The following is a 57,671-nucleotide window of genomic DNA, read 5'->3' as shown; positions in this document are numbered from 1 at the left end:
TGGACGACAGGGAAAGAAAACCTGATAACAGGAATAACAAAAAACGAAATTATCAGTTGTATGTAATCTTGGCGATTGTAGCAGCAGTTACTGTTGCACTGATAACGGGACTGGATTCTCTAGTCAAGAAAAGTACGACAAAAAAGGTAACGTATGATGAATTTGTGGAAGCAGTAGAGGAAGGAAAGGTAGATTCAGTAAAGATTTCCAGCGCAAGAGTAACATTTACGCTGACAGATGATCTTCGTATGACCTACTATACGCCATATCTTCCAGATTCAAATTTACTTCCTATGCTGAATGAGGCAGGTGTAGAATATACGGGTACAGAGGATAGCTCAGGCTCAGCTATACTTGAATTTATTTTAATGTACATTTTGCCGTTTGCATTGATCTGGATTCTGATGGGATTTTTTATGCGCCGTATCGGAGGCGGTTCAGGCGGCATGATGGGTATTGGAAAGGCGAACACAGCAACTAATATGAGCCGTGCAACTGGTGTAACATTTGCTGATGTGGCTGGTGAGGATGAAGCAAAGGAGTCATTGACAGAGATTGTTGATTTCTTACACAATCCACAGAAATATGTGCAGATCGGTGCCAAGCTGCCGAAGGGCGCACTTCTTGTAGGTCCTCCAGGAACAGGAAAGACGTTACTTGCAAGAGCCGTTGCAGGCGAGGCGAAGGTTCCGTTCTTCTCATTGTCAGGTTCTGATTTTGTAGAGATGTTTGTCGGTGTTGGTGCATCAAGAGTGCGTGATTTATTTAAGACTGCACAGCAGAATGCACCGTGTATCATTTTTATTGATGAGATCGATGCTATCGGTAAGACAAGAGATACACGCTACGGTGGAAATGATGAGCGTGAGCAGACATTAAATCAGCTGCTCTCTGAGATGGATGGATTTGATGCTTCTAAGGGTGTACTTGTCATGGCAGCGACTAATCGTCCTGAAATTCTTGATAAGGCACTTCTTCGTCCGGGTCGTTTTGACCGACGTGTCATCGTAGATAAGCCTGATCTTAAAGGTCGTATTGCAATCTTAAAGGTTCATGCAAAGGATGTGCGAATGGATGATTCTGTTGATTTAGAGGCAATTGCGCTTGCAACAAGTGGTGCTGTAGGTTCAGATCTTGCTAATATGATCAACGAGGCAGCGATCACTGCAGTAAAAAGAGGAAGTCAGGTGGTATCTCAGAAGGATCTTCTTGAGGCTGTCGAGGTTGTTCTTGTCGGTAAGGAAAAGAAGGACCGCGTCATGAATCAGAAAGAAAGACGTATCGTTTCCTATCATGAGGTTGGCCATGCACTTATCAGTGCACTTCAAAAGGATTCAGAACCTGTACAGAAAATCACAATTGTACCAAGAACAATGGGTGCGCTCGGCTATGTAATGCAGACACCGGCAGAGGAAAAATTCCTAAACTCCAAGGAAGAAATCTTAAACATGGTTGTTATGGCGCTTGGAGGACGTGCCGCAGAGGAACTTGTCTTTAACAGCGTGACAACTGGTGCATCAAATGATATTGAGCAGGCAACTGCCTATGTAAGAAACATGATCACAATGTATGGCATGTCAGAAGAGTTTGGTCTGATGGCACTCGAGACAGTAGAAAACCAGTACTTGGATGGACGCAGAGTGTTAAATTGTGCTGATGCAACGGCCGCTCAAATTGATCAGGTAGTAAAGGAAACGCTTAAGAAATGCTATGAGCAGGCAAAGCAGCTGCTTTCTGAGAATAGAGAGGTCATGGATCATCTGGCAGAGTTCTTAATTAAAGAAGAGACAATTACCGGAAAAGAGTTCATGGAAATCTTCCATAAATATCGTCTGGAGCAGATGGAGCGCCAGGTTGGTATGGATGTATCAGATAACACAAACGAATAAAGAACAAAACATATTGATTTAATCTATTATGGACGCTCATTTATAAAAGAAGCACAATTTTTTTAAAAGTTGAATTTGCTTTGCTTATGAATGGGCGTTTTTTTAAGGAGTACGTATGGATCAAGATGATTTTTTAGCACGAAAAGAGCAGATATTAAATCGCAATTCTGCGAAGAATTTCAGGGAATTTAATATTGAAAATGAATTAAAAAAGTTGCCTGCAAAGCCAGGAGTCTATCTTATGCATGATGCCTCGGACGAGATTATTTATGTCGGAAAGGCGATTAAGCTTTGTAATCGTGTACGCCAGTATTTTCAGCGCAGTAAAAAGCCGTCTTCCAAAATCGAGCAGATGGTTTCTCATGTTTCATATTTCGAATATATTGTAACAGATTCTGAAATGGAGGCATTAATTTTAGAGTGCAATCTGATAAAGAAACATCGTCCGCGCTATAATACGATGCTTATGGATGACAAGGCATACCCGTATATTAGAATTACAGTCGATGAGGATTTTCCAAGAGTCATGCTTGCGCATAAGCAGGTGCGCGATAAGAGTCGTTATTTTGGACCATATCCGAGCGGGCTGGCTGTTAAGGACACACTAGAACTAGTGCATAAGCTCTTTGGCATTCGCACCTGTAATCGTGTGCTGCCGCGCGATCAGGGAAAGGAACGTCCTTGCTTGAATTATCATATCGGTCAGTGTATGGGACCATGCCAGGGGTATGTCACAAAAGAGGAATATGGAAAACAGATTGACCGCGTGATTTCGCTGCTTAATGGAAATTATGTGCAGCTGAGAAAAGAACTCGAGGAAAAAATGAAAGCTGCAGCGGCAGAACTTGAGTTTGAAACGGCTGCAAAATACAGAGATCTTGCAGAAAGCATTACAAAAATTGCCCAGCAGCAAAAGATTACAGACAGCAGCTCATTAAATGATCGTGATGTGATTGCTAGCGCAATAGAAGGCGCTGATGCAGTTGTCCAGGTCTTTTTTGTCCGTGAAGGCAAGCTGATTGGCCGTGATCACTATCATGTCAGCGTAGCCGGTGGCGATACTGAGGCAGATGTTTTAAGCAGCTTTGTAAAACAATATTATGCAGGAACACCATTTCTTCCTGGTGAAATTTATATTCCATGCGAGTTAGAGGATATGGAAGTGATTGGCAGCTGGCTAACGAAAAAGCGTGGCAAAAAGGTTGAAATTCTAGTGCCAAAGCGAGGTCGCAAGGAAAAAATGCTTGAACTTGCTGCGCAGAATGCAAAAATTGTTCTGCGCCAGGATAAGGATCGCATAAAGCGCGAAGAGGAACGTACAACAGGTGCGCTAAAGGAAATCGAAGGCTGGCTAAACTTGACGCATATTGACCGCATAGAAGCATATGATATTTCTAATACAAGCGGTATGGAATCAGTTGGATCTATGGTTGTTTTTGAAGGTGGAAAGCCAAAAAGAAACGATTACAGAAAGTTCAGGATAAAAAGCGTGCAGGGGCCAAATGATTATGCCTCAATGTACGAGGTGCTGACAAGGCGTTTCGAGCGTGCAAAAACAGGCAGTGAAAGCACATCCGACAGTTTCTTGCGTCTGCCAGACGTCATCATGATGGACGGTGGACGAGGTCAGGTCAATATGGCGCTTGAAGTCTTGGAAAAATTGGAAATGTCCATTCCAGTATGCGGCATGGTAAAGGATGATCATCATCATACAAGAGGCTTGTATTATAATAACGTAGAGCTTCCAATCGACACACATTCAGAAGGATTTCATTTAATTACACGCGTGCAGGACGAGGCACATCGCTTCGCCATTGAATACCATAAAAGTCTGCGCGGCAAAAAAGAAATTCATTCTATTTTAGACGATATTCCAGGCATAGGACCAAAGCGCAGACTGGCATTAATGCGTCAGTTTGGAGATATTAATGAAATCCGCGAGGCCACAGTCGCACAATTAGCAGATGTCGAAGGGATGAACGAGCGCGCCGCCGAGTCGGTCTATGAGTTTTTCCATTCAGTGGTTTACAAAACGGACACAAATTGATACAATGAAGAAAAAAAGGAGATAAATTTATGAGCGGAGTTACGATTTCAGCATTAATTAAAAAAATGAATTTGGAACTTTTGACAAAAGAGATTAATACAGATAAGATCAAACTGTATCATCCGGATGTTAATCGTCCGGCATTGCAGCTAGCGGGCTATTACGAGCATTTTGATCGTGAGCGCGTTCAGCTGATTGGTGTTGTTGAGTATACCTATATGCAGCGCATGACAGAAGAGCAGCGTATGGAAAATTATGAAAAGCTGCTTTCAAGCGAGATTCCATGCATCATCTTTTCCACAAATAATAAGCCAGGTGAGACATTCTTAAAGATTGCAAGCAAATACAAGGTTCCTGTTATGCTTTCTGAGAAAAAGACTTCCCCTTTGATGGCAGAGATAATTCGTTGGTTAAATGTTGAGCTGGCACCGACAATATCAATTCATGGTGTGTTAGTCGATGTTTATGGTGAAGGTGTGCTTATTACTGGAGAGAGCGGCATTGGAAAGAGCGAGGCAGCGCTGGAGCTTATAAAGCGAGGCCATCGTCTTGTATCTGATGATGTTGTAGAGATACGTAAGGTAAGTGATGAGACATTAGTTGGAAGTGCACCAGATATCACAAGACATTTTATCGAGCTTCGAGGCATAGGAATTATCGATGTTAAGACATTGTTTGGTGTCGAGGCAGTTAAAAACACGCAGGCAATCGATATGGTTATTAACTTGGAGGATTGGGATAAGGATAAGGAATATGATCGTCTTGGTCTGGAGGATCATTATACAGAGTTTCTTGGAAACAAGATCGTCTGCCACAACATTCCGATTCGTCCGGGCAGAAACCTTGCGATTATTGTAGAGTCAGCGGCTGTCAACTACCGTCAGAAGAAGATGGGCTATAATGCAGCTAGAGAGCTGTATAATCGTGTACAGCAAAATCTTGCCAGGAGAGATGACGATTGATGGAATTTATGGAAATGGAAAGACAATTACAGGATAATGTTACAAAGAGGCTTCAGGCTATTTTAGAACCAGAGGATCTTCTTTTTGATGAGCCGATGAAGGACTACACGACTTTTCGAGTTGGAGGACCGGCAAAATGGATGGCAGCTCCGCAGGATGAGCAGCAGCTTCGCGTAATTTTAAAAATTTGCAGTGAATTGCAGGTTCCATGCTTTATTCTTGGACGCGGCAGCAATCTGCTTGTAAGCGATAATGGTTTTGAAGGCGTGATCGTGAACTTACGAAAACATTTCAATAAAATTGAAGTAGATCGCGAAAATAAAACAATCACAGCAGAGGCAGGCGCATCACTTCCGGCTGTGTCACAGGCGGCACTATCTGCAGGACTTACAGGTCTTGAATTTGCTGCTGGCATTCCGGGAACAATGGGTGGCGGTCTGTTTATGAATGCAGGCGCGTATGGCGGCGAGCTAAAACAGGTCGTAACAGAAGCAGCTGTAATGACAAATGACGGCATGATTTTACATGTGCCGGTAGAGCAGATGGCACTTGGTCATCGTCTTAGCAGCTTTATGCAGACTGGTGAGATTATTCTTTCTGTTAAGATGCAGTTAACACAGGGAAATCCAGTTGTAATTAAAGAAACTATGGATGATTTTAACAGTAGGCGAAGAGAGAAGCAGCCGCTTGAATACCCAAGTGCAGGAAGCACCTTTAAGCGTCCAGCAGGTTATTTTGCCGGAAAGCTGATCGAGGATGCAGGACTTAAGGGATTTTCAGTCGGTGGAGCACAGGTTTCAAAAAAGCATGCTGGCTTCGTAATCAATACTGGTTCTGCAACAGCAGCTGATATTTGGAATCTTTGCAATGAGATACAAAACAGAATTCAAAATGAGTTTGGTGTAACATTGGAAATGGAAATTCAAAAGCTAGGTTCATTTGACCAGCAAAAAACAAAGGGTTAAAAAATGAGAATTGTAATTGTAACAGGAATGAGCGGTGCAGGAAAAACAACTGCGCTTAAGATGCTTGAGGATATGGGCTTTTACTGCGTTGACAATTTGCCAATTCGTCTGATTGAAAAGTTTGTTGAGCTGATTCAGGCTGGCGGCACTGAGGCAAAGGATGTTGCGCTGGGTATTGATATTCGTAATCCTGAATTTATTGGACTTATGAGCGAGGTCATTACACAGCTAAAGCAGGAAGAAATTGACTGCAAGGTTTTGTTTCTTGAGGCATCAGATGAATGTCTGATTAAGCGCTATAAGGAAACACGCCGCAGTCACCCACTGTCACAGGGACAGCGAGTAGAAGTTGGAATTGCAAAAGAGCGAAAGTTAATGGCAGAATTGCTTTCTAAGTCTGATTATGTCATAAACACTTCACAGCTTTTGACAAGAGAACTTAAGGCACAGCTAGAAGATATACTTTTAAAAGGCTTTGATTATAAAAACCTTTTTGTGACAGTACTTTCATTCGGCTTTAAGTATGGAATACCTACAGATGCTGATCTTGTCTTTGATGTGAGATTTTTGCCAAATCCGTACTATTTTGAAAACATGAGACCGCTGACAGGAAATGATGCACCTGTTCGCGACTATGTTATGAGTTCAGACACGGCAAAAGTATTTTTAGAAAAGCTCACCGATATGGTGACATTTCTGATTCCCCATTATATTGATGAGGGAAAATCCCAGCTAGTTATAGCAATCGGCTGTACAGGCGGCAAGCACCGCTCTGTGACGATTGCCAATGCACTTTATGAAAAATTAAAGGGCAAAGAGGGCTATGGGCTGAGACTTGACCACAAGGATATTGAGAAAGATGGAAGAAGAAAATAAGAAAGAAAAAGAAGGAGCCTCCTTTTCCATGCAGGTAAAGGAGGAGCTTTCTAATGTAGAGGGAGCATCACGCCATTGTCAGTTAGCGGAGTTAGCAGCGCTAGTTCTTTGTTGTGGACGACTGGTTAATAAGAAAATGGATGATGATGACGAAAATAGTTGCATTAATAAAACGTTACTTTTTGAGTCAGAAAATGAAACAGTTTTAAGAAAGTACTTTACTTTTGTACAAAAAACATTTAATATAGAGTTAATGCGTGTACACAAGGGAAACGGATATGCTTTAGAGCTGAATGAACAAGACACTAAAACAGTTTTGCATGCGATAGAGCTTTCTGAAGAGGAACCCCTGGAGAATTGCGTTGCAGACAGCAGACTTTTGCTTCGAAATTGCTGCCGCAGAGCCTTTGTCCGGGGTTGTTTTCTGGCATCCGGCTCGATCAGTGCGCCGCAGAAAGGGTATCATTTTGAAATCGTTACCGTTTCAGAAAAGCGAGCGCAACAACTGCAACAGATCATACGCAATTGTGGGATTGAGGCAAAGACAGTGGTACGAAAGAAGTATCATGTAGTTTATGCAAAAGAAGGAGAGCAAATCGGAGATCTGTTAAGTTTGATGGAAGCACCAAAAGCCAGAATGAATTTTGAAAACATTCGCATTCTAAAGGATGTCCGCAACAGTGTGAACCGCAAAGTAAATTGTGAGGCTGCCAATCTGAATAAAACGGCAAATGCCTCATTGGAACAAGTTAGAGATATTGAATATATCAGTGAATATTACGGCCTGGAAAGTTTACCTGAAAATTTAAGACAGGCCGCACGTCTGCGTCTTGAAAAACCAGACGCCTCTCTGACAGAACTGGGAAAAATGATGGATCCGCCAGTAAGTAAATCTGGTGTTAACCATCGTTTTAAGAAACTTAAGGCATTAGCGGATCAGATGAGAGAAAAAGGAGGAAGATTATGATAACAAAGACAATTACAGTGGAGATTCCAGCAGGACTAGAGGTACGCCCGGTGGCAGTGCTCGTTCAGGTAGCAAACCAGTATAGCAGCAGCATTTACGTAGAGAGCGGAAACAAGAAGGTAAATGCAAAGAGTATCATGGGACTGATGACATTAGGACTTCGTGCAGGTGAGTCTGTTACTGTACATGCAGATGGTTCTGATGAGGAAGACGCTGTAGATAAGATCGAGGCATATCTGACAGGAAGATCAGTTATTAATGCAAGAGCGTAAATAAAGGATGATTCTTATAAAATAAAAAGAAAACCGTGTGAGCATCGCTGCCCACACGGTTTTCTTATTCATAATCAGCAGTATTTGTCAGGAGTTTAAAGCCGCCCCAATAGCGAAAGATTGCTTTTGCCAGAATTTTGTCACGTGCAACATAAGTATTATTCCAGTATCGCGAGTCTTTTGAGTTATTTCTGTTATCACCCATCATAAAATAGCAGCCCTCAGGAACCTGAAACTGCATTCCATCGTTTGCGATAACCCATTCCTCCTTCAAATAATCTTCTTTTAATGGAGTAGCGGAGTTATTTATATATACCTTGCTGTCTTTTATTGTGACTGTCTCACCTGGAAGTCCAATAATTCGCTTGATGTAGTTTATAGATTCGTTGTCAGGATACTTAAAGATTACTATATCACCACGCTTTGGATCCTCCATAAGATAAGAAAGACGAAAACCGAACAATCGATCACCAGTCATGATTGTGTTTTCCATTGAGCCAGATGGTACCTTTGCATTTAACAGAATAAAATTGTTAATCAAAAGTGCGGCAACAATGGCAATGCCTATGCTGATCACATATTCAAGAATAGTTTTGGCTGTTGATTCTTTTTCATCCGTTTTCTTACTGCCTTTTTTTTCATTCATTTGCAGGTCATTTTCCTGCTCAGAAATATTGTTTTGCTCCATCTGAGTACCTGTACCTTTCTATTTGCTGTAACACTGCTGCAGCTGAAAATTTGCGTAAACGCTTTTGTACGAGTATAGCATAAACGAAAGGAAAAGTCTATTGTCAATTAGCGCTTTGCAACTAATGTTTGCTTTTCGCACGGAAAAATGATAAAATGTATTATAGTTCGTGCGATATTTAAAAGGAGAATCTCGCGAGCAGGAATTGTGATGAGAATTGACCACAAAAGAAGGAGGCTTCTATGGCATTTACACATCTTCATGTGCATACAGAGTATAGTCTGCTCGACGGTTCATGTAAGATAAAGGAATTAATTGACAGAGCAAAAGAGCTGGGGATGCAGTCCCTGGCGATTACAGATCACGGCGTCATGTACGGCGTGATTGATTTTTATAAAGCAGCAGTTAATGCAGGTATAAAGCCCATTATAGGCTGTGAGGTTTATGTGGCACCGGAATCAAGATTTGACAGAGAAGCAGGCGGACAGGGAGATGATCGTTATTATCATCTGGTGCTGTTAGCAGAAAATGATACAGGCTATCATAACCTGATGAAGATTGTTTCAAGAGGTTTTACGGAAGGCTATTATTATAAGCCGCGTGTAGATAAAGAACTTCTTGAAAAATATCATGAGGGCATAATTGCACTAAGTGCATGTCTGGCAGGTGAGGTGGCAAGAAATGTCACAAGAGGTCTTTATGAGGACGCAAAAAAAGCAGCGCTTTCCTATGAGAAAATTTTTGGAAAGGGAAATTTCTTTTTAGAACTGCAGGATCATGGAATCAGTGCACAGGCAACTGTTAATCAGGCACTTCTTCGTATGAGTGAGGAGACAGGGATTGAGCTTGTAGCAACAAATGATATTCATTATATAAATGCAGAAGACGCAGAGCCTCATGATGTACTTTTATGTATACAGACCGGAAAAAAGGTAAACGATGAGAACCGCATGCGCTACACGGGAGGCCAATATTATTTAAAATCTGAGCAGGAAATGCGTGATCTGTTTCGTTATGCACAGCAGGCGATTGACAATACAGCAAAAATTGCAGACAGATGTAATGTTGAGATTGAGTTTGGAAAGACGAAGCTTCCAAAGTTTTCTGTGCCGGATGGCTACACATCAGAACAGTATCTTGAGAAGCTTTGCCGTGAAGGATTGGTGCGCCGTTATGGTGAGGAGGCATCACAGGTAGAAAAACGTCTTGACTATGAGCTTGGTGTTATAAAAAAGATGGGCTATGTTGACTACTTTTTGATTGTGTGGGATTTTATTCATTTCGCAAAATCAAAAGATATAATGGTTGGTCCGGGACGAGGTTCAGCAGCCGGAAGTGTAGTTGCCTACAGTCTGGAGATAACAGATATTGAGCCGCTTCGCTATCAGCTTCTGTTTGAGCGTTTTTTAAATCCAGAGCGTGTATCTATGCCAGATATTGATGTAGACTTTTGCTTCGAGCGCCGTCAGGAAGTAATTGACTACGTTGTAGAAAAGTATGGCAAAGATCAGGTCGTTCAGATTGTTACATTTGGTACGCTTGCTGCAAAAAACTGTATCCGCGATGTTGGACGTGCACTTGATTTGCCATACTCGCTTTGCGATATGATTGCTAAGCTTATTCCGGCTGAATTAAATATGACAATTGACCGTGCATTAAATGTCAACCCAGAGCTTCGGTCTCATTATGACAGCGATCCGCAGGTTAAAAAACTTATTGATCTCTCAAAGAGGCTTGAAGGTCTTCCGCGTCATACATCAATGCATGCAGCAGGCGTTGTCATAAGCCAGCGTGCCGTAGACGAATATGTGCCGCTCTCAAGAGGAAGCGATGGTGCAGTTGTCACACAGTACACTATGACAGCCTTAGAAGAGCTAGGTCTTTTAAAAATGGATTTTCTGGGACTTAGGACGCTTACAGTTATACAAAATGCAGTAAATAATGTGAAGCGAAGTCAGGGCATTGCATTAGATATCAGTAACATTGATATGAATGATTCACAGGTACTTGCCTCAATTGGAACAGGTCATTGTGAAGGTATTTTCCAGCTTGAGAGTGCAGGAATGAAAAACTTCATGAAGGAGTTAAAGCCAGACAGTCTTGAGGATATTATCGCTGGAATTTCTCTATATCGCCCAGGTCCTATGGATTTTATTCCGAGATATTTAGAGGGAAAAAATAATCCGGAAAAAATCACATACGAATGCCCACAGTTAAAGCCGATTCTTGAACCTACGTATGGATGTATAGTGTATCAGGAGCAGGTTATGCAGATTGTTCGTGATCTTGCAGGCTATACGCTTGGACGAAGCGATCTTGTGCGCCGTGCAATGGCTAAAAAGAAAGCAGCTGTTATGGAGAAAGAGCGTCAGAATTTTGTGTACGGCAATGAAGAAGAAGGTGTTCCGGGATGTATTTCACGCGGAATTGATGAGAAAACGGCAAATCATATATATGATGAGATGATTGATTTTGCAAGATATGCGTTTAATAAGTCACATGCTGCAGCATATGCGGTTGTAGCATATCAGACGGCTTATTTAAAATATTATTATCCTGTTGAATATATGGCTGCACTTATGACGTCTGTAATTGAAAATTCTGGAAAAGTTTCTGATTATATTCAGGTTTGCCGTAAGATGGGAATTTCAATCGTTCCGCCTGATATAAATGCCGGTGAGTGGGATTTTTCTGTGCGCGATGGAAAAATCTGTTATGCATTATCTGCCATAAAAAGCATTGGAAGAAATGTTATTTTAGCGATGGTGCGTGAGAGAAAAGAAAATGGAGCATACACAGATCTTCAGAATTTCTTAGAGCGCATGTATGGCGGTGAGTTAAATAAACGAGCCGTTGAAAATCTGATAAAGTCAGGTGCGATGGACTGTATTGAAGGCAACAGAAGACAAAAAATGGAAGTTTATTCCTCTATTATGGATGAATTAGCCAGAGAACAGAAACACTCTATGACAGGACAATACAGTCTGATGGATTTTTTAGAGGGACCGCAGAAGGATGACTTTAAGATTTCATTCCCCAAGGTGCCAGAATATGAGCCAGGTGCACTTCTCGCAATGGAAAAAGAGGTGCTTGGAATTTATATCAGTGGTCATCCGCTAGAGGCTGACAGAAGTCTCATCGAGAAAAATATCACAGCAGTCAGCAGTGATTTTATTCAGGATGAGGAGACTGGAATGGCAAGGGTGCGAGATCAGGCCATTGTTACGGTGGCAGGAATGATTGCAGCAAAAACAGTTAAGACAACAAAGACAAACCAAATGATGGCATTTCTGACGCTTGAGGATTTACGAGGAACTCTTGAGGTGATTGTTTTTCCAAAAGATTACGAAAAATATCGCGCAATTCTCAGTCCAGATCAGAAAATTTTTGTTAAGGGTCGCGTGTCACTTGGAGATGAGGTGCAGGGAAAACTGATCTGTGAAAAGATAGTGGCATTTTCTGAGATTCCGGGTGAGCTGTGGATTCAGTTTCAAGATCTTGAAAGCTACCAAATGAATGAAAAGAAGCTTCTGTCTATGTTGGCACCGTGGGATGGAAAAGACACAGTAGTGGTTTATCTTTCCAACACAAGACAGTACCAAAAGCTGCCGCCAAGCCGATGTGTCGGCATTTGTCCACAGCTTATTGACCAGCTTGACCAAGTATTTGGAAAAGAAAATATAAAAACATTGAAAAAAATCAAGGAAAAGCTCTAAATTGTATTGAAAAACTTTGCAAAATCAATTAGAATAAGTATTGGTAAATTTTTAACACACTTTACCAGACAGCAAGAAAAACACAAAATGCAAAGCAAAAAGATAAGAAACATGTCAAGACAGCAAGGAGGAAACGTCATGGCAAATAAAGTAAAGACAATTGGTGTATTAACAAGTGGAGGAGATGCTCCAGGCATGAACGCCGCAATCCGCGCCGTTGTTCGTACCGGTATTGCGAAGGGGCTGAACGTAAAGGGTATTATGAGAGGTTACGCCGGACTGCTGAAAGAGGAGATCGTTGATATGGATTCTCGCAGCGTATCTGATATTATCCAGAGAGGTGGTACTATCCTTTACACAGCAAGATGTGCAGAGTTCCGTACAGAGGAGGGTCAGAAGCTTGGTGCAGAGATCTGCAGAAAGCACGGAATTGATGGTATCGTTGTAATTGGCGGTGACGGTTCATTTAATGGAGCATGTAAGCTGGCAAATCTGGGAATCAATACAATTGGTCTGCCGGGAACTATTGATCAGGATATTGCTTGTACAGATTATACCATCGGCTTTGATACTGCAATCAATACCGCAATGGAAGCAATTGATAAGGTAAGAGATACTTCTACATCTCATGAGCGCTGCAGTATCATTGAGGTTATGGGAAGAAGCGCAGGTTACATCGCTTTATGGTGTGGTGTTGCAAATGGTGCAGAGAATATTCTTCTTCCAGAGTATTATGATGGCGATGAGCAGGCACTGATCAATCAGATCATTGAGAATCGTAAGAAGGGTAAGAAGCATCATCTGATTATTAACGCAGAGGGTGTTGGTCATTCCGCAAGCATGGCAAAGAGAATCGAGGCTGCTACAGGCATTGAGACCAGAGCAACCATTCTTGGACATATGCAGCGTGGTGGAAGCCCGACCTGTCTGGATCGTTATTATGCATCTATGATGGGTGCTCGTGCCGTAGATCTTCTGTGCGAGGGTGCAAGTAATCGTGTTGTTGCACTGCGCGATGGTAAGTTTGTTGATTATGATATCAACGAGGCACTTGCAATGAAGAAAACCATCTCTCCATACGAGTACGAAGTAAGCAAGATGCTGTCTAGATAACTGAATGTTTTTAGAATTGCTAAGTTTTCAGTAACGGAGCAATTCGTAAGTATCATAAGTATCAGTATAAAAGAAAAAGAACGAAAGTGGCCCACGGTCTTGACTGTGGGCTATTTTTATAGGAAAATAACTTAAAAAAATAAGAAAAGAGGGCGATTTATGAATCAGCAGCAAAAATATATTTTGAATTTACAGAGAAAATCCAGGGAGAGAAAGCGTGAGCAGGCATTTGTAATCGAGGGAAGAAAGATGTTTGAAGAGGCACCGGCAGATCGTGTAAAAATGATTGTGGCATCAGAGTCTTTTTGCAAGAGTAAGGAAGGTGCTGCGCTTCTAAAGGGAAAAAAATTTGACGTAGTAAGTGATTCGATTTTTGAGACGCTTTCAGATACAAAGACACCGCAGGGTATTCTTGCAGTAGTAAAGCAGCAGCCATATTCATTTGAAGAGCTGTTGGGAAAAGAAAGAGCATCCTTTTTGCTTATCTTAGATCATTTACAGGATCCGGGAAATTTAGGAACAATCATGCGTGCAGCTGAGGCAGCAGGCGTGACTGGTATTTTAATGAGCAGTGACTGTGTTGATATCTACAATCCAAAGACAATACGAAGCACTATGGGTGCTCTTTACCGCGTGCCGTTTGTCGTATCAGAAGATTTTGCAGGCGATATAGAGCGCTTAAAAAAGGCAGGTGTAAGTACATATGCCGCTCACCTAGGCGCAACAATCAGCTACGAAGGAGCAGACTATAAAAAGCCTTGCGCATTTATGATTGGAAACGAGGCGAACGGTCTGTCAGATGAGGTAGCAGCGCTTGCAGACTGTAAGATTCTGATTCCAATGGCAGGACAGGTAGAATCATTAAATGCGGCAATGGCAGCCACTGTTTTGATGTTTGAGGCAGCAAGACAGAGACGAAATTGAGTTTGCCGTTAGAAACAACGCACGGAACGTGCGGTTTTGCGAATTGGTGTCCAGTGAACTGTAATAAAACTAGGCCTCCTGTCGATTTGCGCGACGGCTCTCCCCAGAAAGCAGTTGACAATATTTATTAAAAATGTTACAATGCGTCTGTAACAAAGTTGTAATAAGTTTAATAAAATTGAAACAGTTATTACATAATTATGATATTTTTCATGTCTAGGACGGTAAAAAATACTGTTTGCGAAAAGTAAATGTTTCACAGACATGAAAATAAAAATGGGAGAGGTCAAATATTCAATGAAAGCTAGAGTAAAAATTCTTGTGAATGGAGCGGCAGCAACGCTTTTAACTGGTGCAGTTGCAGCTGGACTTATTATTTCTTCAACAGGTGCACTCCAGACAAAGAATAATGATGTTCTCGCCGCGCGTGAGCTTGATGAGACACAGGAAGAGATGACAAAAGAGCAGGAATCTCAGACAGAGGTTAATGCAGAATTAGTCAGCGCTGAACGTTATCAGCTTGGCATGCTGTGGGAACATGAGCTAACGGCGAAAAAGACAACAGAAAAGTCAACTGAGTCTGACGAAAAGCGTACAGAAAATGAGAAACGTTCATCAAGTGCATCATCTGCAAGCAGTCCGTTGGCAAGTTATTTTTCAAAGCAGGCACTTGTAAATCCAAATACAGTAGGCAATTACTTAAATGTGCGAGTACAGGCAGATGAGAGTGCAGAGGTGGTTAATACCATTAAGGCAGAAGAGCTTGTATCTGTTCTTGGCGAAGACGGTGATTGGACAAAGATTGGAGTAGACGATATGGAGGGCTGGGTAAAAACCGAGTACCTTCTGACAGGAGAAGAAGCTGCAGCGTATATGCAGGAGAACGGAACTCTTTATGCAAGAGTAACTGTTCCGAATATGAACATTCGTCTTCGTCCTACAACATCTGCAGATATTTTGGATGTAGCATATGAATACGATGCTTATGAAGTCAGCTTGCTGGAGTCTGGCTGGGCATACTGTGTATATGACGGACCTATGAAGGGGTACCTTTCAGCAGATTGTCTTGCTGTTTCATACTCACTTGGAGAAACATGGATCAATACTGATATTGCTTTAACAGAGGAGAATGCAAAGCAGCTAGGTGTTGCAGTAAGCGAGAGCAGCGCAGAAAATATCGTACTGGCATCTGCAAATAAAGTTAATGTCAATGCTGATATATCAACTAAGGAGACAGCTGCAGGCAATCAGGAAGTATTAACAGTTCTGTCACCAGATCAGGTAATGGCAATGGCATCTCAGGCAGAAACGGTAAGTTCCCAGCAAGAGGAATCTAAAGTACAGCAGGATACTGTGCCATCATCTAGTGCAGCAACGAACGAAAATGGTACAGCAAACAGTGAGGTAGCAGCACCGTCTGAGCCGGCACAGCAGCCATCATCTGATACTGTACAGCCAACAGTACCAGAAACGCAGCCATCTTCTGAGACTATACAGCCAACAGTACCAGAAACACAGCCATCTACTGAAGCTGTGACAGTAACAGGTATCGAAGCTTTCTATGTCGGCGGTACTAAGAGTGAAGGAGATGTAGTTTGCAGCAATGAGGTATATGTCGTAGCAGCATACAGTGATGGAAATTATGCAACGATCACAGAAGGCTGGTCAAGCAATGATATAGGAATGATGCTTCACGCTGGTGAAAACGTAATTACATTGTCTTATGGCGGCTTTTCATCTAATATCGTTCTTACAGTGGCAGCAGCATCGTCTGCGGCACCGACAACACCAGAGACACAGCCGGTAGCACCAGAGACACAGCCGGCGGCACCAGAGACACAGCCGGCGGCACCGGAGACACAGCCAGCAGCGCCAGAGACACAGCCAGCGGCACCGGAAACGCAGCCAACAGTACCGGAGACACAGCCGTCACAGCCAACTGGAAGCATCCGTGTCACTAATGTTGCACTCAGCAGTGATTTGACACAGTATACATTAAATCTTTGCAGTCAGTATGGTGTGGACAGTTCAGTAATATTCTCTGTTATGTATCATGAGAGCCACTTTAACGCAGGTGCTACAAGCGGAAGCGGTGCACAGGGATTGATGCAGATCATTCCAAGATATAGTGCATCTCGTATGGCGAAGCTTGGTGTTACTAATCTGTATGATCCGGCATCTAACATCTTAGTTGGAATTGATTTGCTAGCAGAGTATTATCATACATATGGCAGTTGGAATCAGGCACTGACAGCATACCGTACAGGAAACGCAGGAAATGATTCTGCTTATGCAGCAACGATCCTTGGAAGTGTAGGAATGTTCCAGACTGTTTACTACGAATAATTATGAATAATAAAAAAGAGGTCATGTCGTTTTGGACATGACCTCTTTGCAGTTTGTGATGATGTAAATCAAATCACTTGGTAATCAATGTACCGGTCTTTCCTGCAAGTGCTTCCTTTACCTTATCGAGGGATGTGATGATTGCCTTGCGGTTTTCACCTGCAGCTACAAAGCTTACAGCTGAAGCAAGCTTAGGCAGCTTTGTTTCCTTTGCCATAGTCTGGCTGTCGATAAGCTCCATTGCCTCTGCAACAGATAAATGATCTGGAGAGAACTCCTGCGGTGTATCTGCATGAATGACAAAACGTTCAGTAGCAGATAAGAATAAAAGAACATCTGCGTTTAATTCGTGTGCCATCTTAGCAGCTGTGGCATCCTTCTCAATAACAGCACTGGCACCCTTTAAAACAGGACCCTGCTCTAATACAGCAATACCGCCGCCGCCGGCTGCGATTACGACCTGTCCGGCATCAGCAAGTGCACGAATAGCATCAATCTCATAGATCTCAATCGGGGCAGGGGATGCAACGATACGGCGGAAGCCGCCTTCCTCTTCACGAACAAAATTACCCTTGTCACGTTCTGCCTGTGCCTGCTCAGCTGTCATGATACGGCCAATAGATTTCAGCGGATGACTAAATGCATGATCAAATGGGTCAACCTTAACCTGTGTAATAATGGTGGATACTGTGTTAAAGATACCTCTGCGAAGCAGCTCAGTACGGATCTCATTCTGAAGGTCGTATCCAATGTAGCCCTGGCTCATAGCACTGCAGACTGCCATAGGTGCAACTGTAAAATCCTGATGTGCATTGCCAAATTCGGTCATAGCCATGTGAATCATACCAACCTGAGGACCATTGCTGTGTGTGATAACAATCTGATATTTTAATTCTGCAAGGTCAGCAATAGCTTTTGCTGCCTCCTTAACAGCAGTCTTTTGCTCTGGAAGCGTCTTTCCAAATGCATTGCGGCCAAGCGCAACGACGATTCTTTTTTTCGGCATAATGAAAACCTCCCTGTTATTTAGCCACGTGAATTGTAACTATTATTTTCCCTATCATCATACCATTGTAGAGAAAACAAATCAACGAAAAATCCAAAATACACGTAAAAAGTTTTTAAGTTGATACAGTTCTTGTATAAGCCAATATTTACAGCAAAGCCCGAAGGTGAATGGATTTCACGAGCCGGACACTTGGAGCAGGTCTTTCAAAGTAACGTATAATAAGAAAGAACTTAACAGGAACCTGCGTAGTTTGGTCCGGCGACGAAACCATTGCACCTAAGGGCTTTTGTAACCTAGAAGAGTAGTAAAGTTTTAGTTCTTGTATTTGCGAAAAAATTATGATATGCTACATGAGTATTAGAGGGCTTTTTTATATTTGGAGGCAATTAATAATGGAAACTATGGAAACAAAAGTAAATACAACAAATGAGACAGAATCTGCAGCACATCAAACAGGTATGATGGATATAAATGATTTTGACTATGATCTGCCAGAGGAGCTGATTGCACAGGATCCAATTGAGGATCGCAGCAGTTCAAGACTGCTTTTACTGGATAAAAAGACAGGCAAGACTCAGGATAAGATTTTCAGAGATATTATCGATGAATTAAATCCAGGTGACTGTCTTGTTATAAATAATACAAAGGTTATTCCAGCGCGTCTGATGGGTGTTAAGGAAGATACTGGTGCTCACATTGAGGTGCTTTTGCTAAAGAGAGAGCAGGATGATGTCTGGGAGGTACTTGTAAAGCCAGGAAAGAAGGCAAAGCCGGGAACAATCATTACATTTGGTGATGGACGTTTAAAGGCAGAGGTGCTTGAAGTTGTAGAGGATGGAAACAGAAAGATTCGTTTTTCTTATCAGGGAATTTTTGAAGAGATTCTTGATGAGCTTGGACAGATGCCGCTGCCGCCTTACATCACACACCAGCTTAAGGATAAGAATCGTTATCAGACTGTTTATGCAAAGTATGAAGGCTCAGCAGCAGCACCGACAGCAGGACTTCATTTCACAAAGGATCTGTTGAAGAAGATTGAGGAAAAGGGTGTTGTTATCGCAAGCGTAACTCTTCATGTTGGTCTTGGCACATTCAGACCTGTAAAGGTTGAAAATGTTCTTGAGCATCATATGCACTCAGAGTTTTATCGTATCGAGCCAGAGGAAGCAGAGAAAATCAATGCAGCAAAGAAGGCTGGAAAACGTGTCATTGCAGTAGGAACGACAAGCTGCCGCACGTTAGAGTCAGCATCTACAGAGGATGGTATTTTGAAGGCGCAGAGTGGATGGACGGATATTTTCATTTATCCGGGTTATCATTTTAAAATGGTAGATGCCTTAATTACAAACTTCCATCTGCCAAAGTCTACGCTCGTAATGCTTGTTTCTGCACTTGCTGGAAGAGAGCATATTTTAGCAGCCTACAAGGGAGCTGTTGAAAAGAAATATCGTTTCTTCTCATTTGGCGATGCGATGTTTATTCACTAAGAAAGGATATTTATATATGGAAGAAACAGTTCGTTTAAACAAATTTTTGAGTGAAAAAGGAATTTGCTCCCGCCGTGAGGCAGACCGTCTTGTTGATGAGGGAAAGGTCATGGTCAATGGCGTGTGTGCTGTTATGGGACAGAAGGTAAGCAGTGCAGATGAGATCGTTGTGGACGGAAAAAAGGTCAGCACAAAGCAGGTTAAGCCAGTATTGATCGCAGTCAATAAGCCGGCAGGAATCGTGTGTACGACAGCTCGTTTTGAGGGTGAGAAAAATATTGTAGATATGGTAAAATATCCTACTAGAATTTATCCGATTGGTCGTCTCGATAAGGAATCTGAGGGTCTGATTTTAATGACTAATCTTGGAGATCTGGCAAATGAAATTTCAAAGGCAAGCAATTCTCATGAAAAGGAATATGTTGTCACAGTTAATAATCAGGTAACAGAGAGCTTCTTAGATAAAATGAGAAGAGGTATGCATCTTGAGGAGCTTAATGCAGATACTATGCCATGCGTCTGCACAAAGACAGGAAACAGAGAATTTCATATTATTTTAAAGCAGGGCTTAAACCGTCAGATTCGTCGTATGTGCGCAGCATGTGGCTATCGTGTAGAGACATTAAAGCGTATTCGTATCATGAACATTCATCTTGGAAATATTCCGCAGGGAAACTTCCGTAATGTGACTGACGCAGAGTTTGATAAATTGATCAAGGATTTGTAAATGCCAGGGTCGAAAAGTTACAAGCTGATCATGCTTGCATGAATAGGCTTGTGACCTTGAGACCCGTTAAAACATGAGGATGCAGCGATTTTCGAAGAAAATCAGCGAATCCGAATGTTTTTAGAATTTCGAGAGTTACGAAGTAACGGAGAAATTCGTAGGCATTTAAATACAATAGTGAAAGGAAAAGGCAGGTTTATTATGTCCGATTTGGAGCGTATGAAGGAGCTGGTAGAGCAGCTTGATGCGGCGGCGAGAGCATATTATCAGGAAAGCAAAGAGCTGATGAGCAATAAGGAATATGATGAGCTTTATGATGAGCTTGCCGCATTTGAAAAAAAGACTGGAACAGTGCTTGCAAAAAGCCCGACTGCACATGCCGGATATGAGGTATTAAGTGCACTTCCAAAAGAAAATCATCCATCACCAATGCTGTCTCTTGATAAGACGAAGGAAGTGTCGCAGCTTCAGGAATTTTTAAAAGATCAGACAGGCATACTTTCCTGGAAGCTTGATGGTCTTACTATTGTATTAACATATGAGAATGGTACATTGACAAAGGCTGTGACACGTGGAAATGGAATCACAGGAGAGGTTGTCACACAAAATGCCAGACAGTTTGAAAATCTTCCAGCTAAGATTCCATTTAAGGGGCGTCTGGTGCTGCGTGGTGAGGCAGTTATTTCCTATAAGGATTTTGAGCGAATCAACGAGGAAAATCCTGATGCGGATGCAAAGTATAAAAATCCGAGAAACTTGTGTGCAGGTTCTGTGCGCCAGTTAAATAGTCAGGTAACAGCAGGCCGTCATGTTCAGTTTATCGCATTTGCGCTCGTCTCGGCAGAGGATATGACCTTTAATAATTCAAGACGCTGCCAGTTTGAATGGCTTGCTGCGCAGGGGTTTGATGTTGTGACATACCGCATGGTAACTTCGACAGATCTTCCTGATTCTGTGAAGTGGTTCGCAAATCATATTGAATCGAATGAACTGCCATCAGATGGACTAGTTCTTTTGATGGATGATATCGCCTATGGTGAAAGTCTTGGAAACACAGCTAAATTTCCACGAAATGCCATGGCATTTAAGTGGAAGGACGAGACGGCAGAGACTACCCTTAGAGAGATTCACTGGAGTCCATCACGCACGGGACTTATAAATCCTGTTGCCGTGTTTGACCCTGTTGAGTTAGAGGGAACAACAATAACGCGTGCGAGCGTCCATAATGTTTCGATTGTGGAAAGCTTAAAACTTGGAATTGGTGATACAATCACTGTTTACAAGGCAAATATGATCATTCCTCAGATTGCAGAGAATCTGACACAAAGCAGTAACTTAACAATTCCGTCTGTCTGTCCAGTCTGCGGCGGACCAACAAAGCTTGTTACTAATGACGAGGTAACATGTCTGTACTGTGAAAATCCTGCATGTACGGCAAAGCAGACAAAAGCCTTTGAACTTTTTGTGAGCAGAAATGCCATGAATATGGAAGGTTTGTCAGAAGCGACCATTGAAAAGTTTATCGACTCTGGCTTTATTCACAGCTTTGCCGATATTTTCCATTTAAAGGAACATGCAGATGAAATTTGCAAGATGGATGGCTTTGGTGAAAAGTCATGTTCCAATTTGATTGCCTCAATTGATAAGGCAAGAAAGGTTAAGCTTCCAGCATTAATCTATGCACTTGGTATTCCAGGGATTGGTGTGGCAAATGCAAAGGTGCTTGCGCGTGCTTTCCACCAAGATCTTGATAAGCTTAGGGCAGCCACAGCAGAAGAACTCACTGCGGTTGATGGTATTGGCGAGGTTATGGCACAGGCTGTCTGCGATTATTTTAACGATTCAGAAAAAATGGGACAGTTAGATTCGCTCCTTAAGGAACTGGAACTTGTTTTGGAAGAAAATAATGAAAAACAGTATCTTGAAAACCTTACATTTGTGATTACCGGATCTGTCCATCATTTTGCAAACAGAAATGAGCTGAAAAACTATATTGAAAAGCATGGCGGCAAGGCAGCAGGGAGTGTATCAGCTAAGACAAGTTATCTTATTAATAACGACAAAGAATCAACTTCTTCCAAAAACAAAAAGGCAAAGGAGCTTGGTGTTTCTATCCTTTCAGAAGAGGATTTTCTTGATCTGTGCAAAAAAATGGAAGCTGGCGAGTAACGTAAAAAATGTATTCAATAAATATGAAAAGAGAATAACTTATGCCAATACGTGTAGATAATGACCTGCCTGCAAGGGAGGTACTCGAGTCTGAAAATATTTTTATGATGGGAGAGGAGCGTGCAGATACGCAGCAGATCCGTCCACTCGAGATAGTAATATTGAATTTGATGCCGCTAAAGCAGGATTATGAGATTCAGCTTCTTCGTGCGCTGTCAAATACGCCGCTGCAGGTCAATGTTACCTGTATGAATGTGAGCAGTCATGTGTCAAAGCACACATCTGCCAGCCATATCAATAAATTTTATACTACCTTTGAAGCCGTACGAAATATGTACTTTGACGGACTGATCATAACTGGTGCCCCAGTCGAGACAATGGAGTTTGAGGAAGTTTCTTACTGGGAGGAGTTAGCGAGCATTATGGAATGGTCAAAGACAAACGTTACGAGCACGTTTCATATTTGCTGGGGAGCACTTGCCGGTCTTTATTATCATTATGGTATTCAAAAGACACCGACAGGAAAGAAGCTTTCAGGTGTGTATAGCCACCGTCTTCTTGACCGCTGTGAGCCTATTGTGCGAAGCTTTGATGATGTGTTTTACGCACCGCATTCGCGTTACTTTGGCGTAAAAAGAGATGATGTGTTAGCAAATGAACATCTTATGCTGCTTGCAGAATCAGATGAGGCAGGCTGCTATCTGATTAAAGACGATCAGGGAAATATTTATCTGCTTGGTCATCCAGAGTATGACCGCATGTCACTCGACGCAGAATATAAGCGTGATCTGGCAAAAGGCATGGATGCAGAGGTTCCGGTTCATTATTATGAGAACGATGATCCATCCACAACTCCGCTTCTTACATGGAGAGGGCATGCTAACACGCTGTATACGAACTGGTTGAATTTTTATGTTTATCAGGCGACGCCATATAAATGGTAATATGTACAAAACACTTGCGTGATTCTGCAAAATGAATTATAATGAATACGATTTTCGCATGTGTATCGGTGTTTTTTACAGAAAAATAAAAAACTATATTCATATACTTGATATTTGACGCAAGATTTGTTATATTTATAACAAGTTCGTTAATGAAATATCAATCTCGCGAAATACGAAAGGAGTTTATAATGGGAAGTAAGATTACTATTATTGGAGCAGGCAGCGTTGGTTCTACAATTGCTCATATTTTATCACTGAAGCCATATGTATCAGAACTCGTCATGATCGATATCCTTAAGGATAAGGCAGACGGTGAGATCATGGATATGGCACAGGGAACTGGTTTTAGAGATCCGATTTCCATGATTGCTGGTGATTACGAGGATGCAGCAGGTTCTGATATTGTGATTGTTACCTCTGGTGTAGCAAGAAAGCCTGGCCAGACCCGTATTGAGTTAGCAAAGACCAATGTTGCAATCATGAAGAACATTGCACCTCAGGTAGCAAAGCATGCACCGAATGCACTGTGCATCATCGTAGCAAATCCGGTAGATGTACTGACTTATGCATTCTTAAAGTATTCAGGAATGAAGGAAAATCAGGTAATTGGTTCTGGTACACTGCTTGATACAGTACGTCTTACCTATAAGCTTTCTCAGGAGCTTGGAATTGCACAAAGAAGCATCAAGGGCTACGTTTTCGGCGAGCACGGAGATACTTCCTTTATTCCATGGAGTATGGTAACGGTTGAAGGCATCAAGCTTGATGAGTACACAAAGGGTGCAAGAAGACTTGGCATTGATGCAAATGATTTTGATCCAGATGAAGTAATCACCTATGTACGCAAGTCCGGCGGAGAAATCATCAAGAGAAAGGGTGCTACCTTCTATGGCGTAGCAAATTCTGTTGTTGATGTCTGTGAGGCATTGATGGGGGCTCAGGATCTTGTAACTGTTGTATCTTCCATGATGCATGGTGAGTATGGCGTAGATGATGTCTGCACAAGCTGCTTAACTGTAATTGGACCAAACGGTGTAAAGGGCAAGATCGAGGCAACGCTGACAGATGAAGAGGTTGCAAAGTTTAAGGCAAGTGCAGAAGCACTTAAGGCTGTTATTAAGGAAATGGATATTGAGTAATTAAAAAGCAGCAGACAACCTTTGGCGGGGCCTTGTGGGGCGTCGCCAAAGAATTATGTCTGTTTATGTTTTTTTTCTACATTTAGCAGAATTTACAAATTTAAGGAGGACTACTTACTATGGAGTATCGTATTGAAAGAGATTCCATGGGCGAGATGCAGGTTCCGGCAGATCGCTACTGGGCTGCTCAGACTCAGAGAAGTTATCAGAATTTCAAGATTGGTATTGAGAAGATGCCAACTGAAATTGTACATGCATTTGGTATCTTAAAGAAGGGTGCTGCAATTGCAAATTTCAATCTTGGTAAACTGGATGAGGAAAGAAAGAACATCATCTGCCAGGCGGCAGACGATGTAATTAGCGGCAAGCTGATGGACCATTTCCCACTTGCTGTATGGCAGACCGGAAGCGGTACACAGTCTAATATGAACAGCAATGAGGTTATCGCAAACCGCGGAAATGAGATCGCAGGAAAGAAGCTTCTTCATCCAAACGATCACATTAATATGTCACAGAGCTCCAATGATACATTCCCGACTGCACTTCATATCGCAGCAGCTATGAGTATCGAGGACAATCTGTTCCCGGCTATGGATAAGCTGACTGAGACCTTAAAGCGTCTTGAGTCTGAGAATGAGGATGTTGTTAAGAGTGGTCGTACTCATCTTCAGGATGCAGTTCCGATTCGTTTCTCTCAGGAGATCAGTGGCTGGAGAAATATGCTTGAGAAGACAAAGAAGATGTTAGAGGCATCTCTTCCAGGCTTAAAGGAGCTGGCACTTGGCGGTACTGCTGTTGGAACAGGACTGAATGCACCAAAGAACTTCGGACCAGAAGTTGCAAAGGTAATCAGCGAGCTGACAGGAAAAGAGTTTGTTACAGCTGAGAACAAGTTCCATGCACTTACAGCAAAGGATGATATTACATTTGCACACGGCGCATTAAAGGCACTTGCTGCTGATCTTATGAAGATTGCAAATGATGTTCGTTGGCTTGCAAGCGGTCCAAGATGTGGTCTTGGCGAAATTTCAATTCCGGAGAATGAGCCGGGAAGCTCTATTATGCCAGGTAAGGTAAATCCGACTCAGTGCGAGGCAATGACTATGGTTGCTGTTCAGGTAATGGGCAACGATGCTGCAATCGGATTCGCTGCAAGCCAGGGTAATTTCGAGCTGAATGTATTCATGCCGGTTATCGCATACAATTTCCTGCAGTCTGTAAGACTTCTGTCTGATGTCATCGTTTCCTTCAATGACAACTGTGCAGTTGGAATCAAGGCAAACAGAGAGAAGATGAAGCACAACCTGCACAACTCCTTAATGCTTGTAACTGCTTTGAACCCATACATCGGATATGACAACGCAGCAAAGACCTCTAAGAAGGCATACAAGGAGAATATTTCCTTAAAGGAAGCCTGTGTACAGTTAGGATTTTTGACAGCAGAGAAGTTTGATGAGGTATTCCATCCGGAAGAGATGGCATAAGCCGCAGGTAACGCCGCAGCTGTTTTGGCTGCGGCACAAAAACATAGCCACTATGTGGCAGAATGGAAGGAACTATGAAGTATAGCTACTACCCAGGGTGTACCCTGAAGACAAAGGCAAAAGAGCTCAATGACTATGCCATTGCTTCTGCAAAGGCACTGGGCATTGAGATGGAGGAGATTGAGGATTGGCAGTGCTGCGGCGGTGTGTATTCTACCGCTACAGATGAGATTGCCAATAAGCTTTCTTCCGTCAGAGCTCTGGCTCAGGCAAGAGATAAGGGACAGGATCTTCTGACTCTGTGCTCCGCTTGTCATAATGTAATTAAGCGTGTCAATAATGACATGAGAAACAACGAGGATTTCCGTACAAGAGCTAACAATTACATGGCACCTGATATGGAATACAATGGTGAGGCCAATGTAATTCATTACCTCGAGATGCTGCGTGATGTAGTAGGCTTTGATAACTTAAAGAAGGCAGTTGTAAATCCATTAAAGGGAAAGAAAATTGCTGCTTATTATGGCTGTCTGTTACTTCGTCCGGGCAAAGTAATGGAGTTTGATGATCCAGAGAATCCACAGATCATGGAGGATTTCATTAAGGCTATCGGTGCAACTCCAGTTATCTTCTCACAGCGCAATGAGTGCTGCGGCGGATACATGACCTTAAACGATAAGGAACTGGCACAAAAGAGAAGCAATGCGGTTGTAGCATCTGCTTTAGAGCAGCAGGCAGACTGCATGATCACAGCCTGTCCTCTTTGCCGTTACAACCTCGTAGCCAATGCAACTGAAAACCAGATTCCAGTTTACTATTTCACTGAGCTGTTAGCAGAGGCGCTTGGCGTAAAAGAGGAGGTGCAGGCATGAATATCAATAAAGAAATGATTACTGATATCAGTGGTGTGAACCCGCGCAAGTGTATGAAGTGCGGAAAATGTTCTGCAACCTGTCCGGCATTTGATGCAATGGATTATCATCCACATCAGTTTGTTGATATGGTAGAAAACGGAAGAATCGAGGCACTGATGCAGTCTAAGTCCATTTGGAACTGCTTAAGCTGCATGGCATGTGTACAGAGATGTCCAAGAAGCGTTGAACCTGGAAAATTAGTAGAAGCAATTCGTCTGGCTGTCATTCGTCAGCAGGGCATGAATCATTTAAGCGAGGAAGCAATTCCAGAGCTGCTTGATCCAGAGCTTCCGCAGCAGGCAATTGTCAGCGCATTCCGCAAGTATAAGAGATAAAGAAAGGCTGGTTTACATATGCAGAAAATAGGAGTATTTGTATGTTGGTGCGGAAGCAATATCGCAGCAACTGTCGATGTTGCGGCTGTGGTTGAAGCCTTAAAGGTTCAGCCGGGCGTAGTATACGCAACCGACTATCAGTATATGTGTTCTGCCAGCGGACAGAACATCATTAAGGATGCCATCAAGGAATACGGACTGACCGGCGTAGTAATCTGTTCCTGTTCTCCTCGTATGCATGAGGCAACCTTCCGCAAGACCGTACAGGCAGCGGGATTAAATCCATACATGCTTGAGATTGCAAACATTCGTGAGCAATGTTCATGGATTCATAAGGATATCAAGGAAGCAACTGAGAAGGCAATCATTTTAGGCCGTTCCGCAATCGCAAAAGTTCAGTTAAATGCACCTCTTACCTCTCAGACAAGCCCAGTTGTAAAGCGTGCGCTTGTAATCGGAGGCGGTATCGCTGGTATCCAGACTGCACTGGATATTGCAGATGCTGGTTTTGAGGTTGATATCGTAGAGAAGAAGCCAACAATCGGTGGTAAGATGTCTCAGCTTGATAAGACATTCCCAACACTTGACTGTGCGGCATGTATTTTGACACCAAAGATGGTAGATGCAGGTGCAAACGATAAGATTCATCTGTATACCTACTGTGAGGTAGATAAGGTTTCAGGTTTCGTAGGAAACTTCAGTGTAACCATCAAGCAGAAGCCGCGTTACGTTGATCCAGTAAAGTGTACAGGATGTGGTGCTTGTACCGAGAAATGTCCGTCCAAGAAGACACCAAACGAGTTTAACATGGGTCTGGACAACAGACCAGCAATCTACATCCCATTTGCACAGGCTGTTCCGAAGTTAGCAGTTATCGACCGCGATGCATGTATTCACTTTAAGACTGGCAAGTGCGGACTTTGTGTGAGAACTTGTGGTGCCGGAGCGATCAATTATGATCAGAAGGAAGAGTTTATCACCAAGGAGTACGGTGCAATCGTAGTTGCAACAGGTTACAATCAGATTAAGCCTGTTAAGTTTGATGAGTATCTGTATTCACAGAGCAAGGATGTTGTTACTTCCTTAGAGTTTGAGCGTATCATGAACGCAGCAGGCCCGACAAAGGGACAGCTTGTATGTCCGTCTGATGGAAGACATCCAAAGAAGATCGTATTTGTACAGTGTGTAGGCTCCAGAGGAGATTCCTGCAGAGACAAGTCTTACTGTTCAAAGATCTGCTGTATGTACACAGCAAAGCATGCAATGCTTGTAAAGGATCATCATCCGGATATCGACGTTACTGTATTTTATATTGATGTTCGTACACCAGGTAAGAACTTTGATGAGTTCTATCGTCGTGCTGTAGAGCAGTATGGTGTACATTATATTAAGGGTATGGTCGGAAAGGTAGAGCAGGGTCAGGGCTGCCTTAAGGTTCAGGCTTCTGATCTGTTAAACAACGAGCAGATCCATATGGATGCAGATATGGTTGTTCTTGCATCTGCAATTGAGCCAGATGAGAGCGCAAGAAATCTTGCAACGATGCTGACTGCAAGTATGGATACAAACGACTTCTTTACAGAGGCTCATGCAAAGCTTCGTCCTGTAGAGAGCCCGACAGCTGGTATCTTCTTATCAGGTGTTTGCCAGGGACCAAAGGATATTCCGGAGACTGTTGCACAGGCAAGTGCTGCTGCAGCAAAGGTAATCGGCCTTCTTGCAAAGGATTCCCTGCTTTGCAACGCATGTGTAGCTCATTCTGATGAGACATTGTGTAACGGATGTTCACAGTGTGCAAATGTCTGCGCATATGGTGCTATCACCTATGAAGAGAGACTTGTTATGGACAAGGGTGTTCGTGAGACAAGAAGAGTTGCAGTTGTTAATGAAGCAATCTGCCAGGGCTGCGGTGCTTGTACGGTTACATGTCCGTCCGGCGCTATGGACCTGAAGGGATTTGCAAATAATCAGATTATGGCGGAGGTAGACGCAATATGCAAGTAAATGAGACAAATGAAAACAAAGAGTTTACTCCTCTGATCGTGGCATTCTGCTGTAACTGGTGTTCCTATGCGGGAGCAGACTTAGCTGGAAGCAGCCGTCTGAATTATCCGGCAAATGTCAAGATTATTCGTGTACCATGCTCCTGCCGTGTAAATCCGCTGTTCATTTTGCGTGCGTTTGAGAGAGGTGCTGATGGTGTTATCCTGTGTGGATGTCATCCGGGCGACTGCCATTACACAACTGGTAACTACTACGCAAGAAGAAGAATGACACTTCTGTTCTCTATGCTTGATTATCTGGGCATTGAGAAGGAGAGAGCAAGAGTGGAGTGGGTTTCTGCAGCAGAGGGTGCAAGATTTGCATCTGTTATGAATGATTTTGTGGACACCATTACAAAGCTTGGTGAAAACAGAAAGTTGAGGGATCTGCGATGCGAGAAATAAAAGAATTACTGGTGTCAAAAATCAATGAGCTTATTGATAACGGCACTGTAGACCGCGTGATCGGCTGGAAGGCCGGTGAATTCTGCTACGACGTATCTCCGGCTATCTTCACAAAGGAGAATCTGGACGAACTCGTTTATAATAGCTTCTGCGGCGCAAACCAGAGTAAATTTTTAGTAGGCGCTGCAACAATGGATGTGCCGTTCCGTGCACCGAATGCACCGGAACCGCCGCAGCCAAAGAAGATCCTTGCACTGCTTAAGCCGTGTGACTGCTACAGCTACAATCAGCTGCAGACAGAGCACAGACTGGACGCAGAGAAGGTTTATGCACTGGGAATCCCATGTACCGGAATGATCGATGTTAATAAGATCAAGGCAAAGGGAATCACAGGTATCCTTGGCATCGAGGAAGAGGGCGATACCATTAAGGTAAAGACTCTTTACGGTGATGAGGAGTGCAAGAAGAGTGAAGTGCTGTTAGAGCGCTGTATGGTATGCAAGGGCAAAAATCATGTAGCCGGCGATGAACTTTTAATTCCAGATGAGGAAGCACCAGAAGTTCCAGTAAGTGCAGATCGTATGGCTGAGGTTGCAAAGCTTGAGGCAATGACAGAGCAGGAGCGTTTTGATTTCTGGAGAAGCCAGCTGTCAAAGTGTATCCGCTGCAATGCATGTCGTAATGCATGTCCAGCATGTACATGCCGTACCTGCGTATTTGATAACCCGAAGTCCGGAGTTGCTGCTAAGGTAAACAATACTGATTTCGAGGAGAATATGTTCCACGTTATTCGTGCATTCCATGTAGCTGGTCGTTGTACCGACTGTGGTGAGTGCAGCAGAGTATGTCCGCAGAACATTCCTCTTCATCTGTTAAATCGTAAGTTCATCAAGGATATTGATACATTCTACGGTGATTTCCAGGCAGGAACTGAGGTTGGCGTAAGAGGACCGCTGATTTCTTATACTAAGGAAGACTGTGAGCCGAGTATCGTTATGGAGAGGGGGAATTAATCATGTTAAAGATTGCTATGAGTGAGATTTCCCGCCTGTTTGATGCGATTCAGGCTGTGGATGAACTGTATTTGCCGGTAGAGAAGGGCAATGAGGTAGAATTTGGTCTTTATTCTGCAGATGCAAAGGTACGTCTTGATGCACTTCAGACTGTAAAGTCTGCAAAGGATATGTTCTTCCCGTTCCAGGAAGATCTGATGAAATTCCATATGGACGGAAAGAAGATCTCTGTAGAGGCAGCTGCAAAGAAGGATAAGGATTTTGTTGTATTTGGTGTCAGAGCATGTGATGCAAGAAGCTTTTCAATTTTGGATAAGGTTTTTCTTGCTGATCCGGTTGATACTTATTATCAGGCAAGAAGAGAGCATGGCATTGTTGTATCTATGGCATGTCACAGACCAGAGGAAACTTGTTTTTGCAGTACCTTTGGAATTGATGCAACTAAGCCAGAGGGTGATGTTGTAACATGGATCGCAGAGGATACCCTTTACTGGGAAGCACAGACAGAGAAGGGCGAGGGCTTAACTAAAAAGGTTGAGGCTGTTTTAGCAGAGAGCGATTCTAAGGCAGTAGAGGCACAGCAGGCTGCTGTTAAGGAAATCTTAAAGAAGCTGCCTCTTGCTGATCTTGATCTTTCCTATTTCACTTCTCATCCAGAGTTAGAGATCTTCAAGAGAGAAGAGTGGAAGGAACTGTCAAGCCACTGCTTAGGTTGCGGAACATGTACATTTGTATGTCCGACATGTCAGTGCTACGATGTGCGTGACTATGATACAGGACATGGTATTGAGCGTTACCGCTGCTGGGATTCCTGTATGTACCGTGATTTCACAATGATGGCTCACGGAACAAACCGTAAGAGTCAGGTAGAGCGTTTCCGCCAGAGATTCATGCACAAGCTGGTTTATAATCCGCTTAGAAATGATGGTGAGTTCTCCTGCGTAGGCTGCGGCCGCTGCTTAAAGAAGTGCCCAAATTCCCTGAATATCGTTAAGGTAGCAAAAACATTGGGAGGTACACAGGCATGAGTGAGAGAAGAGAAGAATTAATTCCTGCTCTTGGCGTTGTTACTGAGATCCGTAAGGATACACCGGATGTAAAGACATTCCGTGTTGTAACGCCAGACGGCAAGAAAGCATTTGAACATAAGCCTGGCCAGTGTGCCATGCTTTCCGTTCCAGGTGTAGGAGAGGGTATGTTTTCTATTACCTCTTCTCCGACACAGGAAGAATATATGGAGTTTTCCATTAAGAAGTGCGGATGTCTGACTAGCTGGCTTCATGCAATTGAACCAGGTCAGATGATCACAATCCGTGGACCATATGGAAATGGATTCCCGGTAGATACCGAGTTAAAGGGCAAAAATTTGCTGTTTATCGCAGGTGGTATCGGACTGGCTCCGCTTCATTCTGTAATCAACTATTGCCGTCACTATCGTGATCAGTACGGTGATATTGATATTATTTACGGTTCCCGTTCTATGGATGATCTTGTAGACATCAAGGAAATTCAGGACGAGTGGTGCAACGAGGAAGGAATTAACGTTCATCTGACTATCGACCGCCCGCAGGAGGGTTGGGATGGCCATGTTGGATTTGTTCCAAGCTACGTAAATGAGCTGAATCTTTCCTTAGACAAGACAATTCTGATCTGTGGACCGCCGATCATGATCAAGTTTACTCTGCAGAATCTGCAGGCACTGGGCTTCTCAAAGAGCCAGGTATATACAACCATGGAGCTTCGCATGAAGTGCGGTATCGGAAAGTGCGGCCGCTGCAATATCGGTTCCAAATATGTCTGCAAGGACGGTCCGGTATTCCGCTTCGACCAGCTGGATGAGCTGCCAGACGAGTATTAATCGCGAAGACAATGAGCCGTGCGCAGTCGAAGAAAAGTGAATGCATCATGTTTACATGAAAGCAGACACTTTTCTGAGACTGCATAGGGCGAAGCCCGCGTGCGAGCGTGCGCGAAGCACATGCGAGAGCAGCACGGCGCAATAAAGATTTGTAAATGAATATGGAGGAAATATAATAATGGACGAAATGATTACAGTTTATTTATATGGTAAGAAATATACTGTTCCCTCCAGCCTGACAATTATGGAAGCTTTTGAGTATTCCGGTTATCAGCTGGTTCGTGGCTGCGGCTGCCGTAACGGTTTCTGTGGTGCTTGTGCTACTATTTACCGTATTAAGGGTGAGACAACTCTTCATGGCTGCCTGGCATGTTCCACAAAGGTTGAGGACAACATGTGTGTAGCATCTCTGCCGTTCTTCCCGTTAGAGAAGGAAATCTATAACATTGAGGAGATCCGTCCAACTCAGGAGATCATGATGCAGCTGTATCCGGAGATCTATTCCTGTATCGGATGTAATGCCTGTACAAAGGCTTGTACACAGCAGTTAAACACCATGCAGTACATTGCATATGCACAGCGCGGTGAGTACGAGAAGTGTGCAGAGGAGTCCTTCGACTGTGTAATGTGTGGTGTCTGCTCATCCAGATGTCCGGCTGGAATTTCTCATCCGCAGGTTGCATTACTTGCAAGAAGATTGACCGGTAAGTACTTAAAGCCAGAAGCAAAGCACCTGACAAAGCGTGTTGAGGAGATTGCAGAAGGAGATTTCGATGAGGCGATGAAGGAAATCATGAGCAAGTCTGTAGACGAGCTGAAGGATATGTACAACAATCGTGTAATCGAAAAATAAAGGAGGACGAATAAGATGAGCTTTCCATATACAGAGGAAATGATGGAGTCTGTCAAGAAAGTTGAAGCTACCAGAGCAGCCCGTATGGCAGCAGAGCCGAGACGTATGACAGCAGAAGAAAAGGATGCACTGCTTGAGCAGTATCATCCAGACTATAATCTTTCTAGCTTTGCAGAGATTATAGTAGGACCGAACAAAGGCGAGAAGGCTCCGAAGGAGTTAGTAGAGCTTTTACAGGCAAAGAGCCGTGTTCAGGGAATGACCTTAGATCTGGCTCATCCGGATTATGACGTTGACGTTCTTGTTATCGGCGGCGGCGGTTCCGGTGCATCTGCAGCAATTGAGGCACACGAGGCAGGCGCAAACGTAATGATCGTTACCAAGCTTCGTATCGGTGATGCCAACACCATGATGGCAGAGGGTGGTATCCAGGCAGCAGATAAGGAAAATGATTCTCCAGCACAGCATTACTTAGATGTAATGGGCGGCGGACATTTCGCAAACGTTCCAGAGCTTGTTGAGAAGCTTGTTATGGACGGACCAGATTGTATCAAGTGGTTAAATGACCTTGGCGTTCTGTTTGATAAGGATAAGGACGGCAACATGATTACCACACACGGCGGCGGAACTTCCAGAAAGAGAATGCATGCAGCAGCAGACTACTCTGGTGCTGAGATCATGAGAGTTCTTCGTGATGAGGTTCAGAACCGTAAGATCCCGGTTGTTGATTTCACATCTGCAATCGAGATCATCAAGGATACTGAGGGTAAGGCAGCTGGTGCTGTTTTACAGAACATGGAGACAGGTGAGATCTTAATCGCTCGTGCAAAGTGCGTAATCATCGCAACTGGTGGTGCAGGAAGACTTCACTATCAGGGATTCCCAACATCCAACCACTACGGTGCAACAGCAGATGGTCTGGTACTTGCTTACCGTGCAGGTGCAAGACTTCTGTATCAGGATACCTTACAGTATCATCCAACTGGTGTTGCATTCCCATCTCAGATCTACGGTGCACTCGTAACTGAGAAGGTTCGTTCCATGGGCGCACAGTTCGTCAATGTAAACGGTGAGGCATTTATGCATCCACTGGAGACCAGAGACGTTGCTGCATCTGGTGTAATCCGTGAGGTATCCAGAGGAAACGGTGTTCATACACCACTTCGCGATGGTATCTGGCTGGATAGCCCGATGATCGATGCAATCCACGGCGAGGGAACTCTGGAGAAGAGACTTCCAGGTATGCTTCGTATGTACTTAAGATATGACATCGATATGAGAAAGGTGCCGATCGTAATTTACCCAACACTGCATTACCAGAACGGTGGTGTTCGTGTCAGCGTAAATGGTATGTCTGATGTTGAGAATCTGTATGTTGCAGGTGAGGCAGCAGGTGGTGTTCATGGAAGAAACCGTCTGATGGGTAACTCACTTCTGGATGTTATCGTATTCGGTCGTAATGCAGGTCAGGAAGCAGGTAAGCAGTTTAAGAATGTTACACTGTCTGATCTGACACTGGAGCATGTTGACAACTTCGAGAAGGAGTGTGAGGCAGCAGGCATCCATACCGATGAGGTATCTCCGAAGATCTTACCAGATTACAGAAGAAAAAAGTAATTCAATAAAATAAAAGCAAAAAAGCCGGGGAAACCCTCCGGCTTTTTTGAGCACAATGAAATAATATGATATCAGGGTCAAAAGCTCCAAAAGCCGTTCGTGCTTGCACGATTAGGTTTTTGAGCTTGGGACCCGCAAAAACATGAGGATGCAGCGATTTTCAAAGAAAATCAGCGAATCCGAATGTTTTTTAGAATTGCGAAAGTTGCATAGCAACGGAGCAATTCGTGGATATCAGTTGGGGGCAAAATACCTTTTGCCCCCAACATCATAATATCAAAATAAAAATAGGGGAAACGGCTATGGGATATGTAAACAGTGTCCTCTCAAATCCGGCATTTCAAGTTTTTTTAATTGCAATGATCGGATATATCATAGGACGTATTAAAATTAAAGGAATTGAGGTAGGAGATGCCGGCATTCTGATTGTATCACTGATTGCCGGACACTTTGGAGTAACCTGTCCGTCATTTGCAAAGAGCATCGGTATTGTATTGTTTGTAGCATCGGTTGGTTTGATTGCTGGACCAAAGTTTTTTCATAATTTCATGCACAACTTCAAGTCTTACGTTATACTTGGCTTTTGCATTATTATTGCCGGCGGACTTTGTACAGCAGCTATCTGTCTGATTGGAAATGTAAATGGTGCTTTGGCAGCCGGACTGCTTTCAGGTGCCCTGACAAGTACACCAGGATTTGCAGCCGCACAGGAGGCAGCTGGCAGCGCAAAGGATATTGTATCAGTAGGCTATGGAATTGCCTACCCATTTGGTGTTATTGGAGTCGTACTGTTTGTGCAGCTGATGCCAAAAATCTTAAAGGTTGATATGGCAAAGGAACGCGCAAAGCTTGCAGAGGATGCAGGAAATGCACCAAAGAGTTTTAAGACAAAGGGTTTAATCGCTGTTGATTCGCTTGGCATGATGCCGCTTTGCCTGACAATCGTACTTGGCTTAATCATTGGTCTTATAAAGATTCCGCTTCCAGGCGGTGCTTTCTTTTCACTTGGAACATCTGGCGGTCCGTTAATTGCTGGTCTGTTAATTGGTCATATTGTGCACATTGGACCGATTGATCTAAAGCCGAAAAAGAGCGTCATGGAATGTATGCGTGAATTTGGTCTGATTCTTTTCCTGATAGGAGCAGGCTGCGAGGGTGGAGCTGGTTTTGTCGATACACTTATAGAACAAGGTCCGATTCTTTTCGTGTACGGAATGATAATGACACTTGTTCCGATGATTGTTGGTTACTTATTTGCAAAGAAGGTATTAAAGCTTCCGATCCTCAACAACATGGGTGCCTTGTGCGGTGGTATGACAAGTACACCAGCACTTGGCTCACTGATTCAGGTAGCAGGAACGGATGATGTGGCATCTGCCTATGCATCAACCTACCCAATTGCACTTGTAACAGTTGTTCTTGTGGAGCAGATGATAGTGCTGTTGTTCTAACTAAAGTTAAATGAGAAAAACTATCAAAAAGGCAATTCGCAGCAAATGCGGGTTGCTTTTTTTGCTGCCTTTCATGTATAATGCATTGGCTAGAAATACAAAGAGAAAGGAAAACACGAATGATCAAAAAACGACTTTTAAATATGGTGCCAGAAAGTAAGCGCTATATTGCTTTTAATGTATTGTTTCAGTGGATCTCGTTGATTGCCAATATTGTTATGATGGCAGCAATCACAGGACTTTTGGCATCACTGTTTTTGGGAACCAATAGCAATGAGCAGATTGGAAAAACAGCAGTGATTTGCGTGATCGTACTTTTTGTGCGTGCAATTTGCAGTATCTGTTCTTCCCGCATGGGATATCTGTCATCCAAGACGGTAAAGAAAGTAATCCGCGAGCAAATTTATAAGAAGCTTCTTCGACTGGGAACTGGCTACAAAGAAAAGGTTCAAACCTCTGAGATCGTACAGGTGGCAGTAGAGGGTGTTGAGCAGCTTGAGACGTATTTTAGCGCGTATATGCCACAATTTTTCTATGCAATGCTTGCACCGCTAACTCTTTTTATTGTCCTTTGCTTTGTCAATGTGCCATCAGCAGTGGTTCTTCTTATCTGTGTTCCGTTAATTCCGATCGCGATTGCAGCTGTACAGACATGGGCGAAAAAGCTGTTGTCGAAATATTGGGGGCAGTATACAGCACTTGGTGACACATTTCTTGAAAATTTACAGGGGTTGACAACACTGAAAATTTACCAGTCAGATACCTACAAAAATGAAGAAATGAATCAAGAAGCAGAAAAGTTTCGAAAGATCACAATGAAGGTGCTGACGATGCAGCTAAATTCAATTACGATTATGGATTTTATCGCATATGGAGGTGCCGCACTTGGAATGATTCTTGCTGCGACGCAGTTTCAGTCTGGTCATGTCGATTTACAGGGTTGTCTTTTGATTATTCTTTTATCAGCAGATTTCTTTATTCCGATGCGTCAGCTTGGCTCCTTCTTCCATATTGCAATGAATGGAATGGCAGCAAGCGACAAGATTTTCGCACTCCTTGATTTACCAGAGCCAGATCAAGCAAAAAAGGATTGCCAGAGGGAAGGAGATATTGTCTGCGAAAATGTTTGTTTTTCCTACGATGGAGAGAGACAAGTTCTTACAGATATCAATTTAACGATTGCAAAGAAAGGACTCACCGCGATTGCAGGAGAGAGTGGATGTGGAAAATCAACGATTGCATCCATTTTGATGGGCAGATCAAAAAATTATAAAGGAAGCATCAAAATTGGTGATACAGAGCTTCGTGACATTTCAGAAGAAAGTCTGCTGAAGCATATTACCTATGTCAGTCATCAAAGCTATCTGTTTAAGGGAACTGTTCGTGAGAATTTGCTGATGGGCGACCCAAAAGCAATCGACGACAAGCTGTGGGAAGTGCTAGAGCACGTCAATTTGGCAGCATTTTTGAGGACAGAAAACGGACTTGACACAGTTGTCCTAGAAAAGGGAAGCAATTTTTCAGGTGGACAGTGTCAAAGACTTGCACTTGCAAGGGCACTTCTTCACGATAGCCCAGTCTATATTTTTGACGAGGCAACTTCGAATATTGATGTGGAGAGTGAAAATGATATTATTGCGGAAATGCTTAGAATGGCTCAGACCAGGAGTGTGTTTGTCATCTCACATCGACTTGCCAATATCACAAAAGCTAACCAAATTTATGTGATGGAGAAAGGAATGATTTGCGAGAGCGGAACACAAGATGAACTTCTTGCAAAGAAAGGTGTCTATAAAAAACTGTGGGAAACACAGCAAAGCCTAGAGAAGTATACGAAATCAGATACGAAAGTAGGAAAGGAGAAGTTGGCATGAAACAAGCAAAGAAACGAAGCAATTTTCAAATCATGAGCCGATTGATTGGATTGGTAAAACCGCTCACTGGCTATATGGTGCTTGCCATTTTAATGGGTCTTGCCGGGCATTTGTGCGCAAGTTTTATTACTATTCTTGGCGCTTATGGTGTGTTACATGTGCTTGGCATAAAGACAAGCGTGTCACTTGGATGGATTTTTGCACTAGCTGTCGGATTTGCGTTGGTTCGTGCCGGTCTTCGATATGGCGAGCAAAGCTGCAATCATTTTATCGCATTTAAGCTTCTGGCGCTAATTCGTGATCAAGTATTCATTGCTCTTAGACGACTCTGCCCAGCAAAGCTAGAAGGGCGAGACAAGGGAGATTTGATCAGTGTCATCACATCCGATATTGAGCTTTTGGAAGTATTCTATGCGCACACAATCTCGCCGACAGCGATCTCATTTTTATTTACAATTATCATGTGTCTTTTTATTGGAAGCTTTCATGTTGTGGCAGGAATTTTGGCACTCATTGCCTATCTGACAGTGGGAATCTTTGTCCCATTGTTGATCTCACGCGCGAGTGGCGATGTAGGTATGAGTTTTCGAAAAGGAGCAGGAGAGTTATCTGCATTTGTCTTAGATAGCCTTCGTGGTCTTTCAGAGACACAGCAGTATGCCCAGGGAAACATTCGCTTACAGCAGATGAATGAAAAGACGAAGCGTCTAAGTAAAGATGAGGCACAGATGAAGCGTATGTCAGGGCGCAATACCGCAATTACAAACAGTGTGATTTTAGTGTTCGATCTGGCAATGTTATTTGTCTGCACAATACTTTATCAGAAGGGAGCAATTGAGTTTGCAGGCGTTTTAATTTCAACTGTTGCTCTTATGAGTTCATTTGGCCCGTGTGTTGCACTGGCTGCGCTCGGAAGCACGCTTCAAAATACATTTGCAGCAGGAAACCGAGTGCTGGATATTTTAGATGAAAAGCCTCTTGTAGAGGAGATTACGGGAAAAGCGCCGGTTGTATTTGAAAGTCAAGCAAAAGGAAAGAGCAAGAATATTAGTGTCGAAAATTGCGACGCATTTTGCGACAAGAAGGCAGATCTAGCTCCAGCAGCCGAGGTAAGCCATCTAAGCTTTTGCTATGAGTCAGAGGAGATTTTATCAGATGTGTCAGCTGTGATTCCAAGAAATCAAATTGTCGGAATCGTTGGAAAGAGTGGAAGTGGAAAATCAACACTATTAAAACTTTTGATGAGATTTTGGAGACCAAGTTCTGGAAGAATTTCGGTTGCTGGAAAATCAATTGAACAGATTAACACATCCGATCTTCGTCAAATGGAAAGTTTTGTTACACAGGAAACCTATTTGTTTCATGATAGCATTCGAAACAATATAAAAATTGCAAAGCTTTCAGCGACAGATGAAGAAATCGAAGTAGCTTGCAAAAAGGCATCGGTCCATGACTTTATCATGTCACTTCCCAAAGGATATGATACATCGGTTGGAGAACTTGGCGATACACTTTCTGGCGGAGAAAGACAGCGTATTGGACTTGCCAGAGCATTTTTACATGATGCGCCACTGATGTTACTCGATGAGCCAACCAGTAATCTTGACAGTTTAAACGAGGCAGTCATTTTAAAATCACTCTATGAACAAAGAAGCGATAAGACGATCGTACTTGTCTCTCACAGAGAGTCCACAATGAAGATTGCAGATACGGTTTATGCGATGGAAGAACTGACGAAAGGTGATGTTAGAGAAAGCTAAGAATTTCTGATAATTGTTGATAAGAAACGTGATAAGTTTCGCAAAAAATAAAAATTAGAAAGAGAAAAAACTTGAAAGAAACGAAAAAAATTCAGTCAAAGAGGGAGAGAGAGCAATACGTCGTCTCCCAGATGATCGAACTGTATTGCAAAAAACAACATAAAAGTAAAAACGGTGCACTCTGCAAAGACTGCCAAGAATTAAAAGATTATGCCTGGCAGCGGAGCGAAAAGTGTCCATTCATGGAAACAAAAACTTTTTGCTCCAATTGCAAAGTGCACTGTTACAAGCCTGCGATGCGTGAAAAAATACGCGAGGTTATGCGCTTTTCTGGGCCGAGGATGCTTTTTTACCATCCGATGCTTGCAATTCGACATCTGATCGAATCCAAGTGGGAAAAGAAAAATTTAGACGGTTCCGTCTGAAATCAGATATTTCTCGAGCAGTGTGAACGGCAGTGATCCAAGATTTAAGTAGGCAGCATACATATTTTTATCGGATGAGTATCCATCAGCTATCTGTTCAAACAGATCCTCGGTCTTATAGTATCCGACGCTGTATGGCAGATAGACGCCAGGATCGTTAGCGCAGGTATCTATAAAATTCTGGCAAGTGTTTTTATCTAATTCGCCATAATAGGTGCTTAAAAAATCAGATGTTTCTTCTATGCCCCAGCCTTCGTAATTGACACCTATGTCAACAACGGACAGTGCAGCCATTCCAAGGATCAGGTTAGTAAAGTAGGCATCAGCAGTTGCTTCGTCAATTCCTGCCCATTCAAGAGAAAGCTTTTCAACGTAATAAGCCCAACCTTCTGAGGTACCAAGAGAACCAATGAGAGTCTCAATATTGTATTCAAAAGAATTTTGCATAAAATACTGGTGCTGATAAAGATGACCAGGATAGCCCTCATGTGCCATTGTAGTCCAAAGAACCATCGAATCATCGCCAACTTCGCTGGGGTTAATTCGGATAATGTTTCGACTTTCGTTATCAAGCGGGCTTGACAGATAGTAGGCCAGATTGTTCGGAACCCGAAGTGCTTCTGGAAGGTAGCTTAGTGTATATGTGGTATCACCGATATCCGGCATACATTCGGCTGCCTTTTGATTTAATGTCTGAAGAATAGCATCAGCGTCTGCTTTTGGTGCTGTCAGGGAATCAAGATCATTTAACAAATTAGGATTGTAAGAGTAAGACTGCGACAGGTTCATAAGCCCCTGTGTCAGCTTATCTGTCAGATAATCCTTAAGCTCAAGCGGTGTCATATCAGTTCCTGTATTGTCTCTTACTAAAAGTTCATAATATTCCTTACCCTGATCATAAAAAGCAAGACCTTTGCTCTCACCGGCAGAGGCTTTTTTATTTTCTAATGTTTCATAGAAAGAAGAAAAAGCAGGAAGAACTTCATCGGTCAACACTGTCTTTACCTGTTTTGTATAGTTATTAACTACATCATCAGATAATCCGGTTTCACTCACATTTGACTCAAACGCCTCAAGGTAGGGATGATTTTCTAATGTTGTCATCGCATCCTTATTTTCCAGTGCCTGCTCAAAGGCATAGAGGCTAGGCACATAGCCAATGCTTTCCTGATGTTCAATTTCCTTCACAACGTCATTTAAAAAACGTGGGATGTCTCTTAATACATCCAAATAGTTAATTATGTCCTGTTCAGACAAAAGATAATATTCAGTAATAGTTGTGTTTAAAGTGGATAAAATGCCGCTCATAGGTCCTAAGGTACTCGTATAGTCAGGAAGAGTGCAATATTCCAGATTAATGTCAATATAGTGATTCATTAGCTGGTATACCTGCTTTTGCTTTGCTGTCAGTGAATTGTATTCTACTGCTGAGAGATTCTCTTTTGCACGATTTAATATTTCAGCAGTCTCAGTGAAGGTTTCACTAAAGGAGCCAAGTGGTGGATTATCAGACGATTTATAATCTTCTGGAAAAGAAAAGGAATAGTGCAAATTAATAGGCGAAGAATCCATGATATCCCAAAAGAAAGTGTTGGCAGCATTGTCAAAAGCATCCTCTGTATTAGACGCGGCGTGTACTTTAACAGTGGTTGTTAGTGCCAGAGAGGGAATCAAAGCAGTACTTAAAAGAAATTGTTTTGCATGTAATTTTAAAAAAAACATAAAATCTCCTTTCATCATAAAAATAGTGTTTCAAATATAGAGAAAAATATGCTATGATACAGAGAGTGCTTTTAATGGCACAATCAGCATCATAATGATAAAGTTTTGCTGTTAAAAAGCTAACTATAATCATACCATGCATGGGCAACCAGACGCAAGCAAAAAAGGCAGGAAATGAAATTCATGGAGAAAAAGAATCAGAATACAAATAAAAAAATAATACAGACATCAAACAAACAGGTACATCAAATGCGAGATACCAGAACAAAAAACGCTTCACAGAAGCGCTCAAAAAAACATCGAAAAAAGCAGGTATTTGGCAGACAATCCATTTTTGCAGGCGGCTTTTGCATTGTGGCTGCGCTTGCAATAGTGATTGGAATTTTTGTTTCAAATAAAACAAAAACACCGTATGAAAAGCAGGTGATTACGCTGTATGAAAAGGAAAATGAATCACTCGCAGAGCAGCAGACAAATCCTGAGGCAGGTATGGACGAGGGAATTTCTTCAGGCTTAAAACAGGTAAGAGATTATGGTGTGAAGCTGCCGGAGAGCTTTCAGAATCCGCCAATTTTTGAGAGTACATTTACTAGCACAGGAGATACTGTTCTTGATACAGCGAATCGTTATGCTGCAATGTATGATTATGATAAGGCAATTGAGACGATTCAGGCAGTGAGCGGCTATGAGAGTAATGCAGAGTATACAAAGGCTCTTGAGGAATATGATCTTGAAAAGTCCCGTCTATTCCAGTGGAATGACAATTACACAATTACACATATTTTCTTTCATACTTTGATTGTAGATCCTGAAAAGACATTTGATGTTTCACTTAGCAGCAAGGCGCAGGTGATTGCATATAACGAAGCTATGACCACAATTGATGAGTTTGTAAAAATAATTCAGAAAATGTACGATGACGGATATGTGCTTGTAGGTCTTCATGATGTGGCGGAAATGGTAACTCAGCCAGATGGAACACAGATCATGCAGATGAAGCCGATCTATCTTCCAGCAGGAAAAACACCATTTGTGCTGTCACAGGATGATGTCTGCTACTATGAGTATATGACAGGGCAGGGCTTTGCAGATCGCTTTGTGCTTGATGAAAATGGAAAGATTACAAATGAATATACGCTTGACGATGGCACTGTAATACGCGGCTCCTTCGATGTGCTTACCATTTTAGAGGATTTTATCGAGGCACATCCAGATTTTTCGTACCGCGGTGCGCGTGGAACAATTGCAGTCACTGGTTATAATGGTATATTTGGTTATCGTACCTCTGACTATTGGTACAATTGGAACTGCGAATATTTTGATCAGCAGAATGCAGAGGAACGACAGCGTATGTACTACAATAATGAAAACATTGAGGCAGATAAGGCAGCGGCCAAAGAGATTGCCACCGCAATGAAAGAGCTTGGATGGACAATTGCAAGTCATAGCTGGGGCCATATTTACATTGGAAGCAGCAGTTATGGTCGCGTCTGCTGGGATAGTGACATGTGGGAGAGAGAGGTAGCACCGCTTGTTGGAGGAACAGATATTATCATTTTTGCATTTGGTGAAGATCTAGACGGCTGGCAGGGCTATGCAGCTGACAATGAGAAGTTCTTGTATTTAAAACAAAAAGGCTTTGACTATTATTGTAATGTAGATGCATCAAGTGAACATTGGATTCAGATTGGCGCGAACAAGGATTATTTCCGTCAGGCAAGACGAAATCTGGACGGAACTCGTATGTGGGAGGCAGTTATGAGCTATACTGACAGCAGCTATCATAACCGTTTATCAGATTTGTTTGATGCAAGAGACATCTTTGATCCAGCAAGACCAACACCTGTAGAGTAATGAATATTGTGTGTAAATATACATATTTGCGGAATAAAGACAGTAAGAAAAAGGGGAGCAGAGCTCTCCTTTTTCTTTTGTCTGAATGTGTTTGCTCGAAAGAAAAACAGGAATTTCAAAGGTTTTTCAGAATAAATTTAAAAAATATGTATGAAAAGCATCATATTCTTTTGAATATCTGCGAATTTTTTTACATAATTCATATTGAAAAAAATTAAAATGTGTAATACAATAATACTCACGAGCGCTGCATAGGCAAAGCAAAATGCATGCAGTGAACGGAATACGCATACGAGTTTGCATGAAAACTGTATAACGGTGAAGCACAAAACTGTATAGACTGAGGAGGCTGCATATTATGAAAGCATATAAGGATATGACCAGAGAAGAGCTTTTTGCTGAGAAGGAAAAGCTTGAAGCGATGTATCAGGATTACAAGGGACAGAATTTAGCACTTAACATGTCCAGAGGTAAGCCGTCAGCATCACAGCTTGATCTGTCCAAGGGAATGATGGACGTGCTTAAGTCTGATTCGAATCTGACATGTGAGGATGGTACCGATTGCCGTAACTACGGTGTCCTTGATGGAATCCCAGAGGCAAAGCGTTTGTTAGCTGGCATGATAGGTGCAAAGCCAGAGCAGGTAATTGTATATGGCAACTCCAGTCTGAATGTTATGTATGATTCTGTTGCTAGATGTATGTATGAGGGTGTCTTAGGAGGAAAGCCATGGGCACTTCAGGGCAAGGTTAAGTTCTTATGTCCAGTTCCAGGCTATGATCGTCATTTTGGCATTACTGAGCATTTTGGCGTAGAGATGATTAATGTGCCTATGACGCCAGACGGACCAGATATGGATATGGTTGAAAAGCTTGTTTCTGAGGATCCACTAGTAAAGGGTATCTGGTGTGTTCCGAAGTATACAAACCCACAGGGCTATGTATACTCAGATGAGACAGTACGCCGCTTCGCAAACTTAAAGCCGGCAGCAGAAGATTTCCGTATTTTCTGGGACAACGCATATTGTATCCATCACCTGTATAACGGTGAGCCTGCACAGATCTTAAACATTCTTGATGAGTGTGAGAAGGCAGGAAATCCGGATATGGTATATGAGTTCGTATCTACATCTAAGGTTGTATTCCCAGGTTCTGGTATGGCAGCACTCGCAGCCTCCACTGCAAATGTAGCTTCCATCAAAAAGCAGATGGCAGTTCAGACTATCGGCCATGATAAGGTAAATCAGCTGCGTCATGTTCGTTTCTTCGGCGATAATGAGGGAATGGAAGCACATATGAAGAAACATGCAGATCTGATTCGTCCGAAGTTTGAAGCACTGATTTCCATCATGGAAGAAGATCTTGGTGGACTGGATATCGCAGAGTGGACCAACCCTAAGGGCGGCTACTTTATTGGATTTGACTCAATGCCAGGCTGCGCAAAGGAAATCGTAGCAAAGATGAAAGAGGCAGGCGTTATCCTGACAGGAGCAGGTGCAACCTTCCCATATCATATCGATCCGCAGGACAGAAATATTCGTTTGGCACCGACCTTCCCGACCATTGATGAGTTAAAGCTTGCATCAAGAGTATTTACAGTATGCGTAAGACTTGTATCAGCAGAGAAGCTGCTGGCAGAAAAGGCGTAAAATTCAACCCGGAAGTTTCACGTTACTTTGAAAGTCCTGCTACAACGTTCGGCTTCGTGAAAGCCATTCGCCTCAGGGCTTGTTAGGTAACGGTGGTGGCACGGAAAGTATAATTTAAGAATAAAAAGCAGCCTGAAATTAGGGCTGCTTTTTTACTATACAGCTTAAAAAATACTTCTTTTATATAAGTTTTTAAGGTTAAACCTGAAAAACTCATTTTATTTATGGAGTTTTTATGGTATAATTACAAAAGAGGAGGTGATTGTATGATTTTGAGACCAGATTATATTGAAGCTGTCAAACCATTTATGGATGCACCGCTTGTTAAAATTCTTACAGGTGTTCGCCGCTGCGGAAAATCTACTATTTTTGAAATGATTCGTCAGGAATTACTTGAAAGAGGTATACCAGAAGATCATATTATTATGAAAAAATATACAGAGATGGATATACCAGATACGATTACGGCAAAGCAAATGTATGATGAACTTGTTTCAAGAGTAGAAGATGATAAGCGTTATTATTTTTTGCTAGATGAAATTCAGGAAATTAAGGGATGGGAAAAGGCTGTTAATAGCTTGCTTGAGGGAATGAACGCTGACATTTATGTGACAGGATCAAATTCAAAGCTTATGTCAAGTGAGATTTCCACATATTTGACAGGGCGTTATATTTCAATTCCAGTGTTTACGCTCTCTTTCAGAGAATATCTGGAATTTAAAAAGGAGAGTACACAGTCATATGATAAGCTTTTGGAAGAATATATTAAATTTGGTGGATTTCCAATCATTGCGCTTGGCGAATACGAACAGCAGTCAGCATATCAGATTGTAGATGGAATTTATCATACAGTGGTATCGCGTGATATTGTAAAAAGACATAGGATTAACAAACAGGATCTGTTTGATCGTGTTGTAAAATATGTCATTGAAAATATGGGAAAGACATTTTCGGCAAGTTCGATTTCTAATTTTTTGAAAAGTGAAAACAGAAAGGTGTCCATAGAAAGTATTTATAATTATTTACGATGGTTAGAGCAGGCATTTATTATATTTCCATGTGAACGATATGACATGCAGGGGAAGAGTATTTTAAAGACGCAGGAAAAATATTATTTGGCAGATGTTTCATTTCGATATGCACTATTTGGCTATAACAGAAAGATGCTAGATGGTGTAATGGAAAACATTGTCTACCTTGAATTGTGTCGCAGAGGCTATGATGTGTATGTTGGAAAGAATAATACAAAGGAGATTGATTTTATCGCAATTCATAAGGATGAGAAAATTTATGTACAGGTATGCGTACAAATTCCAGAGAATTCGAATCGTGAAGTAGGAAATCTTATGGAAATACGAGATCATTATCCGAAATATGTTGTAACATTGAATGAGATGGATGTTGGAATTGAAAATGGAATTCGAATTGTACATCTTCGAGATTTTTTGCTTGCAAAGCAGTGGTAATAAAGAAATAAAAAATAGGCAAGTCTGATGGCTCGCCTATTTTTTTCTATAATATTATTTTGCCCATTCTCCAATTGGAAGCTCGGTCATAGTGCCGCCCTTTAATTCAATGAAGTTGGTGTCGTTTACACAGATCCATACAGATGCTGCACTTGGGTTGTATACATGTGAGCAGTCTGCGGTGTACTGAAGTCTCTTTGCTGCGTCAAGGTAATCAACGATTTCGATGTTGGTTGCATACCAGATATCGTCGCGTTTGCCGACTAACTTGCAGAAGTCTTCCATGAGTTCCCAGTTATTCTGATTAGTGAACTCATAGCTGTGACCCCATACATACATCATGTACAGATACTGCTTCTTGAACAGATCAACAAACTGCTGGCCAAGCTCAAGCAGATTTTTATTGTGATGGCAGGTTGGATTCCACTCAAGGAAGTTTTCTGGCATTGCAAAGGACATTGTGCTTGTTACAGTACGTGCATAGCGAATGCCAAGAGACGGAAGTGCATTTATGATTTCCTTTGAGTAAGAGCCATTCGGGTAGGAGAGTCCGCGTACCGGATATCCCATGATTGCCTCAAGATTTTTACGGTCATCAAGTACCTGAGATACTACCTGCTCCATAGGGCAGCGTGCAATTGTCGGGTGAGTTAATGTATGGCAGGAAACTTCATGTCCTTTGTAGAGTTCCTGATATTCAGAGGTTGGAATACGTGTGTCCATCTCCAGACCGGAATTTAAATGGAATGTACCTTTGATGCCATATTTATTAAAGATGGAAACAAGGCGGCGATCTTCTAATTTACCATCGTCGTAGCTCATTGTTAAAACCTTGTGTTTTCCGCCCGGAAAACAGGTATAAATTGTAGGGAGTTTTCTTTCGCTCATAATAATCCTCCATATTTTGCATAGTAATGCAGTGTAGTGTTCGAGTCGGAAAAGATGCCGATGCACGAATCCGTGAACTGAATTTAAGTATAGCAGATCCTTAGTCAAAGTGCAAGAAAGCATATGAAAAAAAAGAAAAGCGTCAAGAAAATTGATGTAGAAGTTGTACAAACAAGTTGACTTTTATAGGGCCATGCATTATGATTATTACAAATGCATGGATAAGAACTTTGGTCCATGACAATGATTTGGAGGTGTATGTTATTATGAAATTTTTTATTGATACTGCCAATGTTGATTACATTAAAGAGGCAAATGATATGGGAATTATCTGCGGTGTTACCACAAATCCGTCCCTGATTGCAAAGGAAGGACGTGTTTTTGAGGAAGTAATCGCAGAGATCGCATCAATCGTAGATGGCCCGATCAGCGGTGAGGTTAAGGCAACCACAACAGATGCTGAGACTATGATTAAGGAGGGTATTGCAATCAGCAAAATTCATAAGAACATGGTTGTAAAGATCCCGATGACAGCAGAAGGCTTAAAGGCAACAAAGGCACTTTCCGCAATGGGAATCAAGACAAACGTGACGCTTGTATTCTCAGCAGCACAGGCACTTCTTGCAGCAAGAGCAGGTGCAACATATGTTTCTCCATTCCTTGGAAGACTTGATGATATTTCTACACCAGGTATGGATCTGATCCGCACTATCGCTGATATCTTTGCTATGTATGATGACATTGATACGCAGATCATTGCAGCCAGCGTAAGAAATCCGATTCATGTAATCGACTGTGCGCTTGCAGGTGCTGATATCGCAACAGTTCCATACAATGTACTGATGCAGATGGTAAAGCATCCATTAACAGATCAGGGTATTGAGAAGTTTAAGAAAGATTACATCGCTGTATTTGGCGAGTAATTAAGTGAGTAATTCAGGTGCGCGTAAAATGCGTGCTGAAAAATAGATACATATAATGTAGGAGGCATATTTATCATGAACAACATTCCTCAGGTAAAATTAGGAATCGTAGCAGTCAGCCGTGACTGTTTCCCGGAAAGTCTTTCTGTAAATAGAAGAAAGGCTCTTGTAGCAGCATATGCAGAAAAGTATGATGTACAGGACATTTACGAATGTCCAGTCTGTATCGTAGAGAGCGAGATCCACATGGTTCAGGCTCTTGAGGATATCAAGAAGGCAGGATGTAATGCACTTTGCGTATATCTTGGAAACTTTGGCCCAGAGATTTCTGAGACACTTCTTGCAAAACATTTCGATGGACCGAAGATGTTTGTTGCAGCAGCAGAGGAGAGCCAGAATGACCTTTCAGATGGCAGAGGTGATGCATACTGTGGTATGCTGAATGCAAGCTACAACTTAAAGCTTCGCAATGTAGGTGCTTACATTCCGGAGTATCCTGTTGGAACAGCACAGGAGTGTGCAGACATGATGCATGAGTTCTTACCAATCGCAAGAACCATCATTGGTCTGTCTAATTTAAAGATCATTTCCTTTGGACCAAGACCGTTAAACTTCTTAGCATGTAATGCACCGATCAAGCCACTTTATGACCTGGGTGTTGAGATCGAGGAAAACTCCGAGCTTGATCTGTTCGAGGCATTCAAGAAGCATGACAATGACCCAAGAATCCCGGCTAAGGTAGCAGAGATGGAAGCAGAGCTTGGAGAAGGCAATAAGAAGCCAGAGGTTCTGCCAAAGCTTGCACAGTATGAGCTGACACTTCTTGATTGGGTTGAGGCACACAGAGGATACCGCAAGTACGTGGCAATCGCTGGAAAGTGCTGGCCGGCATTCCAGACACAGTTTGGATTTGTACCTTGCTATGTAAACAGCCGTCTGACTGGAATGGGCATTCCGGTATCATGTGAGGTTGATATCTACGGATGCTTAAGTGAGTTTATTGGAACATGCGTTAGCGAAGATGCTGTTACTTTGCTTGATATCAACAACTCTGTACCAGCTGATATGTATAAGGAGTCTATCGAGGGCAAGTTTGACTATACACAGAAGGATACCTTCATGGGATTCCATTGCGGAAATACCTGCAGCAAGAAGCTTTCTTCCTGCACAATGAAGTATCAGAAGATTATGGCACGTAACCTTCCGGAAGAAGTTACCCAGGGTACTCTTGAGGGAGATATTGTTCCAGGCGATATCACATTCTATCGTTTACAGTCTACTGCTGACTGCAAGCTTCGTGCTTATATGGCAGAGGGTGAAGTACTTCCAGTTGCAACTAAGTCATTTGGAGGCATCGGTGTATTCGCAATTCCAGAGATGGGACGCTTCTACCGTCATGTATTAATTGAGAAGAACTATCCGCATCATGGAGCAGTTGCATTTGGACACTTTGGAAAGGCACTGTATGAGGTATTCAAGTATATCGGTGTTCCGCTAGAGGATATCAACTACAATCAGCCAAAGGGTGTAAGATATCCAACTGAGAATCCGTTTGCATAAGATATCAGAATATTTTTAGAATTGTGAGAGTTGCGCAGCAATGGAGCAATTCAATTAAGAAGAATATAGCGGGCTCATATGTTTGAGTCCGCTATTTTAAACATTTTATATTTATGGTAATAAAATGGCAAATTTATATAAAGGAGAATAAGAGATGATTAAGATTCAGAATGTTAATGACGCAGCGTACAAGAGATTTGGAAAGGTGATCACAGATATTGAATTAGGTGATTTGTTACAGGCAATGGAAGCAACTCCATGTCCGGATGATGTAGTTTACGTGGCATCAGAGGCAGCATTAGAGGCAACAAAGAGCGCAGAGAAGTTTCAGGAAATTTATTATGGAAAGCTTCCAATTCAGGTAGGATACTGCAATGGCCACAATTCCTTATTAAATGCACTCGAGTATCATCGCTGCGGTGAGGTAAACGTAGCAGTTACCGATCTGATCGTGCTCGTTGGATCTCTTGTTGACGTAGCAGATGATTTTACATACGACACAGCAAAGGTAGAAGCCTTCTTTGTACCGGCAGGAACAGCATTTGAGATGTACGAGACAACACTTCACTATGCACCATGCGGAGTAGACGGCAAGGGCTTTAAGGATGTCATCATTCTTCCAAAGGGAACAAATGCCGATATTACAAAGAATCCAGAGGCAACAGGAGAAGATCGTTTACTGACAGCAGAAAACAAGTGGCTGATCGCACATGCAGATGCCAAGATTGACGGCGCATTCAACGGACTGCAGGGAGAGAATATCTCTGTACTGTAAAATTAATTGCCTGCAGTTCACGGGGGATATTACAAAAGCCCTTCGGTGTAATAGTTTCGTCGACGGACCAAACTCCGCAGGTTCCTGTTATATTCTTTATTATCATACATTACTTTGAAAGACCTGCTCCAAGTGTCCGTCTCGTGAAAGCCATTCACCTTCGGGCTATGTTGTAAATATTGGCTTATCCGTGAACTGCATAAACATTAGTACTTGCATTTTTATGTTGAATATGCTACCCTATCAGATGCAAGAAGAATGAAAAACAAAGTCAGGAAGGCATTTTGCATCCCTGACAGAAAAATAGAAAGGACAGGTTACATTATGAGTAAAGTTAGAACCAGATTTGCTCCCAGCCCGACAGGACGTATGCATGTCGGAAACCTGAGAACAGCACTGTATGCGTATTTGATTACAAGACATGAGGGAGGAGATTTCCTTTTACGTATCGAGGACACTGACCAGGAACGTCAGGTTGAAGGTGCTGTTGATATCATTTACCGTACACTGGAAAAAGCGGGCATTACCCATGATGAAGGTCCGGACAAGGACGGCGGTGTAGGCCCATATGTACAGAGTGAGCGCCAGAAGCAGGGCATCTATATGAAGTATGCAAAGCAGCTGGTAGAAAAGGGAGAGGCTTACTATTGCTTCTGCGATAAAGAGCGTCTTGAGTCCTTACACACCATGATTGGTGATAAGGAAATCAGCATCTATGACAAGCATTGCCTTGGACTTTCAAAGGAAGAGGTTGAGGCAAACCTTGCAGCAGGCAAGCCATTTGTTATCCGTCAGAATAATCCGCGTACTGGAACAACAACCTTCCACGATGAGATTTACGGTGATATCACTGTAAATAACGAGGAGCTTGATGACATGATCTTAATCAAGTCTGATGGTTTCCCGACTTACAATTTTGCTAACGTAGTAGATGATCATTTAATGGGTATCACTCACGTTGTAAGAGGAAATGAGTATCTGTCATCTTCTCCAAAGTATAACCGTCTGTATGAGGCATTTGGCTGGGAGATTCCGGTATATGTTCATTGTCCGCTTATTACAGATGAGGAGCATAAGAAGCTTTCAAAGCGCTGCGGTCATTCCTCATTTGAGGATCTGTTAGAGCAGGGCTTCCTTCCAGAATGTATCGTAAACTTTGTTGCACTGCTTGGCTGGAGCCCGGCTGACAATCAGGAAAAGATGACGATGCAGGAGATGATCGAGAAGTTTGACTATACAAAGATGAGTAAATCTCCGGCTGTCTTTGACTACGGAAAGTTAAAGTGGTTAAATGGCGAGTACATCAAAGAGATGGATGATGACCGTTATATGGAGATGGCACTTCCACATATCAAAAAGGTAGTTACAAGAGACTGCGATTATGAGAAGATTGCAAAGATGGTAAAGACACGTATCGAGGTATTCCCAGATATCGAAGCACTTGTCGATTTCTTCCAGGAAGTACCAGAGTACGACAGCGAGATGTATGTTCATAAGAAGATGAAGACAACAAAAGAGTCTTCCTTACAGCTGTTAAATGAAGTTCTTCCAGTACTTGAGGCGCAGGAAGATTTTTCTAATGACGCATTATTTGCTTCTCTTAGTGCATTTGCAAAGGAGAAGGGATACAAGACCGGTTTTGTAATGTGGCCGATCCGTACTGCAGTTTCAGGAAAACAGTCCACACCGGGTGGTGCAACTGAGCTGATGGAAATTCTTGGAAAAGAAGAATCTATCGCACGTATCAAGGCTGCAATTGAGAAGCTTTCTGAATAGTTACGAATATATTGAACAAAAACGACAGAAAGGAGAGAGAGAATGGCAAAGCATGATGACGAGTTTGAAGGACGCGATACAGTAACCCTGACACTTGATGATGATTCTGAGTTAGAGTGTATCGTACTAAATATTTTCAAGGGCGGAGACAGAGAGTATATTGCACTTCTTCCAACTGAGGGAATTGAAGCAGAGGAAGGTACTGTTTATCTGTATCGTTATGAAGAGGATGAGCAGGGCAATCCAAACCTGACAAATATTGAGTCCGATGAGGAGTATGAGATTGCTTCTGACGCATTTGATGAAATGCTTGACGATGAGGAATATGACGAGTTAGTCAGCGAGGAAGAACTTGCAGCAGAAGAAGAGGATGCAAAGAAGTTTTAATTGCAGTTAATTTTGACAAAATAAAAACCTTAGGCAGATATAGTAAATTAACTAATCTGCTTAAGGTTTTTTTACATTTCATTTAGTTCTTCTAAAAATCTGCTTGGAAACTTTTCCTTTCCAGAGGCTTCACCGACACAGTACAAATGAAGATGTTCCTTTGCTCGTGTAATGCCAACATAAAAAAGTCGGCGCTCCTCCTCAAGATCGGCATCAACAGCAGCACGAGCGTGAGGAATATTGTCTTCATTTATATCGGGAATGAAAACAATCGGATACTCTAAACCTTTTGCACAGTGAAGTGTGCAAAGACAGACACCGCTTTCATTATTTGCATCCTTTGAAGCAGGGCTTTTAGCCTGTTTTTGTAATTCCTCTGTATATGTATCAATATAAGTAAACCACTCGGCAAAGGTGCGGCATGACTGGCTGCTTTCGTGAACGGCATTTAGCACATCAAGAAGCTCCTGCTCATTAATGTGATGCTCCTTAGCATAGTCTTTTAGATAATCCTGATACTTCATTGCATTAGACAGATAGTGGATTGCAGCATAGGGCGACATGCGTTTCATGATCGAAAGATCATATTCAAGACGGTCAAGGCGCTCAAGCATCCAGTCCTTATCCTGATAATATGCTTTTAATTGTGCTACGCTGATATCAGATGTAAAAGGCGCAAGAGCCTCACGCTTAATATATCGGTTAGGGCGATTCATAATGCGAAGCCAGTTCGCCCTTGTGTTTCCAGTACCAGAGACAAGGCGAAGATAAGCAATTATATCAAGTGAAATCCAATGAGCAAAAAGATTCGGTATGGCATCCTTCATGTGAAATGGTATTCCGCCTTTCATAAGCGCATCCATAACAAAGCGGATTCCAAGATTAGTACGAAATAAAATTGCCATTTGCTCATAAGCATAGCCTTGTGCATGATAATCGCGAAGCTGTGCTGTCAGATATCTGTTTTGTTCAGCAGGATCACGGCATGGCTTTAACAGGACAGGGAAGGCTGCCTGATGAGAAGCACGGATTTTCTTTGGAAAACGAGCCGTGTTATGCACGATTAAATGATTGGCAGCTGCCACAATGTAGGCATCTGAGCGATAATTTACATCAAGCAGGATGCGGATGGCATTTGGATAATCCTTCTCAAAACCAAGCATGATCTCAGGCCTTGCACCGCGAAAGCGATAAATCGACTGATCATCATCGCCAACGATAAAAAGATTATTTTTCGGTGCAGCGAGCAATTGAATTGTTTTATACTGCACAAGATTTATATCCTGAAACTCATCAATTAGAATGTACGAAAAGCGCTGGCGCCAGGCATCTAAAATATCACGCCGTTTAGACAAAAGGTCATAAGTCATTGTCAAAATATCATCAAAATCGACTTTGTTAGCCTGACGAAGCTTTTTTTCATAAAGGCGGTAAACACGGCGAAACACATTTTCAGGGCAGCTTTTTGCATAGTAATAGTCAAGTGACAGACAGTTGCTTTTGACAGCAGAGATCTCTCCGAGCAGGTTAGAGGCAAGCTCATTAAAATCAGGTGCGTCCATATCAAGTTCATCGATGATACTCTCAATCATTTTATACTGTTCCTTTTGCGTCAAAATGTTGGAGGCATCATATTGGTAAGCATGCTTTAAAATGCGGTAGAAAACAGAGTGAAAAGTGCCAAAAGTAACGCCCGTGGAGCGTGCTGCATCCAAACGGGCGTTTCTCTTCTGGTAAAGGGTAAAAAAACGGCTCTGCATTTCTTGTGCCGCAGCTCTTGTAAAAGTGATAACAAGAATACGGGATCCCGGAATATGATAGCGCTCAAGGAGCGTCACAATCCTGTTTGTGATCACAGTTGTCTTGCCGGAGCCAGGTCCTGCAAGAACAAGAGCGGGGCCATCTTTATGCGCGATGGCCTGCGTCTGGGTATCAGAAAAAGCCATGAAAAACCTCTTTATACGTTGAAACGGAACAAAATGACATCGCCATCCTGAACCACATAGTCCTTTCCTTCAAGACGAACAAGACCTTTTTCTCTTGCGGTTACGTAGGACTGGCAGTCCATAAGATCCTGATAGCTTACAACCTCTGCGCGGATGAAGCCTCTCTCAAAATCAGAGTGAATCTTTCCGGCAGCCTGTGGTGCCTTAGTTCCCTTTGTGATGGTCCAGGCTCTTGTCTCATCAGCACCAGATGTCAGATAGCTGATCAGACCAAGCAGAGAATAGCTTGCAGAAATCAGCTTGTCAAGACCAGATTTTTCAAGACCAAGATCCTCTAAGAACATCTTCTTTTCATCATCGTCAAGCTCAGAAATTTCAGCTTCGATCTCAGCACAGATAACAAATACCTCACTGCCTTCTTTAGCAGCAAACTCGCGTACAGCTGCAACGTGAGGATTGGAAGCACCATCATCAGCCAAATCACTTTCAGATACATTTGCAGCATAGATAACAGGCTTGCTTGTTAAAAGATTTAAGCTTGCGATAAAAGCAGCCTCATCCTCATCATCCGGCTCAACAGTCTTAGCCTGACGGCCCTCTGTTAAAGCATCCATCAGCTTCTTTAAGGTAACAAGCTCCTTTGCAAGACTCTTATCATTCATAGCACTTCTTGTTGTCTTTGCAATACGGCGCTCAAGAACTTCCTGATCAGCAAAAATCAGCTCAAGCTCGATAGTTTCAATATCATCAACTGGATCAATATGACCATTTACATGGATGATATTAGAGTTTTCAAAGCAGCGTACAACATGTACAATTGCGTCAACCTCACGGATATTTGCAAGGAACTGGTTTCCAAGACCCTCACCCTTAGATGCGCCCTTTACAAGACCGGCGATATCAACAAACTCAACAACTGCCGGTGTAACCTTTGCGGAGTGATACAGCTCACCTAAATTTTTAATACGCTCATCCGGAACTGGAACAATACCAACATTTGGGTCAATGGTACAGAACGGATAGTTTGCAGATTCCGCACCTGCCTTTGTCAAAGAGTTAAATAAAGTACTCTTGCCGACATTCGGCAAGCCTACGATTCCTAATTTCATAGTAAAAATCCTTCCTGTCTGGTCATGTAGTACATGTGACCAGTAACATTTTTAATTCTAGCATATAAAAAAAAGAAATACAACCGTTTCTGTCGGAAGAAATTCTGAAAAAAGTATTGTCATTTTTAATAAACTAATATAAAATAGATTTCATAATCAGAGATAGCATTTTGCCGTTTTTGATAAATAATATAGCAGAAATGACGGGAAGAAAAAATGGTTCTTATGACGAAAGACAGGAGCCGTGTTTTTTGCCGTGCTTTTTTAACAAATACAATTAGTGACCATGCACAAAAAAGTGAGTGGTTAATTTTAATACACAGCGAAAGAAAAAGGAGTAACATGGAATTTGTTCATAAATCAATATTGCTGGATGAGGTGATAGAAAACCTAAATATCCGCGAGGATGGATGTTATGTAGATGGAACGCTCGGAGGTGCCGGCCATTCCTATCAGATCTGTACGCATCTTGGAGAGAAAGGAAGACTTATAGGAATAGATCAGGATGCGGATGCTATACAGGCAGCGACAAAGCGTCTTGAACCATATAAGGACAAGGTAAGCATCGTAAGAAGTAACTATGTAAATTTTGACAATGTTTTAGATGAGCTTGGAATTGATAAGGTAAACGGAATACTCCTTGACCTTGGAGTTTCTTCTTATCAGCTTGATGAGGCTTCACGTGGCTTTACATACCGCGAGGACGTGCCGCTTGATATGCGTATGGATCAGAGAAATACAAAGACAGCGGCTGATATTGTCAATGAGTACAGCGAGATGGAGCTGTATCGCATGATACGCGATTACGGAGAAGACCGCTTCGCAAAAAATATTGCAAAGCACATTGTTCGCGCACGCGCAAAAAAGCCAATTGAGACTACTGGTGAGCTGTGTGAGATAATTAAGGCAGCAATTCCGGCTAAAATGCGTGCCGGTACAGGTCATCCGGCAAAGCAGACATTTCAGGCGCTTCGAATTGAATTAAATCATGAGCTTGATGTGCTGACACAATCAATTGACGGTATGATTGACCGTTTAGCACCGGGTGGACGTCTTTGTATTATTACATTCCACTCGCTAGAAGATCGAATTGTAAAAACGAGATTTCGCACGAATGAAAATCCGTGCATCTGTCCGCCGGGCTTTCCTGTCTGTGTGTGCGGACGCATTTCAAAGGGAAAGGTGATTACAAGAAAACCAATTCTTCCTTCAGAACAGGAGATGGAGGAAAATAGCCGTTCAAAGAGCGCGAAGCTTCGCGTTTTCGAAAAGGCATAAAAAAGGTAGAAAGGACTGGAGTCATGCAGGAAGGGGAACCGAAAAATGGATACCGCGAGCAGGAA

Annotated in this window: 46 protein-coding genes (2 of these 46 cut by a window edge); 40 read left to right on the top strand and 6 right to left on the bottom strand. The window is 42.4% G+C overall.

Features of this window, described 5'->3' with window-relative positions; genetic code table 11:
- The 7 genes from ftsH to LKD48_RS01910 form a co-directional block, all read left to right on the top strand.
- Nucleotides 1-1,889 carry the 3' portion of an ATP-dependent zinc metalloprotease FtsH gene (ftsH, locus tag LKD48_RS01940; RefSeq protein WP_308731010.1) on the top strand. 1 nt of this gene lie to the left of the window's left edge, so 1,889 of the gene's 1,890 nt are visible here — the last part of the coding sequence; the start codon is cut by the window's left edge — 2 of its three bases fall inside, at nt 1-2; its stop codon occupies nt 1,887-1,889.
- A gap of 115 nt (nt 1,890-2,004) precedes the next feature.
- A complete protein-coding gene (gene uvrC / locus LKD48_RS01935) occupies nt 2,005-3,936 on the top strand; it encodes an excinuclease ABC subunit UvrC (RefSeq protein WP_308731009.1) in 1,932 nt (643 codons plus the stop codon).
- A gap of 29 nt (nt 3,937-3,965) precedes the next feature.
- Nucleotides 3,966-4,898 (top strand): HPr(Ser) kinase/phosphatase, encoded by a 933-nt coding sequence (gene hprK, locus LKD48_RS01930; protein ID WP_118613020.1) that lies wholly within the window; start codon nt 3,966-3,968, stop codon nt 4,896-4,898.
- Entirely contained in the window at nt 4,898-5,863 is a 966-nt protein-coding gene (gene murB / locus LKD48_RS01925) for a UDP-N-acetylmuramate dehydrogenase (RefSeq protein ID WP_308731008.1), read from the top strand. Before hprK ends, murB begins: the two co-directional genes overlap by 1 nt.
- A gap of 3 nt (nt 5,864-5,866) precedes the next feature.
- Nucleotides 5,867-6,739, top strand: coding sequence for an RNase adapter RapZ (rapZ, locus tag LKD48_RS01920; protein WP_308731007.1), 873 nt, complete (start codon nt 5,867-5,869; stop codon nt 6,737-6,739).
- A complete protein-coding gene (gene whiA, locus LKD48_RS01915) occupies nt 6,723-7,706 on the top strand; it encodes a DNA-binding protein WhiA (protein ID WP_308731006.1) in 984 nt (327 codons plus the stop codon). The genes rapZ and whiA overlap by 17 nt, the downstream gene beginning before the upstream one ends.
- Entirely contained in the window at nt 7,703-7,978 is a 276-nt protein-coding gene (locus LKD48_RS01910; RefSeq protein ID WP_118613017.1) for an HPr family phosphocarrier protein, read from the top strand. Before whiA ends, LKD48_RS01910 begins: the two co-directional genes overlap by 4 nt.
- Before the next feature lie 64 nt (nt 7,979-8,042).
- Here the strand turns inward: LKD48_RS01910 and lepB are convergent, their stop codons facing one another.
- The gene (gene lepB, locus LKD48_RS01905) at nt 8,043-8,666 is read right to left on the bottom strand and encodes a signal peptidase I (RefSeq protein ID WP_118613016.1); all 624 of its coding nucleotides are present in this window, start codon (nt 8,664-8,666) and stop codon (nt 8,043-8,045) included.
- A gap of 242 nt (nt 8,667-8,908) precedes the next feature.
- On the opposite strand from lepB, the gene LKD48_RS01900 reads away from it, so the two are divergent.
- The 4 genes from LKD48_RS01900 (at nt 8,909) to LKD48_RS01885 (ending at nt 16,765) form a co-directional block, all read left to right on the top strand.
- Entirely contained in the window at nt 8,909-12,382 is a 3,474-nt protein-coding gene (locus LKD48_RS01900) for a DNA polymerase III subunit alpha (RefSeq protein WP_262536755.1), read from the top strand.
- A 138-nt stretch (nt 12,383-12,520) separates the two neighbouring features.
- Nucleotides 12,521-13,495: a 6-phosphofructokinase gene (gene pfkA / locus LKD48_RS01895; RefSeq protein WP_308731005.1), complete on the top strand. Its 975-nt coding sequence runs from the start codon at nt 12,521-12,523 to the stop codon at nt 13,493-13,495.
- A 159-nt stretch (nt 13,496-13,654) separates the two neighbouring features.
- Nucleotides 13,655-14,419 (top strand): TrmH family RNA methyltransferase, encoded by a 765-nt coding sequence (locus tag LKD48_RS01890; protein WP_308731004.1) that lies wholly within the window; start codon nt 13,655-13,657, stop codon nt 14,417-14,419.
- A 297-nt stretch (nt 14,420-14,716) separates the two neighbouring features.
- Nucleotides 14,717-16,765, top strand: coding sequence for a transglycosylase SLT domain-containing protein (locus tag LKD48_RS01885; protein WP_308731003.1), 2,049 nt, complete (start codon nt 14,717-14,719; stop codon nt 16,763-16,765).
- A 73-nt stretch (nt 16,766-16,838) separates the two neighbouring features.
- Here the strand turns inward: LKD48_RS01885 and arcC are convergent, their stop codons facing one another.
- Complete coding sequence (gene arcC / locus LKD48_RS01880) at nt 16,839-17,771, bottom strand: carbamate kinase (RefSeq protein ID WP_308731002.1); 933 nt, start codon at nt 17,769-17,771, stop codon at nt 16,839-16,841.
- A gap of 464 nt (nt 17,772-18,235) precedes the next feature.
- On the opposite strand from arcC, the gene queA reads away from it, so the two are divergent.
- The 19 genes from queA (at nt 18,236) to LKD48_RS01785 (ending at nt 40,274) form a co-directional block, all read left to right on the top strand.
- A complete protein-coding gene (queA, locus tag LKD48_RS01875) occupies nt 18,236-19,261 on the top strand; it encodes a tRNA preQ1(34) S-adenosylmethionine ribosyltransferase-isomerase QueA (protein WP_308731033.1) in 1,026 nt (341 codons plus the stop codon).
- A gap of 16 nt (nt 19,262-19,277) precedes the next feature.
- Complete coding sequence (locus LKD48_RS01870; protein ID WP_308731001.1) at nt 19,278-19,988, top strand: pseudouridine synthase; 711 nt, start codon at nt 19,278-19,280, stop codon at nt 19,986-19,988.
- A 201-nt stretch (nt 19,989-20,189) separates the two neighbouring features.
- A complete protein-coding gene (gene ligA / locus LKD48_RS01865; RefSeq protein ID WP_308731000.1) occupies nt 20,190-22,157 on the top strand; it encodes an NAD-dependent DNA ligase LigA in 1,968 nt (655 codons plus the stop codon).
- Nucleotides 22,158-22,198: 41 nt separating this feature from the next.
- Nucleotides 22,199-23,101, top strand: coding sequence for a homoserine O-succinyltransferase (locus LKD48_RS01860; RefSeq protein WP_118613010.1), 903 nt, complete (start codon nt 22,199-22,201; stop codon nt 23,099-23,101).
- Nucleotides 23,102-23,292: 191 nt separating this feature from the next.
- Nucleotides 23,293-24,243, top strand: coding sequence for an L-lactate dehydrogenase (locus LKD48_RS01855; RefSeq protein WP_118613009.1), 951 nt, complete (start codon nt 23,293-23,295; stop codon nt 24,241-24,243).
- Nucleotides 24,244-24,362: 119 nt separating this feature from the next.
- Nucleotides 24,363-25,727, top strand: coding sequence for a class II fumarate hydratase (gene fumC, locus LKD48_RS01850; protein WP_308730999.1), 1,365 nt, complete (start codon nt 24,363-24,365; stop codon nt 25,725-25,727).
- A 74-nt stretch (nt 25,728-25,801) separates the two neighbouring features.
- Entirely contained in the window at nt 25,802-26,599 is a 798-nt protein-coding gene (locus LKD48_RS01845) for a CoB--CoM heterodisulfide reductase iron-sulfur subunit B family protein (RefSeq protein WP_227100359.1), read from the top strand.
- Nucleotides 26,596-26,976, top strand: a complete 381-nt coding sequence (locus LKD48_RS01840) for a 4Fe-4S dicluster domain-containing protein (protein WP_066563201.1) — start codon at nt 26,596-26,598, stop codon at nt 26,974-26,976. The genes LKD48_RS01845 and LKD48_RS01840 overlap by 4 nt, the downstream gene beginning before the upstream one ends.
- 18 nt (nt 26,977-26,994) lie before the next feature.
- Entirely contained in the window at nt 26,995-28,980 is a 1,986-nt protein-coding gene (locus tag LKD48_RS01835) for a CoB--CoM heterodisulfide reductase iron-sulfur subunit A family protein (protein WP_066563203.1), read from the top strand.
- Nucleotides 28,971-29,423: a hydrogenase iron-sulfur subunit gene (locus LKD48_RS01830; RefSeq protein WP_066563205.1), complete on the top strand. Its 453-nt coding sequence runs from the start codon at nt 28,971-28,973 to the stop codon at nt 29,421-29,423. Before LKD48_RS01835 ends, LKD48_RS01830 begins: the two co-directional genes overlap by 10 nt.
- Complete coding sequence (locus LKD48_RS01825; protein WP_118613006.1) at nt 29,411-30,436, top strand: 4Fe-4S dicluster domain-containing protein; 1,026 nt, start codon at nt 29,411-29,413, stop codon at nt 30,434-30,436. Before LKD48_RS01830 ends, LKD48_RS01825 begins: the two co-directional genes overlap by 13 nt.
- 2 nt (nt 30,437-30,438) lie before the next feature.
- Nucleotides 30,439-31,464, top strand: a complete 1,026-nt coding sequence (locus LKD48_RS01820) for a 4Fe-4S dicluster domain-containing protein (RefSeq protein WP_118613005.1) — start codon at nt 30,439-30,441, stop codon at nt 31,462-31,464.
- Nucleotides 31,461-32,294 (top strand): FAD/NAD(P)-binding protein, encoded by an 834-nt coding sequence (locus LKD48_RS01815; RefSeq protein WP_066563217.1) that lies wholly within the window; start codon nt 31,461-31,463, stop codon nt 32,292-32,294. Before LKD48_RS01820 ends, LKD48_RS01815 begins: the two co-directional genes overlap by 4 nt.
- Nucleotides 32,295-32,472: 178 nt before the next feature.
- A complete protein-coding gene (locus LKD48_RS01810; protein ID WP_066563226.1) occupies nt 32,473-33,147 on the top strand; it encodes a 4Fe-4S dicluster domain-containing protein in 675 nt (224 codons plus the stop codon).
- A 15-nt stretch (nt 33,148-33,162) separates the two neighbouring features.
- Nucleotides 33,163-34,764 (top strand): FAD-dependent oxidoreductase, encoded by a 1,602-nt coding sequence (locus LKD48_RS01805; RefSeq protein ID WP_118613004.1) that lies wholly within the window; start codon nt 33,163-33,165, stop codon nt 34,762-34,764.
- Between the two features lie 302 nt (nt 34,765-35,066).
- Nucleotides 35,067-36,215: an aspartate-alanine antiporter-like transporter gene (locus LKD48_RS01800; protein WP_308730998.1), complete on the top strand. Its 1,149-nt coding sequence runs from the start codon at nt 35,067-35,069 to the stop codon at nt 36,213-36,215.
- A gap of 119 nt (nt 36,216-36,334) precedes the next feature.
- Nucleotides 36,335-38,089: an ABC transporter ATP-binding protein/permease gene (locus LKD48_RS01795; RefSeq protein ID WP_118613002.1), complete on the top strand. Its 1,755-nt coding sequence runs from the start codon at nt 36,335-36,337 to the stop codon at nt 38,087-38,089.
- On the top strand, nt 38,086-39,849 hold the full coding sequence (locus tag LKD48_RS01790) for an amino acid ABC transporter ATP-binding/permease protein (RefSeq protein ID WP_308730997.1): 1,764 nt from the start codon (nt 38,086-38,088) through the stop codon (nt 39,847-39,849). Before LKD48_RS01795 ends, LKD48_RS01790 begins: the two co-directional genes overlap by 4 nt.
- A gap of 71 nt (nt 39,850-39,920) precedes the next feature.
- Nucleotides 39,921-40,274, top strand: coding sequence for a nitrous oxide-stimulated promoter family protein (locus tag LKD48_RS01785; RefSeq protein ID WP_308730996.1), 354 nt, complete (start codon nt 39,921-39,923; stop codon nt 40,272-40,274).
- Here the strand turns inward: LKD48_RS01785 and LKD48_RS01780 are convergent.
- Nucleotides 40,257-41,996 (bottom strand): DUF885 family protein, encoded by a 1,740-nt coding sequence (locus LKD48_RS01780; RefSeq protein WP_308730995.1) that lies wholly within the window; start codon nt 41,994-41,996, stop codon nt 40,257-40,259. The genes LKD48_RS01785 and LKD48_RS01780 overlap by 18 nt on opposite strands.
- Before the next feature lie 183 nt (nt 41,997-42,179).
- Between LKD48_RS01780 and LKD48_RS01775 the strand changes: the two genes are divergently transcribed.
- The 3 genes from LKD48_RS01775 to LKD48_RS01765 all read left to right on the top strand — a co-directional run bounded on the left by LKD48_RS01775 (nt 42,180) and on the right by LKD48_RS01765 (nt 46,964).
- On the top strand, nt 42,180-43,850 hold the full coding sequence (locus LKD48_RS01775; RefSeq protein ID WP_308730994.1) for a polysaccharide deacetylase family protein: 1,671 nt from the start codon (nt 42,180-42,182) through the stop codon (nt 43,848-43,850).
- Between the two features lie 358 nt (nt 43,851-44,208).
- On the top strand, nt 44,209-45,498 hold the full coding sequence (locus LKD48_RS01770; RefSeq protein WP_308730993.1) for an aspartate aminotransferase type Ic: 1,290 nt from the start codon (nt 44,209-44,211) through the stop codon (nt 45,496-45,498).
- Between the two features lie 266 nt (nt 45,499-45,764).
- Nucleotides 45,765-46,964 carry an ATP-binding protein gene (locus LKD48_RS01765; RefSeq protein ID WP_308730992.1) on the top strand — a complete coding sequence of 400 codons (1,200 nt, stop codon included), beginning with the start codon at nt 45,765-45,767 and terminating at the stop codon, nt 46,962-46,964.
- 54 nt (nt 46,965-47,018) lie between these two features.
- On the opposite strand, the gene LKD48_RS01760 is transcribed toward LKD48_RS01765, so the two are convergent.
- Nucleotides 47,019-47,852: a polysaccharide deacetylase family protein gene (locus tag LKD48_RS01760; RefSeq protein WP_066563245.1), complete on the bottom strand. Its 834-nt coding sequence runs from the start codon at nt 47,850-47,852 to the stop codon at nt 47,019-47,021.
- 266 nt (nt 47,853-48,118) lie between these two features.
- On the opposite strand from LKD48_RS01760, the gene fsa reads away from it, so the two are divergent.
- The 5 genes from fsa to LKD48_RS01735 all read left to right on the top strand — a co-directional run bounded on the left by fsa (nt 48,119) and on the right by LKD48_RS01735 (nt 53,273).
- Entirely contained in the window at nt 48,119-48,775 is a 657-nt protein-coding gene (gene fsa, locus LKD48_RS01755) for a fructose-6-phosphate aldolase (protein ID WP_066563247.1), read from the top strand.
- 75 nt (nt 48,776-48,850) lie between these two features.
- Nucleotides 48,851-50,335, top strand: a complete 1,485-nt coding sequence (locus LKD48_RS01750; RefSeq protein ID WP_308730991.1) for an L-fucose/L-arabinose isomerase family protein — start codon at nt 48,851-48,853, stop codon at nt 50,333-50,335.
- A 157-nt stretch (nt 50,336-50,492) separates the two neighbouring features.
- A complete protein-coding gene (locus tag LKD48_RS01745) occupies nt 50,493-51,110 on the top strand; it encodes a DUF4867 family protein (protein WP_227101717.1) in 618 nt (205 codons plus the stop codon).
- A gap of 324 nt (nt 51,111-51,434) precedes the next feature.
- Nucleotides 51,435-52,886: a glutamate--tRNA ligase gene (gene gltX, locus LKD48_RS01740; RefSeq protein ID WP_066563251.1), complete on the top strand. Its 1,452-nt coding sequence runs from the start codon at nt 51,435-51,437 to the stop codon at nt 52,884-52,886.
- A 42-nt stretch (nt 52,887-52,928) separates the two neighbouring features.
- Nucleotides 52,929-53,273, top strand: coding sequence for a DUF1292 domain-containing protein (locus LKD48_RS01735; RefSeq protein ID WP_066563254.1), 345 nt, complete (start codon nt 52,929-52,931; stop codon nt 53,271-53,273).
- Nucleotides 53,274-53,344: 71 nt separating this feature from the next.
- Here the strand turns inward: LKD48_RS01735 and LKD48_RS01730 are convergent, their stop codons facing one another.
- Together LKD48_RS01730 and ychF are read right to left on the bottom strand one after the other, a co-directional pair.
- Nucleotides 53,345-55,219 (bottom strand): ATP-dependent helicase, encoded by a 1,875-nt coding sequence (locus tag LKD48_RS01730; RefSeq protein WP_308730990.1) that lies wholly within the window; start codon nt 55,217-55,219, stop codon nt 53,345-53,347.
- An 11-nt stretch (nt 55,220-55,230) separates the two neighbouring features.
- Nucleotides 55,231-56,328 (bottom strand): redox-regulated ATPase YchF, encoded by a 1,098-nt coding sequence (gene ychF / locus LKD48_RS01725; RefSeq protein WP_066563256.1) that lies wholly within the window; start codon nt 56,326-56,328, stop codon nt 55,231-55,233.
- 342 nt (nt 56,329-56,670) lie between these two features.
- Between ychF and rsmH the strand changes: the two genes are divergently transcribed.
- Together rsmH and LKD48_RS01715 are read left to right on the top strand one after the other, a co-directional pair.
- Nucleotides 56,671-57,606, top strand: a complete 936-nt coding sequence (gene rsmH, locus LKD48_RS01720; RefSeq protein WP_308730989.1) for a 16S rRNA (cytosine(1402)-N(4))-methyltransferase RsmH — start codon at nt 56,671-56,673, stop codon at nt 57,604-57,606.
- 23 nt (nt 57,607-57,629) lie between these two features.
- Nucleotides 57,630-57,671: the 5' end (the start) of an FtsB/FtsL family cell division protein gene (locus tag LKD48_RS01715; protein ID WP_118612991.1), read on the top strand. The gene runs 474 nt beyond the window's last position; only the first 42 of its 516 coding nucleotides appear in the window; its start codon is at nt 57,630-57,632; its stop codon lies off the right edge, out of view.

The sequence above is a fragment of the Anthropogastromicrobium aceti genome (assembly GCF_020687335.1).
Lineage (GTDB): Bacteria > Bacillota > Clostridia > Lachnospirales > Lachnospiraceae > Anthropogastromicrobium > Anthropogastromicrobium aceti.
This window is presented reverse-complemented; position numbering and strand designations above follow the sequence as displayed.

What these genes read in the sequence shown, in the direction of transcription:
- uvrC (WP_308731009.1), top strand. Translation starts at nt 2,005, where the DNA reads ATGGATCAAGATGATTTTTTAGCACGAAAAGAGCAGATATTAAATCGC.
- hprK (WP_118613020.1), top strand. Translation starts at nt 3,966, where the DNA reads ATGAGCGGAGTTACGATTTCAGCATTAATTAAAAAAATGAATTTGGAA.
- murB (WP_308731008.1), top strand. Translation starts at nt 4,898, where the DNA reads ATGGAATTTATGGAAATGGAAAGACAATTACAGGATAATGTTACAAAG.
- rapZ (WP_308731007.1), top strand. Translation starts at nt 5,867, where the DNA reads ATGAGAATTGTAATTGTAACAGGAATGAGCGGTGCAGGAAAAACAACT.
- whiA (WP_308731006.1), top strand. Translation starts at nt 6,723, where the DNA reads ATGGAAGAAGAAAATAAGAAAGAAAAAGAAGGAGCCTCCTTTTCCATG.
- LKD48_RS01910 (WP_118613017.1), top strand. Translation starts at nt 7,703, where the DNA reads ATGATAACAAAGACAATTACAGTGGAGATTCCAGCAGGACTAGAGGTA.
- lepB (WP_118613016.1), bottom strand. Translation starts at nt 8,666, where the DNA reads ATGGAGCAAAACAATATTTCTGAGCAGGAAAATGACCTGCAAATGAAT.
- LKD48_RS01900 (WP_262536755.1), top strand. Translation starts at nt 8,909, where the DNA reads ATGGCATTTACACATCTTCATGTGCATACAGAGTATAGTCTGCTCGAC.
- pfkA (WP_308731005.1), top strand. Translation starts at nt 12,521, where the DNA reads ATGGCAAATAAAGTAAAGACAATTGGTGTATTAACAAGTGGAGGAGAT.
- LKD48_RS01890 (WP_308731004.1), top strand. Translation starts at nt 13,655, where the DNA reads ATGAATCAGCAGCAAAAATATATTTTGAATTTACAGAGAAAATCCAGG.
- LKD48_RS01885 (WP_308731003.1), top strand. Translation starts at nt 14,717, where the DNA reads ATGAAAGCTAGAGTAAAAATTCTTGTGAATGGAGCGGCAGCAACGCTT.
- arcC (WP_308731002.1), bottom strand. Translation starts at nt 17,771, where the DNA reads ATGCCGAAAAAAAGAATCGTCGTTGCGCTTGGCCGCAATGCATTTGGA.
- queA (WP_308731033.1), top strand. Translation starts at nt 18,236, where the DNA reads ATGGATATAAATGATTTTGACTATGATCTGCCAGAGGAGCTGATTGCA.
- LKD48_RS01870 (WP_308731001.1), top strand. Translation starts at nt 19,278, where the DNA reads ATGGAAGAAACAGTTCGTTTAAACAAATTTTTGAGTGAAAAAGGAATT.
- ligA (WP_308731000.1), top strand. Translation starts at nt 20,190, where the DNA reads ATGTCCGATTTGGAGCGTATGAAGGAGCTGGTAGAGCAGCTTGATGCG.
- LKD48_RS01860 (WP_118613010.1), top strand. Translation starts at nt 22,199, where the DNA reads ATGCCAATACGTGTAGATAATGACCTGCCTGCAAGGGAGGTACTCGAG.
- LKD48_RS01855 (WP_118613009.1), top strand. Translation starts at nt 23,293, where the DNA reads ATGGGAAGTAAGATTACTATTATTGGAGCAGGCAGCGTTGGTTCTACA.
- fumC (WP_308730999.1), top strand. Translation starts at nt 24,363, where the DNA reads ATGGAGTATCGTATTGAAAGAGATTCCATGGGCGAGATGCAGGTTCCG.
- LKD48_RS01845 (WP_227100359.1), top strand. Translation starts at nt 25,802, where the DNA reads ATGAAGTATAGCTACTACCCAGGGTGTACCCTGAAGACAAAGGCAAAA.
- LKD48_RS01840 (WP_066563201.1), top strand. Translation starts at nt 26,596, where the DNA reads ATGAATATCAATAAAGAAATGATTACTGATATCAGTGGTGTGAACCCG.
- LKD48_RS01835 (WP_066563203.1), top strand. Translation starts at nt 26,995, where the DNA reads ATGCAGAAAATAGGAGTATTTGTATGTTGGTGCGGAAGCAATATCGCA.
- LKD48_RS01830 (WP_066563205.1), top strand. Translation starts at nt 28,971, where the DNA reads ATGCAAGTAAATGAGACAAATGAAAACAAAGAGTTTACTCCTCTGATC.
- LKD48_RS01825 (WP_118613006.1), top strand. Translation starts at nt 29,411, where the DNA reads ATGCGAGAAATAAAAGAATTACTGGTGTCAAAAATCAATGAGCTTATT.
- LKD48_RS01820 (WP_118613005.1), top strand. Translation starts at nt 30,439, where the DNA reads ATGTTAAAGATTGCTATGAGTGAGATTTCCCGCCTGTTTGATGCGATT.
- LKD48_RS01815 (WP_066563217.1), top strand. Translation starts at nt 31,461, where the DNA reads ATGAGTGAGAGAAGAGAAGAATTAATTCCTGCTCTTGGCGTTGTTACT.
- LKD48_RS01810 (WP_066563226.1), top strand. Translation starts at nt 32,473, where the DNA reads ATGGACGAAATGATTACAGTTTATTTATATGGTAAGAAATATACTGTT.
- LKD48_RS01805 (WP_118613004.1), top strand. Translation starts at nt 33,163, where the DNA reads ATGAGCTTTCCATATACAGAGGAAATGATGGAGTCTGTCAAGAAAGTT.
- LKD48_RS01800 (WP_308730998.1), top strand. Translation starts at nt 35,067, where the DNA reads ATGGGATATGTAAACAGTGTCCTCTCAAATCCGGCATTTCAAGTTTTT.
- LKD48_RS01795 (WP_118613002.1), top strand. Translation starts at nt 36,335, where the DNA reads ATGATCAAAAAACGACTTTTAAATATGGTGCCAGAAAGTAAGCGCTAT.
- LKD48_RS01790 (WP_308730997.1), top strand. Translation starts at nt 38,086, where the DNA reads ATGAAACAAGCAAAGAAACGAAGCAATTTTCAAATCATGAGCCGATTG.
- LKD48_RS01780 (WP_308730995.1), bottom strand. Translation starts at nt 41,996, where the DNA reads ATGTTTTTTTTAAAATTACATGCAAAACAATTTCTTTTAAGTACTGCT.
- LKD48_RS01775 (WP_308730994.1), top strand. Translation starts at nt 42,180, where the DNA reads ATGGAGAAAAAGAATCAGAATACAAATAAAAAAATAATACAGACATCA.
- LKD48_RS01770 (WP_308730993.1), top strand. Translation starts at nt 44,209, where the DNA reads ATGAAAGCATATAAGGATATGACCAGAGAAGAGCTTTTTGCTGAGAAG.
- LKD48_RS01765 (WP_308730992.1), top strand. Translation starts at nt 45,765, where the DNA reads ATGATTTTGAGACCAGATTATATTGAAGCTGTCAAACCATTTATGGAT.
- LKD48_RS01760 (WP_066563245.1), bottom strand. Translation starts at nt 47,852, where the DNA reads ATGAGCGAAAGAAAACTCCCTACAATTTATACCTGTTTTCCGGGCGGA.
- fsa (WP_066563247.1), top strand. Translation starts at nt 48,119, where the DNA reads ATGAAATTTTTTATTGATACTGCCAATGTTGATTACATTAAAGAGGCA.
- LKD48_RS01750 (WP_308730991.1), top strand. Translation starts at nt 48,851, where the DNA reads ATGAACAACATTCCTCAGGTAAAATTAGGAATCGTAGCAGTCAGCCGT.
- gltX (WP_066563251.1), top strand. Translation starts at nt 51,435, where the DNA reads ATGAGTAAAGTTAGAACCAGATTTGCTCCCAGCCCGACAGGACGTATG.
- LKD48_RS01735 (WP_066563254.1), top strand. Translation starts at nt 52,929, where the DNA reads ATGGCAAAGCATGATGACGAGTTTGAAGGACGCGATACAGTAACCCTG.
- LKD48_RS01730 (WP_308730990.1), bottom strand. Translation starts at nt 55,219, where the DNA reads ATGGCTTTTTCTGATACCCAGACGCAGGCCATCGCGCATAAAGATGGC.
- ychF (WP_066563256.1), bottom strand. Translation starts at nt 56,328, where the DNA reads ATGAAATTAGGAATCGTAGGCTTGCCGAATGTCGGCAAGAGTACTTTA.
- rsmH (WP_308730989.1), top strand. Translation starts at nt 56,671, where the DNA reads ATGGAATTTGTTCATAAATCAATATTGCTGGATGAGGTGATAGAAAAC.